The 43,032-nt window shown below is 42.9% G+C and carries 43 protein-coding genes and 1 pseudogene; 22 read left to right on the top strand and 22 right to left on the bottom strand.

The features are described from left to right. The first annotated feature begins 66 nt into the window (after positions 1-66). Together H6F92_RS14705 and purN are read left to right on the top strand one after the other, a co-directional pair. Positions 67-396: a hypothetical protein gene (locus H6F92_RS14705; RefSeq protein WP_190358507.1), complete on the top strand. Its 330-nt coding sequence runs from the start codon at positions 67-69 to the stop codon at positions 394-396. Then, positions 393-1,031 (top strand): phosphoribosylglycinamide formyltransferase, encoded by a 639-nt coding sequence (purN, locus tag H6F92_RS14700; RefSeq protein ID WP_190358506.1) that lies wholly within the window; start codon positions 393-395, stop codon positions 1,029-1,031. Before H6F92_RS14705 ends, purN begins: the two co-directional genes overlap by 4 nt. A gap of 230 nt (positions 1,032-1,261) precedes the next feature. Here the strand turns inward: purN and H6F92_RS14695 are convergent, their stop codons facing one another. Genes H6F92_RS14695 through H6F92_RS14685 form a run of 3 tightly spaced genes read right to left on the bottom strand, consistent with a single transcriptional unit; the run spans position 1,262 to position 3,126 of the window. Then, positions 1,262-1,858, bottom strand: a complete 597-nt coding sequence (locus H6F92_RS14695) for a Uma2 family endonuclease (RefSeq protein WP_190358505.1) — start codon at positions 1,856-1,858, stop codon at positions 1,262-1,264. 46 nt (positions 1,859-1,904) lie between these two features. After that, positions 1,905-2,492 (bottom strand): Uma2 family endonuclease, encoded by a 588-nt coding sequence (locus H6F92_RS14690; protein ID WP_190358504.1) that lies wholly within the window; start codon positions 2,490-2,492, stop codon positions 1,905-1,907. A 46-nt stretch (positions 2,493-2,538) separates the two neighbouring features. After that, entirely contained in the window at positions 2,539-3,126 is a 588-nt protein-coding gene (locus H6F92_RS14685) for a Uma2 family endonuclease (RefSeq protein WP_190358503.1), read from the bottom strand. 381 nt (positions 3,127-3,507) lie between these two features. Between H6F92_RS14685 and H6F92_RS14680 the strand changes: the two genes are divergently transcribed. Further along, the gene (locus H6F92_RS14680; RefSeq protein ID WP_190358502.1) at positions 3,508-6,228 is read left to right on the top strand and encodes a valine--tRNA ligase; all 2,721 of its coding nucleotides are present in this window, start codon (positions 3,508-3,510) and stop codon (positions 6,226-6,228) included. Positions 6,229-6,297: 69 nt separating this feature from the next. Here the strand turns inward: H6F92_RS14680 and H6F92_RS14675 are convergent, their stop codons facing one another. Continuing rightward, positions 6,298-7,734: an NADP-dependent isocitrate dehydrogenase gene (locus H6F92_RS14675; RefSeq protein ID WP_190358501.1), complete on the bottom strand. Its 1,437-nt coding sequence runs from the start codon at positions 7,732-7,734 to the stop codon at positions 6,298-6,300. Positions 7,735-8,225: 491 nt separating this feature from the next. Here H6F92_RS14675 and H6F92_RS14670 point away from each other — a divergent pair, with 491 nt between their 5' ends. Continuing rightward, entirely contained in the window at positions 8,226-9,509 is a 1,284-nt protein-coding gene (locus H6F92_RS14670) for a protein kinase domain-containing protein (protein WP_190358500.1), read from the top strand. A 406-nt stretch (positions 9,510-9,915) separates the two neighbouring features. Beyond that, positions 9,916-10,680, top strand: a complete 765-nt coding sequence (locus H6F92_RS14665; protein ID WP_190358509.1) for a metallophosphoesterase family protein — start codon at positions 9,916-9,918, stop codon at positions 10,678-10,680. On the opposite strand, the gene H6F92_RS14660 is transcribed toward H6F92_RS14665, so the two are convergent. The 3 genes from H6F92_RS14660 to pgl form a co-directional block, all read right to left on the bottom strand. Then, complete coding sequence (locus H6F92_RS14660) at positions 10,599-11,846, bottom strand: site-2 protease family protein (protein ID WP_190358499.1); 1,248 nt, start codon at positions 11,844-11,846, stop codon at positions 10,599-10,601. The two genes, H6F92_RS14665 and H6F92_RS14660, sit on opposite strands and share 82 nt — an antisense overlap. Positions 11,847-11,956: 110 nt before the next feature. Next, complete coding sequence (locus H6F92_RS14655) at positions 11,957-12,589, bottom strand: FHA domain-containing protein (RefSeq protein WP_190358498.1); 633 nt, start codon at positions 12,587-12,589, stop codon at positions 11,957-11,959. A gap of 124 nt (positions 12,590-12,713) precedes the next feature. Next, a complete protein-coding gene (gene pgl / locus H6F92_RS14650) occupies positions 12,714-13,436 on the bottom strand; it encodes a 6-phosphogluconolactonase (protein WP_190358497.1) in 723 nt (240 codons plus the stop codon). Positions 13,437-13,832: 396 nt separating this feature from the next. Between pgl and H6F92_RS14645 the strand changes: the two genes are divergently transcribed. From H6F92_RS14645 to psb34, 3 genes are all read left to right on the top strand, one after another. Next, positions 13,833-14,633: an HpsJ family protein gene (locus tag H6F92_RS14645; protein WP_190358496.1), complete on the top strand. Its 801-nt coding sequence runs from the start codon at positions 13,833-13,835 to the stop codon at positions 14,631-14,633. Between the two features lie 1,025 nt (positions 14,634-15,658). Then, positions 15,659-16,390, top strand: a complete 732-nt coding sequence (locus tag H6F92_RS14640) for an undecaprenyl-phosphate galactose phosphotransferase family protein (RefSeq protein ID WP_190358495.1) — start codon at positions 15,659-15,661, stop codon at positions 16,388-16,390. A gap of 489 nt (positions 16,391-16,879) precedes the next feature. Continuing rightward, positions 16,880-17,059 (top strand): photosystem II assembly protein Psb34, encoded by a 180-nt coding sequence (gene psb34 / locus H6F92_RS14635; protein ID WP_002732326.1) that lies wholly within the window; start codon positions 16,880-16,882, stop codon positions 17,057-17,059. A gap of 74 nt (positions 17,060-17,133) precedes the next feature. Here psb34 and H6F92_RS14630 read toward each other — a convergent pair whose 3' ends face one another. Continuing rightward, positions 17,134-17,916, bottom strand: coding sequence for a tetratricopeptide repeat protein (locus H6F92_RS14630; protein WP_190358494.1), 783 nt, complete (start codon positions 17,914-17,916; stop codon positions 17,134-17,136). A gap of 62 nt (positions 17,917-17,978) precedes the next feature. On the opposite strand from H6F92_RS14630, the gene psbP reads away from it, so the two are divergent. Further along, positions 17,979-18,527 carry a photosystem II reaction center PsbP gene (gene psbP / locus H6F92_RS14625; RefSeq protein WP_190358493.1) on the top strand — a complete coding sequence of 183 codons (549 nt, stop codon included), beginning with the start codon at positions 17,979-17,981 and terminating at the stop codon, positions 18,525-18,527. Here psbP and H6F92_RS14620 read toward each other — a convergent pair. Next, positions 18,520-18,720: a hypothetical protein gene (locus tag H6F92_RS14620; RefSeq protein WP_190358510.1), complete on the bottom strand. Its 201-nt coding sequence runs from the start codon at positions 18,718-18,720 to the stop codon at positions 18,520-18,522. The two genes, psbP and H6F92_RS14620, sit on opposite strands and share 8 nt — an antisense overlap. A gap of 206 nt (positions 18,721-18,926) precedes the next feature. Between H6F92_RS14620 and H6F92_RS14615 the strand changes: the two genes are divergently transcribed. From H6F92_RS14615 to ureG, 3 genes are all read left to right on the top strand, one after another. Next, a complete protein-coding gene (locus tag H6F92_RS14615; RefSeq protein ID WP_190358492.1) occupies positions 18,927-19,298 on the top strand; it encodes a hypothetical protein in 372 nt (123 codons plus the stop codon). 151 nt (positions 19,299-19,449) lie between these two features. Next, positions 19,450-20,037, top strand: a complete 588-nt coding sequence (locus H6F92_RS14610) for a Maf family protein (RefSeq protein ID WP_190358491.1) — start codon at positions 19,450-19,452, stop codon at positions 20,035-20,037. A gap of 175 nt (positions 20,038-20,212) precedes the next feature. After that, complete coding sequence (ureG, locus tag H6F92_RS14605) at positions 20,213-20,806, top strand: urease accessory protein UreG (RefSeq protein WP_002775535.1); 594 nt, start codon at positions 20,213-20,215, stop codon at positions 20,804-20,806. 9 nt (positions 20,807-20,815) lie between these two features. Here the strand turns inward: ureG and H6F92_RS14600 are convergent, their stop codons facing one another. From H6F92_RS14600 to H6F92_RS14590, 3 genes are all read right to left on the bottom strand, one after another. Then, on the bottom strand, positions 20,816-21,541 hold the full coding sequence (locus H6F92_RS14600) for a WecB/TagA/CpsF family glycosyltransferase (protein ID WP_190358508.1): 726 nt from the start codon (positions 21,539-21,541) through the stop codon (positions 20,816-20,818). Between the two features lie 27 nt (positions 21,542-21,568). Next, entirely contained in the window at positions 21,569-22,984 is a 1,416-nt protein-coding gene (locus H6F92_RS14595) for an ABC transporter substrate-binding protein (RefSeq protein ID WP_190358490.1), read from the bottom strand. A 170-nt stretch (positions 22,985-23,154) separates the two neighbouring features. Then, positions 23,155-24,756, bottom strand: coding sequence for a B12-binding domain-containing radical SAM protein (locus H6F92_RS14590; RefSeq protein ID WP_190358489.1), 1,602 nt, complete (start codon positions 24,754-24,756; stop codon positions 23,155-23,157). Between the two features lie 481 nt (positions 24,757-25,237). Between H6F92_RS14590 and H6F92_RS14585 the strand changes: the two genes are divergently transcribed. Together H6F92_RS14585 and H6F92_RS14580 are read left to right on the top strand one after the other, a co-directional pair. Further along, positions 25,238-25,414 (top strand): DUF4089 domain-containing protein, encoded by a 177-nt coding sequence (locus tag H6F92_RS14585; RefSeq protein ID WP_002758987.1) that lies wholly within the window; start codon positions 25,238-25,240, stop codon positions 25,412-25,414. Then, positions 25,411-26,727, top strand: a complete 1,317-nt coding sequence (locus H6F92_RS14580) for an AtzE family amidohydrolase (RefSeq protein ID WP_190358488.1) — start codon at positions 25,411-25,413, stop codon at positions 26,725-26,727. Before H6F92_RS14585 ends, H6F92_RS14580 begins: the two co-directional genes overlap by 4 nt. Here H6F92_RS14580 and H6F92_RS14575 read toward each other — a convergent pair. Further along, entirely contained in the window at positions 26,724-27,884 is a 1,161-nt protein-coding gene (locus H6F92_RS14575) for a glycosyltransferase family protein (protein WP_190358487.1), read from the bottom strand. The genes H6F92_RS14580 and H6F92_RS14575 overlap by 4 nt on opposite strands. 165 nt (positions 27,885-28,049) lie before the next feature. Between H6F92_RS14575 and H6F92_RS14570 the strand changes: the two genes are divergently transcribed. From H6F92_RS14570 to H6F92_RS14550, 5 genes and pseudogenes are all read left to right on the top strand, one after another. Then, entirely contained in the window at positions 28,050-29,327 is a 1,278-nt protein-coding gene (locus H6F92_RS14570; RefSeq protein WP_190358486.1) for a glycosyltransferase, read from the top strand. Next, entirely contained in the window at positions 29,314-30,105 is a 792-nt protein-coding gene (locus H6F92_RS14565) for an MOSC domain-containing protein (RefSeq protein WP_190358485.1), read from the top strand. The genes H6F92_RS14570 and H6F92_RS14565 overlap by 14 nt, the downstream gene beginning before the upstream one ends. Positions 30,106-30,461: 356 nt before the next feature. Then, positions 30,462-31,523, top strand: coding sequence for an Mrp/NBP35 family ATP-binding protein (locus tag H6F92_RS14560; RefSeq protein ID WP_190358484.1), 1,062 nt, complete (start codon positions 30,462-30,464; stop codon positions 31,521-31,523). Positions 31,524-31,742: 219 nt separating this feature from the next. After that, positions 31,743-33,023, top strand: a complete 1,281-nt coding sequence (rodA, locus tag H6F92_RS14555; RefSeq protein WP_190358483.1) for a rod shape-determining protein RodA — start codon at positions 31,743-31,745, stop codon at positions 33,021-33,023. A gap of 246 nt (positions 33,024-33,269) precedes the next feature. After that, positions 33,270-33,488, top strand: a pseudogene (locus H6F92_RS14550) (DUF2283 domain-containing protein); the annotation flags it as partial. Between the two features lie 135 nt (positions 33,489-33,623). On the opposite strand, the gene H6F92_RS14545 reads toward H6F92_RS14550, so the two are convergent. Both H6F92_RS14545 and H6F92_RS14540 read right to left on the bottom strand, forming a co-directional pair. Then, positions 33,624-33,878, bottom strand: a complete 255-nt coding sequence (locus H6F92_RS14545) for a DUF7219 family protein (RefSeq protein ID WP_002771824.1) — start codon at positions 33,876-33,878, stop codon at positions 33,624-33,626. Between the two features lie 98 nt (positions 33,879-33,976). After that, positions 33,977-34,921 (bottom strand): NAD(P)/FAD-dependent oxidoreductase, encoded by a 945-nt coding sequence (locus H6F92_RS14540; protein ID WP_190358482.1) that lies wholly within the window; start codon positions 34,919-34,921, stop codon positions 33,977-33,979. A 97-nt stretch (positions 34,922-35,018) separates the two neighbouring features. Between H6F92_RS14540 and H6F92_RS14535 the strand changes: the two genes are divergently transcribed. After that, the gene (locus H6F92_RS14535) at positions 35,019-35,846 is read left to right on the top strand and encodes a YaaW family protein (protein ID WP_190358481.1); all 828 of its coding nucleotides are present in this window, start codon (positions 35,019-35,021) and stop codon (positions 35,844-35,846) included. A 1-nt stretch (position 35,847) separates the two neighbouring features. Further along, positions 35,848-37,122, top strand: a complete 1,275-nt coding sequence (locus H6F92_RS14530; RefSeq protein WP_190358480.1) for an O-antigen ligase family protein — start codon at positions 35,848-35,850, stop codon at positions 37,120-37,122. Between the two features lie 803 nt (positions 37,123-37,925). Here the strand turns inward: H6F92_RS14530 and H6F92_RS14525 are convergent. The 5 genes from H6F92_RS14525 to H6F92_RS14505 form a co-directional block, all read right to left on the bottom strand. Continuing rightward, complete coding sequence (locus H6F92_RS14525; protein WP_185239018.1) at positions 37,926-38,822, bottom strand: AEC family transporter; 897 nt, start codon at positions 38,820-38,822, stop codon at positions 37,926-37,928. A gap of 49 nt (positions 38,823-38,871) precedes the next feature. Further along, positions 38,872-39,471, bottom strand: a complete 600-nt coding sequence (locus tag H6F92_RS14520; protein WP_190358479.1) for a Uma2 family endonuclease — start codon at positions 39,469-39,471, stop codon at positions 38,872-38,874. A 143-nt stretch (positions 39,472-39,614) separates the two neighbouring features. Then, positions 39,615-39,956 carry a HepT-like ribonuclease domain-containing protein gene (locus tag H6F92_RS14515; RefSeq protein ID WP_190358478.1) on the bottom strand — a complete coding sequence of 114 codons (342 nt, stop codon included), beginning with the start codon at positions 39,954-39,956 and terminating at the stop codon, positions 39,615-39,617. After that, on the bottom strand, positions 39,943-40,251 hold the full coding sequence (locus H6F92_RS14510; protein ID WP_002733690.1) for a nucleotidyltransferase family protein: 309 nt from the start codon (positions 40,249-40,251) through the stop codon (positions 39,943-39,945). Before H6F92_RS14510 ends, H6F92_RS14515 begins: the two co-directional genes overlap by 14 nt. 46 nt (positions 40,252-40,297) lie before the next feature. Further along, on the bottom strand, positions 40,298-41,158 hold the full coding sequence (locus H6F92_RS14505; protein ID WP_190358476.1) for a formylglycine-generating enzyme family protein: 861 nt from the start codon (positions 41,156-41,158) through the stop codon (positions 40,298-40,300). 278 nt (positions 41,159-41,436) lie between these two features. Between H6F92_RS14505 and hisH the strand changes: the two genes are divergently transcribed. Then, complete coding sequence (gene hisH, locus H6F92_RS14500; RefSeq protein WP_190358475.1) at positions 41,437-42,075, top strand: imidazole glycerol phosphate synthase subunit HisH; 639 nt, start codon at positions 41,437-41,439, stop codon at positions 42,073-42,075. On the opposite strand, the gene H6F92_RS14495 is transcribed toward hisH, so the two are convergent. Together H6F92_RS14495 and H6F92_RS25535 are read right to left on the bottom strand one after the other, a co-directional pair. Next, on the bottom strand, positions 42,064-42,837 hold the full coding sequence (locus tag H6F92_RS14495; protein ID WP_190358474.1) for an ABC transporter ATP-binding protein: 774 nt from the start codon (positions 42,835-42,837) through the stop codon (positions 42,064-42,066). The two genes, hisH and H6F92_RS14495, sit on opposite strands and share 12 nt — an antisense overlap. Positions 42,838-42,851: 14 nt before the next feature. Next, a complete protein-coding gene (locus tag H6F92_RS25535) occupies positions 42,852-43,031 on the bottom strand; it encodes a hypothetical protein (RefSeq protein ID WP_422392762.1) in 180 nt (59 codons plus the stop codon). Position 43,032: the final 1 nt, after the last annotated feature.

Here is a 43,032-nt window from a genome sequence, read left to right as displayed (position 1 = left end):
AGAACAGAGTAAATCTGTTAAGGCAGGTGCGAAAAATCCTTCGGGAAAGAAGCAGAAACCCAAATCGTGAGGTTTGGGAATCGCCGTCCGTTTTACGGCGGCGAGGATGTCAAGAATCTCAATGAGTTGCCAGGGGCCGATATCATCTTACCCGGACTGAGAGATCTTCACAATGGTGAGTCCAATACCATTGGGGCGCTGCTAGTTGCGATCGCATCGACGCGCCTAACGGAAGTCGGTTTCGATATCCCTAAAAATCACCTAGCTTCAGAGCCTGAGCTAACCTTGTATGCCTATCTCCAAGAGGAACGGGATGATGCTTATTCTTACTATAATGCTTTGCTGAATCGCCTCAATAGCTTTTGCAATGCACTCGAACTCGGTTATAAAATATGATGACAATTTCCCCAAGTTTAATTTCTCCCGATCTTAGTTTGGCCAATATTCCCCTAGAGGAAACCCTCTCTTTAGGAGTGATGGCTTCTGGTAGTGGTTCCAATTTTGCTGTTTTGGCGGCAGCGATCGCTAAAAAACAACTTAATGCCCGGATTCCCGTCCTCATCTACAATAATCCCGATGCCAAGGTAAAAGAAAAAGCCGATCACTACAATATCCCTGCGGTTTTCCTCGATCATCGTCAATTTAAACCCAGAGAAGAACTCGATCGGGCAATAGTCGAAACTTTCCAAGAATACGGCGTAAAATGGGTAATTATGGCGGGCTGGATGCGAATTGTCACCCCGGTTTTACTAGATGCTTTTCCCGATCGCGTGATCAATATCCATCCTAGTTTACTACCCAGTTTTAAAGGTGTGCGTGCCGTGGAACAAGCTTTAGCGGCAGGGGTAAAAGTGACCGGATGTACTGTGCATATCGCTCGCGCGGAGGTGGATAGTGGACCGATTTTAATGCAAGCAGTGGTTCCCATTCTCCCCGATGATACCCCGGACAGTCTCCACGAACGCATTCAAGTGCAAGAACATCGCATTTTCCCGGTAGCGATCGCTTTAGCGGCGAAATTGGGTCTGTAGAGATAGATTTCTCGACTCCTTGGCGAGAATACCGGCAAAAAAACGAAAATTCAAGGCAAATCGTTAAATAGGGTTTGCGGCAAAAAGTTTGTTGGTGGGGTTAGGAGTCAGTAGCCAGTAGTCAGGAGTCAGGAGAATTAAGAATGAATAATAATCAGTTAAATGGTCTATTTACAGACTTTATGCTATTTAATCCTTATTTTTGCCGTTTTTGAACCCTGAAAAATTAATTATGCAAGAGGTTTATTAATTATATTAAAAGTAACTCCTTCGTAAATTTCCTGAAAACTGAGAGCAAAATTGACAGAAGTTAAAGATAAACTGGCATTTTCACCCTCATATTCCGTTAATAACCATTTATTTTCTTCAGTTTTGTTATACTGCATGATATAGGGACGACTTTGACTGATCAGAATATATTCTTGAAATTCCGGCAGCGAACGATAATAGAGAAATTTATCGCCCTGGTCATAATTTTGAGTTGATTTTGAGAGGACTTCTACTATTAATCTGGGATTGGTAACAGTTGTCTTACCAGTTTCATAATAAATCGGTTCACCCTCAATTAACATCACATCGGGATAGGTTGCCTGACGATATTGCACTATCCATAATTTCACATCACCGATAAAAATATTATATTTCTGTCCTTTGAGGGCAAATTTTAAATAAGCGGCAAAATTGAGAGCAATTTTATTATGATCGGTAGTGCCTCCTGTCATCGGTACGATTTCCCCGTCTTGATACTCATGTTTATAGGCTGCCGTTTCCTCTAGTTGTAAATATTCGGCAAAGCTATAGGTACTTTTATCTGTTGCTATGGTCATAATTGATTGATTCTTTGGTTAACTTAAGCTGATTAAAACAACTGTTTTAATCATTGATTATATTAAAAGTAACTCCTTCGTAAATTTCCTGAAAACTGAGAGCAAAATTGACAGAAGTTAAAGATAAACTGGCATTTTCGCCCTCGTATTCCGTTAATAACCATTTATTTTCCTCAGTTTTGTTATACTGCATGATATAGGGACGACTTTGACTAATGAGAATATATTCTTGCAATTCTGGCAGCGAACGATAATAAAGAAATTTATCGCCCTGGTCATAATTTTGAGTTGATTTTGAGAGGACTTCTACTATTAATCTGGGATTGGTAACAGTTGTCTTACCAGTTTCATAATAAATCGGTTCACCCTCAATTAACATCACATCGGGATAGGTTGCCTGACGATATTGCACTATCCATAATTTCACATCACCGATAAAAATATTATATTTCTGTCCTTTGAGGGCAAATTTTAAATAAGCGGCAAAATTGAGAGCAATTTTATTATGATCGGTAGTGCCTCCTGTCATCGGTACGATTTCCCCGTCTTGATACTCATGTTTATAGGCTGCCGTTTCCTCTAGTTGTAAATATTCGGCAAAGCTATAGGTACTTTTATCTGTGGCTATGGTCATAATTGATTGATTCTTTGGTTAACTTAAGCTGGTTTAAACAACTGGTTTAATCATTGATTATATTAAAAGTAACTCCTTCGTAAATTTCCTGAAAACTGAGAGCAAAATTGACAGAAGTTAAAGATAAACTGGCATTTTCGCCCTCGTATTCCGTTAATAACCATTTATTTTCTTCAGTTTTGTTATACTGCATGACATAGGGACGACTTTGACTGATCAGAATATATTCTTGAAATTCCGGCAGCGAACGATAATAGAGAAATTTATCGCCCTGGTCATAATTTTGAGTTGATTTTGAGAGGACTTCTACTATTAATCTGGGATTGGTAACAGTTGTCTTGCCAGTTTCATAATAAATCGGTTCTCCCTCAATTAGCATCACATCGGGATAGGTTGCCTGACGATATTGCGCTATCCATACTTTAACATCACCGATAAAAATATTATATTTCTGTCCTTTGAGGGCAAATTTTAAATAAGCGGCAAAATTGAGAGCAATTTTATTATGATCGGTAGTGCCTCCTGTCATCGGTATGATTTCCCCATCTTGATACTCATTTTTATAGGCTGCCGTTTCCTCTAGTTGTAAATATTCGGCAAAGCTATAGGTACTTTTATCTGTTGCTATGGTCATAATTTAAGTAGCTGGTTATAATTAAATTAAAAATGGATTTTAGGTTCGATCCCCCCTACCCCCCTTGATAAGGGGGCTGCCGATCTCCCCCTTATTAAGTAGGGTTGATTCATGAATCAACCCTACCCCTAGTAGGGGGGCATCTGAAAGTTTTTAATACCTACCCACTTATTGATCGACTCCCTCAATTGATTATAGCAATTATTATACTGGTGAGATGCAAAAAAGTTACCAGAAATTAGCTATTTTTACCCAAGTAAAAGATAACAGCTATCTTAATAGGACTCTTAAAATTTTTTAGCCAGCAACTAAACAGGAATTTGATCTCTCCCAAATGTGGGACAATTGACAAAGAACTAAGAATTGTAGAATCCCCCCATCATGACCTCGGAACTATCGAAGCAATACGATCCCAAGATCACAGAAACGAAATGGCAGCAATATTGGGAAAATCAAGAAATATTTACAGCAAACCCCGAAAAAGGCGGCGAAACCTACTGTATAGTCATCCCCCCTCCCAATGTTACCGGTAGTCTCCACATGGGTCACGCTTTCGAGAGTTCCCTAATTGATACACTTGTTCGCTACAAACGCATGACCGGCAAAAATACCCTCTGGCTGCCCGGTACAGATCACGCTAGTATTGCAGTACAGGCTATACTCGATCGCCAATTAAAAGCCGAAAAAACCGACCGTTATCAACTAGGAAGGGAAAAATTCCTCGAACGCGCTTGGCAATGGAAAGAGGAGTCTGGTAGTACCATTGTTAATCAACTGCGACGCTTGGGGGTATCCGTCGATTGGACGCGGGAACGTTTCACCATGGATGAGGGACTCTCCCATGCTGTCCGTACTGCTTTTATCAAACTCTATGAGGACGGATTAATCTATCGCGGTCAATACTTAGTTAACTGGTGTCCCGAATCCCGGTCGGCCGTTTCCGATTTAGAGGTGGAAAACAAGGATATTGAGGGAAATCTCTGGTATTTTCGCTATCCTCTTAGCGATAGTAGCGGTTATCTTCAAGTAGCCACCACAAGGCCCGAAACCATGCTCGGTGATACTGGTGTCGCTGTCAACCCGCAAGACCCCCGTTATCGCCATTTAATCGGCAAAACCGTCACTTTACCGATAATGGGGCGAGAAATCCCGATTATTGCCGATGAATTAGTGGATCCCCAATTCGGTACCGGTTGCGTCAAAGTTACGCCGGCCCACGATCCCAAGGATTTTGAGATGGGTAAACGCCATAATTTAGCCTTTATTAATATCATGAATTTAGACGGCAGTTTAAACGAAAATGCCGGAATATTCGCAGGTCAAGATCGTTTTGTTGCCCGCAAAAATGTTGTTAAAAAACTCGATGAAGACGGCTTTTTAGTTAAGATTGAAGCCTATCGCCATAGTGTCCCCTATAGCGATCGAGGTAAAGTTCCCGTGGAACCCCTTTTATCGACCCAATGGTTCGTTAAAATTGAACCTTTAGCCACAAAAGCTTTAACCTGTTTAGATCAGGAAAACTCGCCCCGTTTTGTGCCAGAAAGATGGACAAAAGTTTATCGTGATTGGTTAGTTAAACTAAAAGATTGGTGTATTTCTCGACAACTGTGGTGGGGTCATCAAATTCCCGCTTGGTATATTATCAGTGAAACTAATAACGAAATTACTAACCATACTCCCTTCGTCGTTGCCCCAGATGAAACCTCCGCTTTAGCTAAGGCCAAACAAGAGTATGGAGAGGATATAATTATTCAACAAGACCCTGATGTTTTAGATACTTGGTTTTCCTCGGGATTGTGGCCATTTTCGACTATGGGATGGCCAGAAAAAACCCTTGATCTAGACACCTATTACCCCACCACAACCCTCGTCACTGGTTTTGATATTATCTTCTTCTGGGTGGCAAGAATGACGATGATGGCAGGGTATTTTACGCGACAAATGCCCTTTAAAGATGTCTATATTCACGGTTTAGTTAGGGATGAAAACGGCAAAAAGATGTCTAAATCTGCCAATAACGGCATCGATCCCCTAATTTTAATTGATAAATATGGAACCGATGCTTTACGATATACCTTAATCCGAGAAGTGGCAGGAGCAGGACAGGATATCAGTCTGCAATACAACCGTAAAACCGATGAATCGGAATCCGTAGAAGCAGCCCGAAATTTTGCCAATAAAATTTGGAATGCTTCCCGTTTTGTCATGATGAATCTGGAGGGAAAAACCCCAGAAGAATTGGGAGAACCAGTTTTAGAAAATTTAGAATTAGCTGATCGCTGGATTTTATCTCGTTATCATCAAACAGTGCAAAAAACTAGAGATTATCTAGAAAATTATGGCATGGGAGAAGCGGCAAAAGGTCTATACGAATTTATCTGGGGCGATTTCTGTGATTGGTATATCGAGTTAGTGAAAACTCGTTTATGGAAGGATAAAGAATCGGTTTCCTGTGCTACAGCCCGGCAAACTTTGGCTTTTATCTTGGCAGGGACATTAAAATTATTACATCCCTTTATGCCCCATATTACCGAAGAAATTTGGCATAATTTAACCCAAGAAAATCAGCAGGTTTTAGCTTTAGAAACCTATCCAATAGCTGATAGTTCTCTGATCGATCTAGATTTAGAAAATACTTTTGAGTTATTAATTGAAAGTATTCGGGTGTTGCGTAATTTGCGGGCCGAAGCGGGGATTAAACCGGGAGCAACGATCACAGCAATTTTACAGACAGAAAACAGTCAAGAATTAGCTATTCTGCAACGCGGACAAGTGTACTTAAAAGACTTGGCCAAGATCGAAAACTTAATTTTGACGGCAAAATTAACCGAGGAAGTCAATCAAGCGATCGCTGGTGTTGTCGCTACGGTAGAAATCCTTATACCCCTGTCCGGATTGGTTGATATATCGGTATTGGCTGGGAAATTAGCGAAAAATTTAGCTAAAGTGGAAGGGGAAATCAAGAGTTTGAGCGATCGCTTGAATAAACCTAGCTTTGTCGAAAAAGCTCCAGAAGCTTTAATCCAAAAAACGAAGCAAGCTTTAGCAGAGTCCGAAAAACAAGCCCAAATTCTCCAAGAACGCTTAAAACGTCTGCATTAACGGAGGCAGGGGTTATTTTGGGGATTTTCCGAAAAATAGGGCAGTTTTCAGGCTACCCTAACCGGAAAATTAATCCCCAAAATGGGAGATGATTGCATCGGCAAATTCGGAACATTTCAGGGGAGGATTAACGGGAGGTTCCATCAGACGCGCTAAATCGTAGGTAACTTGTCGATTAGCGATCGCTGCTGCGATGCCTTTTTTAATCAAATCGGCTGCTTCTTGCCATCCCATGTATTCCAACATCATCACCCCAGAAAGAATCACCGAACCGGGGTTAATTCGGTCTAAACCGGCGTGTTTAGGGGCTGTACCGTGGGTTGCCTCAAAAATAGCGCAAGTATCGCCAATATTCGCCCCGGGTCCCATCCCTAAACCACCCACGATCGCCGCTGCCGCATCGGAGAGATAATCGCCATTCAGGTTCATGGTAGCGAGGATCGAGTATTCATCGGGACGGGTTTGGATCTGTTGGAAGATACTATCGGCAATGCGATCGTTAACCATAATTTTATCTTTCCACTGGCCATGGCCGTGGGTTTCCCAGATAGCATCGAGAACACTGGTCACTTCTTGGCATATTTTGGCTTTTTTCTCGTCCGTGAGGGCATCATAACCCGGTTCCACCATGCGGGCGTTATCTTCGATGGTCAGATCGGGGTTTTTCTCCTTATTACTCAGGATCCATGATTCCATCTCGGTGACGCACACATCCCGGAATTCACTTTTAGCTAATTCGTAACCCCAATCCCGGAAGGCCCCTTCCGTGTATTTCATAATGTTACCCTTGTGGACGAGAGTAACCTGATTTTTCGGTTTCGGTAAAGTCAGCGCTCGTTCGATCGCCCGGCGGACTAATCTTTGGGAACCCGTCTTACTAATAGGTTTGATCCCGATACCCGCATCGAGGGGAATTTGTTTGTTACCGTGTTCGGGAGTGGCGGGAATTAGTTCGGTGTTGAGATAATTAATCAGTTTATCGGCGATTTCCGTGCCTTGTTTCCATTCGATGCCGAGATAGATATCCTCGGTATTTTCCCGATAGACGATGACATCGAGTTTTTCCGGGGTTTTATGGGGGGAAGGGGTTCCCGCATAGTAACGACAGGGACGAACACAGGCATAGAGGTCAAAAATTTGCCGCAAAGCCACATTCAGGGAACGAATGCCGCCACCGATGGGAGTGGTCAAGGGACCCTTGATAGCAATACCATATTCTTTAATCGCTGTCAAGGTATCTTGGGGTAGATATTGATAGGTCCCGTAGATTTCGCAAGCTTCATCGCCAGCATAGACTTTAAACCAATGGATTTTCCTTTGACCACCGTAGGCTGTGGCGATCGCCGAATCGATAACTTTTGCGGTTGCGGGCCAGATATCGACCCCCGTACCGTCACCACGAATGAAGGGAATGATGGGATCGTCGGGAACTAGAGGTTTTCCGTCAGAAAAAGTAATTGTCGAGCCTGTTGTCGGTGGGGTAATTTTTTCGTAGCTCACAGTCATGGGCTTCCAGAAACAGTATTTATCTATACGTTGGGAGTCTAGCGCCGTCAATATCTATACTCAGGGATTTTGGCTAATTTCTTAAAGATTCCCTTGCTGGCATCTCCGCCAGATAGTTCCAGAACATGGATTAATTTTATTGGCTCGATCGGGTAACTGTCAAGAAAACTGCTCTGGTTTCTCAGAGATTGAAGCGATTTTTCCCTCCCTTAATGCCCCTGGGCAATCCTAACGGATTCTTCGGCAATTAACTAACAGGAAAAAGTCAAGACAGTCTTAGAAATGCTCTCCGTTCCCTTTTGCTCTTCCCTTCGAGGTAGCCTTGGCGAACAGATAATTAATATAACTCAAATAGGACTGCCATAGCCATTCTTTCTAGGCAAGGCGGCAATTTTTAATCAATTGTTAAAATACCAAAAGGATGCTAAAGATGGCGGCTAGAGTTTCCAGAATGAGCTATCCTAGAGATACTACTTACGCCATCCTCCCCCATGCTCGATCGAGTTCTCCATAGTCGTTATCAAGTCCAACAGTTGCTGGGAAAAAAAACTATCTTAGCTAGGGACAGACACACCACCCAGTTAGTGATCATTAAACTTATTCCTGTTCCTAGTGGGCAAGGGAGTCAGTTTATCGGAGAAATAACCAGTAAAATCGCCCTGTTGCGACAACTCTCTCACCCATCTCTCCCCAAATACCTCGATAGCTTTGAGATAGATTCATCCCAAGAACAAATCATCGCTATTGTCCGACCTTATTTATCGGCGCAGCCTTTGGAAAACTATCTTAACTCCAGTTGTTTGTTAGCAGAACAAGAACTCAAACAAATTGCCAAATATCTCTTGGAGATTCTCTCCTATCTCCATCAGCAGGATGTCCCCCTTAACCACGGCAATATCAAACTTAGTAATATCCTCTTTGATACTCAGTCTCATCGTTTTTATCTAGTTGATTTTGCCTTTGATTCTGATTCTCTCATCACGGACTTACAGGCTCTAGGCAAAACTTTGATCAGTTTAGCCACCGGGATTAATCATCGTTACATACCAGAAAACTTTGAACAAAAAACTAATCTGAGTGCTTTTTTTATCTATTGGTTAAAAAAATTATCAAATTCCCACCCAGACTATAATTTTCGCTCAGTAACCGAAGCTTTAGCCAGTTTATATAGTTGTCAATTGATCCTAGTATCTATTGGCAATGTTACCAAACCCTACGGCAGTGAAGTTATTGTTTATAAAAAAGATAATCTCCTGCAAATAAAAATCGCTAGTAAAACCAAACAAAAGTTTTTCAACAATCTCAAAAACCAGTTAAGACAATTTCTCCCTTCCCTATTTTTTACCATCATCCTCTTAACCATAGTCGCTATTTACGATCTAAAACTGGTCGCTTTTTTAATCCCGATTATCCTAATTTTTCTGCTCAATTTAATCTCCGCTAGTTTATCTTGGCAGTTGTTCAAATCTTTTTGGCAGGGAGAACTAGAGTTAAAAATTACCCCCAAAAAAGTTTCTCTTTACCAAAAACTCTGGGGACTGAAATTTAAACTAGCTGCCGATGCCGCTAGTTCCGAAATTTATAGTCTCATGCGTCGCAATGTCACTGTCACTATGCAGGGAGAAAATCTTACTATTGTTCCTCCTTGTCTGGCCCTGATTGCTAACCATCAAGAATATATTATCACTGCTAGTGAAGATGTTAGCGAAGCAGAATTAGATTGGTTGGCACAACAATTAAGCGATTGGCTACGTTTACCGATTACGAGAATTTGACTTCTCCTCCGCATAAATGACAGTGGATTCTAAGGGGATGCTAGGCAACGGGATCAATCAAAGTCTTAGCCAACAAGGTTTTTAGATTTATTCAGCCAGCCCTACTTAAAGCATTGACTAGGCTCGCTCAAAAGTCCTATAATGTTAGGGTCTAGGTTGCCAATCTAGTAACTGAGCAATGACAAAAGAACAGGGTCGCCTTCGGGTCGATAACCAACAGGGCAGGCAAATCTAAGCACCGAAAGCTCTTGTTTTAGGCTCTAAGACTGATGTTAATCTCCTATCCTTAGATAGGCTAAATCTCCTCCAATCCCTTTATTGTTGGCTATTGCCTGTTACCTCATCTGTTGGTGTGTGTTAGCAAAAAGTATCGGTGAGTATTACCAACATAGCAGACAAAATCCTCATGCGAACCTTAGCGATCGGTGATATTCATGGTTGCTCGAAAGCTCTAGATCACTTGCTAGAGATCGTCAATCCCAAACCCCAAGATACTCTAATCACCCTCGGTGATTACGTTAATAAGGGCAGAGACTCGAAAGGGGTGATCGATCGCCTGATTTCCCTACATAAACAGGGAAATTTGATTCCCCTCAAGGGTAATCACGAGATTATCATGCTGCAAGCCCGTAACAACCCCCTCAAACAGCGTCTCTGGTTAGAAAAAGGCGGTAAAGCCACCCTCAAATCCTACAGCGAAGGCCACCTGATTAAAATTCCCGAATCCCACTGGGATTTTTTAGGAAAAGTCTGTATAAATAGCTACGAAACTGCCAATCATTTATTTGTTCACGCTAGTCTCGATCCCCATCTACCCCTGGCCAGACAACCAGAATACAAACTCTTTTGGGAGAAATTTCAATATCCCGCCGCCCATAGTTCGGGAAAAACCATGATTTGTGGCCATACCAGCCAAAAAAGCGGTAAACCAGTTAATCTCGGCCATGCCATTTGTATCGATACTTGGGCCTACGGCAAAGGTTGGTTAAGTTGTTTAGATGTGGAAACGGGGAAATTGTGGCAGACTAACCAGCGAGGAAATTTTCGCATTAGCCATATTCAAGATTATTATCGTTCATCCTCTCTAGGTCAGGACATTAAGGACGGTGCGCCGATTTTTGGCCGTTCACTCTTGTCAAGAGCGGCAGCAATGACATTTAAGGGCAAATAACTGGGATAAACTCCCTCGCGAGCGCGTTTAATATCCGTTTCCTCTAGGGGAAGTTGGTATTTAATCGCAATTGCCTTGAGGATATCGCCGCGATCGATCACTCCCGCTACGGCGGAGGCCGGTGTTAACACCGTGATCATTCTGTCCGGGATGGTTTCCAGTTTTTGCACCACCGTCACTAAGGGGGTTTTTTCCTCAACACTGGGAATTTCCGCGAGGGGATGGGCAATATCAAGCAGTTGTTTTTCTGACCAGAAACTCCGCTCGATCGCCTGTAAATCTTCCACCCGAATTAATCCCCGATAACGCCCCTCGGAAGCGGCAAAATAAGCAGTATTGGCGGCTGCTTGGTCTAAAACGTATTCTTGGACGAATTCCTCTAGGGTTTGATGGGCGTTTAAAACCCGCAAATTTCTGCTCATCACCTCTCCCGCTTGCAAATTGAGGAGACTTTCCTGTAAATTAGTTAAATTATCGTAGGCGCGGGCATTTCTGAGGATAAACCAGCCCATTAATCCTAACCAAGCACCCCCCACATCTGCCGTCAAGAGAACCAAGAAAATCCCCAAAATAATCCCCAACCAACCGATGAATTGACCACTGATCGCAGCCCAATGTAAACCTTTCCAGCGATCGCCGGTTGCTTGCCAGACCATTGCTTTGAAAATTTGACCGCCATCGAGGGGTAAACCGGGGATAAGATTAAATAGAGCCAAAAACAGGTTAATTATCGCTAAATGCCCGCATATATAGGTTAAATTAGCGTTTAAATAGGGTAAGTGACTGGCTAGGGAGAGGAGACAAAACAGGAGAAAACTGACGAGGGGTCCAGCGATCGCTACTTGCAGGGCCTCTGGAGGAGTCCGAGATTCTCGATCGATCGAGGCCATACCCCCAAAAAGAAACAGGGTAATGGAATTGACCTCGATGCCTTGGGAGCGTGCCATGAAACTATGACCTAATTCGTGGAGTAAAACCGAGATAAACAGCAATAAAGCGATGATTAAACCAAGTAACCACGCTAAACCGAAACTCTGGCCAGCCAGAGATTGAATTTCTGCATCGGTGGCATTGATCAGGGTGACAAAAGCCAAAATCAAAAACCACGAGGAATCAATATAGAGAGGAATGCCCAATAAAGAGCCGATTCGCCAATTTGTACGCATAATTTTCAGTGGGGAAGTGGCAAGTGGCAAGTGGGGAAGTGGGGAAGTGGCAAGTGGGGAATTTAGCGGAAATTTCCCCATCACCCTAAATCCCTAACCCCTAACCCCTTTTAAGACATTTGGAAAATAAAAGTCATTTTGTCCCCTTTCCCGAGGCAAATGCGATCGCCAGCCCGAAGACGATGACGATTGCCGGGGGGTAGGGGATTGTGATTAACGTAGGTTCCGTTGGCGCTGCCCGTGTCTTCGAGGTAATAGATGCCCCCTTCGACGCGGATATCGGCATGAACCCGGGAGACGATATCAGAATCGGGAAAACCGGAAACATCGATATCGGGGGGAATGCGATCGTTAGGTTTGCCGACATGAATTACCGATAGATGTAGGGGTAATTCAATTTTGCTATCGGTTTGCAGGTGCTGGAGACTAGCCATTTCCGTCTGTAAGCGGGTGGCAGCCGGAACCGGTGGGGGGGCAACAGGAGGAGGTGCGATCGAGGCGACGGTAGCTGTCCGGACCGGTGAGACGGGTTCAGGTTCCGATTCCGATTCGGCCTCGGCTGCCACCATGGGAACGGAATTAGGCTGTAAATTGTAGCCACACTGACCACAAAAGGTGGCATCAGTTTGGATGGTTGCGCCACAACTAGGACAGGAAGACATCCTCGGTAAGGGGGTATAACAGGCCTCGCATTGACTGGCCTCATCGGGGTTAATATGTTCGCAATTAGGACAAACGATCATTTTTAAGTAAAAAGTAAAAAGGAAAAAGTAAAAAAGCAGATTAGGGGTTGGGTGTTGGGGTGTTAGGGTTTTGGTTGAAATTCCCCATTCCCCCATTCCCCCATTCCCCCATTTCCCCTATTCTCTAGACAAAAGAGGAACCAGCGGCTGCATCCAGTAACCAATATAATTCCCCTGCCGGGGGGTGAATGAGACGGGAAGGATAGGAGAAAGAGTCACCATAAGCAGAGAAAATCTCATGTAAAGCGGGGCGTTTACTTTCGCCGGCAGCGATAAAGATCACACAACGGGCCCGATTGATCAGGGGAACGGTAAAAGTCAAGCGGGGATTGCCATCTTTCTCGCCAACGGTGATACAGCGATCGCTCACCGTTAAAGCTGCCGTGTGGGGAAAGAGAGAGGCAGTATGACCATCATCGCCCATTCCCAATAAAATCAGGTCAAAAACGGGAAAATCGGGAGAATTGACCCCAAACCATTGGCGGAGATGATCATCGTATTTTTGGGCGGCCCGGTGGGGATCGGGGTCATCCGTGGGCATAGGGTGAATATTAGCGGCTGGGATCGGTATGCGATCGAGCCATGCTAACCGGGCCATGCGTTGATTACTGTCAGGATGATCGGGACTAACGTAGCGTTCATCTCCCCAGAAAACGTGAATTTTTGACCAGTCGAGGGGTTGAGAGGCTAAAGCTTCGTAGAGAGGTTTCGGGGTACTACCGCCGGACAGAGCGATGGTAAAATAGTCCTGTTGGTCGAGGCTGGTTGTGATTTTTTCCAGAACCAGCGCCAGAGATTTTGCGATCAGAGCTTGTTGATCGGCTAAAACTTCCACCAATTTCTGCATGGGTTTTGTTATCGACTCAGGGGGGCTGTCTTTACTATAGGCTAACCATTGAGGACTCGTCTGAGAGCTTGGGAAAATTTTATTCTTTGACAGTCTCTGTCTTAGGGAAGAGATCCGGGGGAAAACCCAGTCTGAGAGCTTGGGAAAATTTTATTCTGTGAGAGGGATAAGTTTAGCGATACCATATTGAGGTAATATTTCTAGAGTCGATTCTCGAAAGGGGTTGACAAGCAGAACGATTTTAATATAGGGTTTAGCGGGGGGGCTGAGCGAAAGTTAATTAGAAATTGCAGTTTGTCAGATTGCCTCTCGGCAAAATCCTTCCGCGAATCCCCAGCGAGAACTTTTAAACAGACTAATGAATCTATTCATTGACATACCATTACAGAAACAGCGATGAACAGCTTTACTTCTTTGTCCCTGAAATTAACGGGATTGGTTTTCATTTTTTCCTTCCTTTTGGATGGGTTTATCCTGCCGCTGCCCTATCGATTCAGTCAATCCCAATGGCAGGTAGGGTTCGTCACCACCTTTGTTGATCGAGGAATTGTTCCTCTTCTGGGTATCGTTCTCGTTTTAATCGCTTACTGGATTGACGATATCAATAAAGATAGAGCTATGATTCCTAGAAAACCCCGCAAATTTGAATTGCGTTGGCCGATCTTTATTTTTTCCACACTGTTAGGCTTAGTTTTTCTGTTGATGATTCCTGTTCATATCAATAATATCAACCAGATTAAAAACAACGCTTTGACTCAAATTCAACAGGGTGTTGACCAAGGGGAGGGACAAATTCAAGCCTTCTTAGTCCAGTTAAATACTCTATCCCAAAATCCTCAACTATTAGACCAGCAGATCTCTCAGAGAACTCAAGTGATTGAAACAGGTCGTTTCCAAGGACAACCGATCAGCACAGAACAGTTAGAGACCCTCCGTCAACAAAGAGAACAATTAACTGGTTTACGGGATTTATCCAAAAAACCGAAGGAGTTTAAACAGAAATTAGATGAGATCAAAAATCAGCTACAAACTCAGCTGCAAGATCGGCGAACACAGGCAGAAAGTCAAGCTAACTTGGAGGCTTTGAAACAGTGGTTAAGAATTGGTATTCAAAGTATGTTGCTATCGATTTGCTATAGTTTGATCGGTTGGTTAGGCATTCGAGAACTAGGTAGTATGAAAAAACGCACCGCCTAAGCAGGGGATTTATCTTCATGATGAAGTATAAAGTTTTCGTTTTCGGGACTCAGAATTCAGGGGTCAGGAGACGAGCGCAGACAAGAGCATAATTCATCCTTAGGATCAAAGCTGTAATTACTTAAATGTTCAGCCACAGGGCATCATTTACTGATGCCCTTTTATTAGACCTCTTGCATAATTAATTTTGGCTCTCTTGGATTTGGTGGGTAAAATGTATTCTAAGATACAGTCCTGCTGGCGAGGGAGTGGAAGGAACCACAAAGACACAAAGGACACAAAGATTGATCGATCCTATGTAAGTTAAACTTATCACACAGAACCTAGAAGAGCCTAATTTTGGCTGGCTCAAAAACGTCCTATAGCGGTTTTCCGTCTAATCAGGTATAGTAAATCCCTTGATAGATAGGCGTTTCAGCGTTTCAATCGGGACTCACTTCTGGGCAAACTGCTATAATATATAGCGTTTACTGTTCACAAGAGGTACATTATCGGTGTTAAAAAGCTTAATCAGCAAAGGTTTAAATGTGCCACACAGGTGTGAGAAAAGCTATATACCATTCAACAAGCTCGGAGAAAGAAGCTGGGAGAAAGCGGGTTTCTTAACAAAATCTGAGCTTTAATTTAGCTATTTACCAGAAACCCGCTTTCTGTTCTATAGCGTTTCCTGTTCACAAGAGGTACATTATCGATGTTAAAAAGCTTAATCAACAAAGGTTTAACTGTGCCACATAGTTGTGAAAACCGCTATATAATACTAAATCCTGTTTAAAAGGTATAGGGGAGCAGGGAGAAGGGAGCGGGGAGCGGGGAGGGGGGGGAGAAGGGAGAATAAATAAAAATAATCTCCTGACTGCTGACTCCTAACCCCAGCAAGGAACTTTTTGCCGCAAACCCTAATCAGAGATTTTTCAGTACAAAGGCTCTAAAATGGCCAGTGCCAGTTATTGGCCTGAAGACTTGTTTTTTCAGTCTTGTGGCTTTATCATGAGTACTGTGTGGTGTGTGTGATGTGAAGGAGTAAGATGACTGCTAATAGCCAACTTATCTCCGTCAAGGCTCTACAAGCTTTGATGAAGCGAGGGTTCAAACCTTCGGTCTCCGGTAGACGGCATCAAAAATCTTGGTTAATAGCTTTAGACGGCGATACCTCAAAACGATTATTCGATATCGTTTTCTCCCTATCGGTGCTAATTTTCTTTTCGCCGCTTTATTTAGTCTTAGCCTTATTGATCGCGATTAGTTCCCCCGGTCCAGTCTTCTATGTGCAGAAGCGCGTCGGTCAAAACTTCCAGCATTTCAACTGTATCAAGTTCCGTACTATGGTGATGGATGCGGATAAGGTATTAGAGAGACTGATGGAAGACTCTCCCCAACTGCGGGCGGAATTCGAGGATAATTTCAAGCTTAAGGACGATCCCCGCATAACTTGGATTGGCAAATTTCTGCGCTTAACCAGTTTAGACGAGTTCCCCCAATTCTGGAACGTCCTGCGGGGAGATATGAGCGTCGTCGGTCCGCGGCCTTTAGTTCCCGAAGAATTGCAGAAATATGGCAATCGCATCGACAAAGTTTTAACTATTCGCCCCGGTTTGACTGGTTTATGGCAAGTTTCTGGACGTAATGACATCCCCTATCCCATGCGCGTGCAGATGGATGTGTATTACGTTAATTCCCATAACTGGTTAACCGATATCTGGGTAGTCTTCAAAACTATCGGTGTTGTGGTTTTTCCCAAAAATAATGGTGCTTACTAAAGCAGTGAATAGTAATTAAAGATTACTCACTGCTGTTTCAATGTAATTAATCGCTAGACTGGAGGAGAGAAAGGCAGAACTGGCTTTTTTCTCCTCTTTTTTTGAGAAAGATGATGACAGTAATTATAGCGCTTTTCACCTTACTGAGGTATCGACAATGAAAACTGCTATAAATACGTCTTAGCCTACCAAGTTTTAACATTGGGTAAGGATGGTCTCTGTCGCTTGCTATTCTATGAGACTAGGCTTCTGTAAGAATTTTTAACAGACAATTTGTGAAAGTGATTGGCTTTTTTTAAGTTGTTTTTGCGTTCAATCAGGGGAAATGCGATCGCCAATAGAAGTAGCAGAGTCCAGCAGTTACCCCAAGACTAAGAATTGTTATCCCCGTGAGAATTTCCCACATCCCCGACTCGGTTACTAATATGTTGTACTATTGTAACAGGAGAATTTTTTTCCTGAAAAATTGTCATATTTGAGGTTTTGATTATGCCTTATACAAACGAAGAAGGTGGACGCTTAAATAATTTCGCCGCCGAACCGAAAGTTTATCAAGCGGATCCCCCGACTAAATCGCAACAACGTAATTATCTTTTCTGGGGTGTTGCTGCGATCACACTTGTGGGTGGACTGTTAGCTGTCGCTTTTTACGCATCTCAAGCTGGCTAAAATTTAGTCCCTCGTAGTTGCGATTTAGCCCCTTTCACTCCTCTTTAGCGCTAAAATCACAACTACTCCCTATTTTAGGGCTTCTGACCCTGAATTAATGCCACTGCTGACTGAGACTTAGCCGCAGTCCCCTGTTTACCCTGAGATAACGCTAGACGGGCTGCCTCCTCTAAATCAGCGATCGCTTTTTCCCTGTTTCCCAATTTATAATAGGTCAAACCCCGATTGTGGTACGCTTCGGCAAAATTAGCATTGATTTTCAGACTCTCATTATAGTCCCTTAAAGCCATTTCCTGCTGTCCGGCTCGGTTATAGGACAGGGCGCGATTATAGAAAATGCGATCCTGTCCTCTAGTTCCCTGTAAACTCAAAGCTTTTGTGTAATCCTCGATCGCTTCTAGGTGTTTACCTAAGTCATCCTTGGCATTACCGCGATAAATAAAGAAATCAGCAAAATTTCCGTTTAAAGCGATCGCTTTTGTGCAATCTTCCACCGCTGCCTCGTATTTTTTCGTCAGATAATAGGCATAACAACGATTACCGAGAGCGTTAACATAATTGGGGTTGACTGTCAAGGCCTGGGTATAATCTGCGATCGCTTGCTCGTACTGGCCGAGAACTAACTCCGCATAGCCGCGATTATAGTAAGCATCGGCATCCTTCGGTTCTAATTGTAGAGCTTGAGTAAAATCTGCGATCGCCCCTGAGTAATCCCCTGCGGTTAAACGATCCACCCCCCGATTATAAAATTCTACAGCTTTCACGGGGTTAGCGGTAGTTTGAGCGCTTAGGGGAGAGATAGTCAGTAAAAAAGTCGCTATAGCTATAATAATTGTCAATTTTTTCTTAATTTTCATAATCCGTTCACCTAAACAATTCAAGGTAAAATTAAACAGCCCTACTTACAGGTCAAAATATCATGATTAAATCTCTTTTGGCGACTTTCCTCCTAATTACCACCCTCCTCTTAACCGGTTGTGCAACTCCCATCGCTGGACTGCAAGGATACACCAGTGGCAGCCAAGGCTATCAATTTTTATATCCTAAGGGTTGGACGCAGGTGGATGTGAAAAAGGTTGCAGGAGTAGATGTGGTTTTTCATGACCTGATCGAAACGAGCGAAAATTTAAGCGTTATTATCAACCCCGTCCCCGACAATAAAACCTTAACAGATTTAGGGACACCCTCGGAAGTGGGCTATCGTCTCCTGAAAAATAACAGTCTTAACCCCAATCTCGATAAGGAAGTAGAATTAATTCGCTCAGAATCCCATCAAATCGACGGCCAAGATTATTATATCCTCGAATATCAAGTTAAATTAGCCAACGGCCAAGAACGTCATAATCTGGCCAGCGTCACGGTTAATAATAATAAACTCTATTCTTTTAATCTTTCCACTTCCCAAAAACGTTGGACGCAAATTCAAGAACTCTTTGAAACTATCGTTGATTCTTTCTCGGTTAGTTAGGGAAACTGGCAACAGGCAATAGTAAAATGTAGGGTGCGTTAGACGGCAAAAATTCCTGTTTTGACTTAAAGGTAACAATCCGTCGTAACGCACCACTGGCAATAGGCAATAGTAAAATGTAGGGTGCGTTAGACGGCAAAAATTCCTGTTTTGACTTAAAGGTAACAATCCGTCGTAACGCACCACCTATCATCAACTAGGTAGCCGGTTATAATTAAAGATAACATATAAAGAACCAGAAGCCTGTCCCACTATCTAACAATTAATTGAGATTACTTACTGAATCAGTAAACAGTAATCAGTAAGAAAGTGGTAACTGATAACTGGTAACTGATAACTGGTAACTGATAACTGGTAACTGGTAACTGATAACTGATAACTGATAACTGATAACTGAATATGAGTAACTCGGAAGAAAATAGACTAGATAGACTCGAATCTCTTGCTGAAACTACCCTAACAGGACTACAGGAGATTAAATTAGGATTACAGGAGATTAAATTAGGATTACAGGAAACCAATCAGGGATTAAAAGAAACTAGAGCGATCGCTAATTCTAATGCTAAATCGATCGAAGCGTTAACTAATAGTCTTGCTGAGTCTAAAAAAGAATGGGAAAAAGACAGACGGGGACTTGATCAACTGCTAGGACAATTAACTCGATCGATGTCGGATTTTTATGAGGTTCAGTCGGATTTTTACAATCGATTTGACAAGGAAGAAAGACAATCCCGCATGGTTGAGATTTTAGATCGTTATTTTCCCCCCTAAAATCCTGCCAATTCCTAGCAGAAATAGCTAAAAATCTGATAACTGATGGTGGGTTACGGCAAATAGATAAATTGATAATTAAGTCTAATAATTTGCCATTGCCTAACCCACCCTACCTAACTATCTCCTATCTTGTTTACTGAAAAAACTTATGTCCATTCCCTTGATTCTTGCTTCCGCTTCTCCTGCGCGTAAAAAACTATTACAAATGGTGGGAATCGATCCGATTGTGCGAGTGAGTAACTTTGATGAATCGACAATTAATGCTGATGATACTCTCCATCTTGTCCAAACTTTAGCCCAATGTAAAGCACAAACGATCGCCCCTAAATTTGATACAGGATTAATTCTTGGTTGTGATTCCGTCTTAGAAGTAGCGGGGGAAGTCTATGGCAAACCCAAGGATAAATCAGAAGCGATCGAGCGTTGGCAAAAAATGCGCGGTCAGGTGGGTACACTCTATACAGGTCATGCTTTAATCGATCGAGTTAATCATCAAACTTTGACTCGTTGTGGGATCACTAAAGTTCACTTTGCCAATATCAGCGATGAAACAATTATTGCCTATGTTGACAGCGAAGAACCCCTCAAATGTGCTGGCTGTTTTGCCCTAGAAGGAAAGGGGGGTCTATTCGTGGAAAGATTGGAGGGATGTCACAGTAATGTTATCGGTTTAAGTTTGCCCCTATTTAGGCAGATGTTAACGGATTTTGGCTACCAAATCACTGACTTTTGGTGATCTTTTTGCCGATGATTTCCCCAAATTTATTGACAAAAAGACTTGACAAATTCTCAGATTTGTGTTAACCTTTTATTATAATGGGAATCCGTGTCGCCCTGCGAACCCCTCTTTTTTCTATCCGATAGCTCCAAAATTTTTAACCCTTTCCTTGTCACTTTTTCCCGAAAAAACTATGTCTTGCTTGCGCGTGGGAATTGCCGGTCCGGTGGGTTCAGGAAAAACAGCCCTGCTCGATGCCCTGTGTAAAAATTTGCGGGATCAATATCCGATCGCCGTAGTCACCAATGACATTTATACTCAAGAAGATGCCCAATTTTTAGTGCGATCGCAAGCTTTAGCTCCGGAAAGAATTTTAGGAGTAGAAACGGGAGGATGTCCCCATACAGCTATTCGCGAGGATGCCTCAATTAACTTAGTTGCCATTGAACAGTTAGAGAGAAAATTTGCTAACTTAAAGTTAATTTTTCTGGAAAGTGGCGGCGACAATTTAGCGGCAACCTTTAGCCCCGAATTAGTAGATTTAACCATCTATGTGATTGACGTGGCAGCCGGAGATAAAATCCCTCGCAAGGGGGGACCGGGTATCACCAAATCGGATTTATTGGTAATTAATAAAATAGATTTAGCCCCGATGGTGGGGGCAGATTTAGGAGTGATGGATAGAGATGCAAAAAAAATGCGCGGGGATAAACCCTTTATCTTCACCAACTTGAAAACACGGGAAGGATTAGAGCGAGTGATGGCCTTTATCGAAAAGAATTTATAATAACTATTACTAGGAATAAAAAAGAGAGCGCCAGAAAAATTTAGGTAAAGCTAACATTCTTTTCCAACGCCAAGGTTCCTGATAGAGTCGATACAACCACTCTAAATTATTGTCACAGAAAAAGCGAGGGGCGCGGATTTTTGTCCCGGACCAGATATCAAAACTGCCCCCCACACCTACCCAGATAGCTTGGGGACAGAGATATCGATGTTCCCTAATCCAATATTCTTGTCGGGGTACTCCTAAACCAACTAAAATTAACCGCGGTTGTTGATCTTTTAATACCTCGATCCAATCGGACATTTCCTGGGAGGATAGATAACCGTGGTTAGTCAGAATACGGATATTAGGTATCTTTTTTTGCCAATTACTTGCCGCTTGTTCAGTAATCCCCGGTTTACCACCAAAAAAAGCAATAGGAAAACTTTCTCCCCGCATTCCTAACTCAGTAATTAAGGATTCTGATAATTCAATACCGGGGCAGCGGGTTTGTTTTCTGCCCCTTAATTTTAAGTAAATGACAATCCCCGCACCGTCGGGAATAACTAAATCTGCTTCCCGAATAACTTGGGCTACTTTAGCATCATTTTCTCCTAACATTGCCATTTCTGCATTGAGAGTGACAACGTGGGAACCAAAACCTTGATAGAGGCGATCAATTAACCAACGACTGTAGTTATCGAGGAGATGAACCGGTAAACCAAGAACAGAATATTTGGGGGGAGTTTCTAACATATAAGTCATCTTGATTTAGTTGTCATTTTATCGAGAAATTGGCACAAAATCTACCCCAAAACTAGAACGAGAACCGGGTTTAACTACCACTAATTGCACGGATTGATTGCGATCGCCAGAGGGTAAAAATCGCACGGGATTAGTCGCCCCGGGGACAGAAAAATTACTGCTTCTTAACGCCTGTTGAACTCCCTCGCGGCTAGATTCTGCCTTAATGCCAGCGATTAAAGCCTGGGTAGCGTCATAGGCGGTAGCCGTGCGCCAATTTACGTCTCCTTGCCACAATTGGCGGGATTTATTCACAAAAGGACTGTTCGGATTAGCCCCCAAATGCCAAGCGATAGCGACAACCATGTCCAGGGCATTTTTTCCGCCTACATCCAGAGTTTTGGGGCTATAAACGTCATCACCCGCCACAATCGGCAATTTTTGACCATTGATTTGAACCACCTGCAAAGCCTTATCTAGGGTTCCACTATCCCCAAGAAGGGCGATTAGATTTGCTCCCTCTTGTTGAGCTTGTTGGAGGCTTTTAGAAGGGGTAAAAGTGAGGGAAGATAGATCAAATTCACTCACCACTTGACCTCCTCCTAATCCTAAAGCGGTGATAAATTCAGATTTTAGGGATTGACTATAATTACTTTGGGAGTTAAAAAATACCACTGCCTTGACGTTAGGAATTTTTTGCAAGCTAGATTCGGCTAATGCCCGTGCCGCCGCAAAATCACTGGGAACAGAACGAAAGATATAGTCACCAAAATTGGAGAGTTTAGTTGAGGTACTGATGGGGGAAATCATTACTAATCCCGCTTTTTGATAGATAGCAGCCGCCGCTAAAGAGGTATCACTGCTAGTGTGTCCTACTACTCCTAAAATGCTGTTGTCAGCCGCTAATTTTTGGGCAATTTGAGCAGCAATTTCGGGACTATCAGCATCATCAGCAATGAGAACTTTTAAAGGAATGCCATTAATTCCCCCAGCTTGATTGATTTGATTTTGAGATTGGGCGACTCCTCGTAAAACTTCTAGGGCGGTGTTGACATCGCTCCCAATTGGCACGGAAACGGCGATAGTATAGGACTTAGCTTCACCAATACGGGCGTTATTTAAGTAGATGAGAGCTTCCGGATCATTTTGATTAGCTCGCAGGGATTTTTCTAGGAGGTAAACTGCTTGCTGAAAGTCTCCTTTTCCGAGGGCCTGTATAGCAGCTTGTTTGTCCGAAGAAGCCCCGTCAACTATTAATAATTTTTCCCCTTGACTAAATTTTGCCTGTGCCGATACCGATTTTTGCTCTGGTGATATTTTCTCGATTTCAGAAAGATTGGTTGGGTTATTTTTTCCTTGAAAACGATTGTATAACCACCAACCACCTGCCCCAAAAAATATTAGGGTAATCACCAAGGCTAAAAGCAGGGTAACGGTCTCATTTTTCTTGCTCATGGGTTGATCAACTAAGATTAAATTAATGGTTTAATCGGGATTGATAGTTAATAAAAGTACCAATTCAAGTCTGAATTGCACCAATATCCGATCTACCTTGATAGAATACCTCATTTGGGGTCTGATAGTCAAGACATTGTTTAAATGCGTCTTAGCTTATTAGCGATACTTTACCTTTTTGTTTGGGAATCTTCTAAATGTTTTACCAAAACATTTGAGGATAAAGGACCGTGTAAATGACTCCAGGGTAAAACCTGTTCTAAACGCCATTGTTGATAAACGTAATAATCTAGAGGGGGAATTTGTCCTTTTAGTTCCTTAAAAGCCCGTTTATAACTGCCTAAAGAATCACCGTAGCCACGGGTTAATTCTAATAGGGAAGTTAAGCGGCGATCGCCTCTAGATAATAGGGCTTGAATCACCGACCAATTATAACTTTCTGGGCGAAATTCTATGCCCTGTTTACCTAATTGTTTCTCTAGATATTTTAATCTTTTTTCGGCCATTTTATTAACTCCAAACCACTGAAAAGGAGTATGGGATTTAGGCACAAAGGTGCTGCAACCGAAAGAAATTCGCAGTCCAGAGGCGGCTTTTTTTAATGCTATTAACATTTCCACAGTCGCCGCTATATCTTCAGTTTCTTCTCCCGGTATTCCCACCATACCATAGAGTTTTATCCCTTTTAAACCGCCGGCTTTGGCATTAATGGCAGCTTGGATAATTTCATCATTGGCTAACTTTTTGTTGATAATTTCCCGTAGGCGATCAGAACCACTTTCTACGGCAATAGTAATTGATTTGCTGTCTCTTAGGGATAAAATTCTGGCTAATTTTTCCGTGACAGTATTAGTTCTAACTGAGGCGATCGAGAGTCTAACTCCTTCAAATTTTGGTTGAAAAAGATAATCAAGTAAGGTTTCAAATTCGGGATGTTGACTGACAGAAGCACCTAATAAACCCAGGCGATCGGTCACTTTTAAACCTTTTTCAATGGCAGGGATTAAAGATTCTAAACTAGCGGTACGAAAGGGTAAAGTTAGATAACTAGCTAAACAAAAACGGCACATTTCTGGACAACTTCGCACCACCTCTACCATATAAATATTCTCCCATGCCGCTTGTTTTGTTACCACCGTAGAAGCTGAAAGGGTATTACTGCGATAGGTTTGTTTACTAACAAAAGCAGGAACATTATTATCTATGGGTATAATTGCCGTAATTTCACCTTCGGGACTATCATAATTAACGGTGTATAAACTAGGAACATACACCCCCGGAACCTGGGACAAATGACGGAGTTTTGTCGGGCGATCGGCGTTTCTAACCTCTTGATAGGCATTAATAAAATCAGCAATTAAATTTTCACCATCTCCCAATAAAATTACATCAAAAAAAGCGGCAAAAGGTTCGGGATTAGCGGTTAAAACTGGCCCACCTCCGAAAATTATCGCTTGCCGATCTTGCCGTTGATGACTGTGACAAGGAATTTCTAAAGATTCTAACAGCGAGAGGATATTAACATAGTCTAATTCCCAAGAAAAGGAAAAGCCGACTAATTCGGGATAACGGGGTAAAGATTCTTGAAAATCCGTAAATAAACGACTAACTTGTATATCCGATCGCAGGGCTAAAGTTGCCCAAACAATTTGATAACCTAAACTGGTTATACCGACGGAATACTGATTAGGAAAGGCAAAAATAGTTCTAAGGGCATCACTGTGGGGTATTGCGGGAGTAAAGAGGAGTTTTTCGTCTTGTAAGATGGTCATTTCAGTTATCAGTTATCAGTTATCAGTTATCAGTTATCAGTTACCAGTTATCAGTTACCAGTTATCAGTTACCAGTTATCAGTTACCAGTTATCAGTTATCAGTTATCAGTTATCAGTTATCAGAACGTAGGTTGGGTTGAAGCATGAAACCCAACGCCCGATTATGTTACGCTACTGCTAACCCATCCTACAAATAATTGTGCCTCCCTACTTATAAGTTTAATTTAAATCCGGAGGTGAAGGAGGGGAAAATATCTCAATATACAGTTATATGATCATATCTCAGGTTATGATGCTGGGGAGTCGGTGGTCAAGAACAAATTCAAGTTATACTTCCTCCCCAGGGATAGCTATTGTATTTACAGGAGATTTTCTCTTATATCCTAGCAATTTTCACAGCTTAACTAGGTGTCGATTTTATTCCTGAGCGCTGCTTTTAAGCAAATATTGATCTCCTTCACCCCAACCAGAACGAAATCTATGAATAATCCAGAAGAATACGTTATGATCATGGCGAAAATCCTAGATTTAGCCATTCCCGATCGCTATTTAAATTCTGTGGTTGAAAACTGGCAACGCTTGCAAGAAATCGCCAGTTTAGTGACAGAATTTCCCTTAGAGGATGACGGGGAAAGCGCCCTCAGCTTTGAACCATGACTATTTCTGTGTGCAATTTAGCTCGATCGATCCAAAATCGTCAAACTAGAGCCTTAGAAGTTATTAGCCAGACTCTGGCGGAGATAGAGGCAAAAAATCCCCATTTAAATTGCTTTACCGACATTTTACAGCCCAGGGCGCTCGCTCAAGCCCAAAAAATCGATCAAGCGATCGCCAACGGTGAACCCGTCGGTGTCTTAGCAGGAGTCCCCTTCGCCGTCAAAAATCTCTTTGATATCAAGGGTATTGTCACCCTTGCCGGTTCCAAAATCAATCGAGATCACCCTGCTGCCAGACAAGATGCGATCGCTATTCAAACCCTAGAAGCAGCCGGGGCAGTTTTGGTGGGGGCGACCAATATGGATGAGTACGCCTACGGTTTTGTCACCGAAAATGCCCATTATGGGGCCACTGCCAACCCCCGCGATCCTAGTCGCGTATCGGGGGGATCCTCCGGCGGTTCCGCCGCTGCCGTTGCCGCTAATTTAGTGCCTCTCGCTCTCGGTTCCGATACTAATGGTTCCGTGAGGGTTCCCGCCGCTTGCTGTGGCGTGGTGGGGCTAAAACCCACCTTTGGGCGCGTATCCCGTCAGGGCTTATTTTTGTTCGTTAGTAGTTTAGACCATCTGGGATTTTTTAGCGGCAATGTGGCGGATATGGCGGCTATTTGGAGTCTTTTTGCCAAAAATAACCTTAAAGCTCCTTTAAGTGGCTTAGAGGGCGTAAAAATAGCCCTTGCCGATGATTATTTTCAGCAGGGAGCCGAACTGGAAGTATTCGAGTCGGTGACAGCGATCGCCGAACGTTTAGGAGTGACTAAAAAAATCACCATTCCCGAAACCGCCCGCGCCAGGGCAGCCGCCTATATAATTACCGCTTCCGAGGGAGCAAATTGGCATTTACCGCGTTTACAGACCAGATTAGAGGATTTTGACCCCGCAACCCGGGATCGCTTCTTGGCGGGGGCATTAATTCCCTCTAGCTGGTATTTACAGGCTCAACGTTTTCGCCGTTGGTATCGCGATCGTTTGCGAGAGAGCTTCACCGAAGTAGATATTATCCTCACCCCGACGATTCCCTGTATTGCGCCGCCGTTAGGAGTAGAAAAAATGATTATTGACGGGCAAGAGCTATTAATTAGACCTAATTTAGGCAGATTCACCCAACCTTTTTCTTTGATTGGTTTACCTGCCCTTTCTTTGCCGATTAAACGTCCATCCCAGCTACCTTTAGGTTTACAAATCATCGCCGCCCCCGATCGCGAAGACTTAATCCTAAGGGTAGCCAGGGTTTTAGAAGAAATGCTTGCCTAAGAATCCGCTTCAATCACATCTAACCAAGCGGCGGCCGATCGCTCCCAGGTGTCATTTAGGGCAATTTGACGACATCTTTTGCGCTCTTGGGACAAAAGCTGGGGATTTTTCAGTAATTCGACAATTTTCCAGCCTATAGCTTCCTGAGTAGCCGGATCGGTTACTTCCCCCGGTACTTTCACACAGTAGTCCTTTTCTCGAAAAACAGCAAAATCCGTCACCACCGGCAGACAGCCTACCACTGCTGACTCGCGCACAGAAATACAATCGATCTCACGATAGGTGCAACCGTAGTAATGAATAGCAGAGCGCGCTTTTTCCTCGATTAGTTGACGATAACCCATCATTCCGCGATCAACTACCCCCGGACTAGCTTTAATCAAAGCGATTAAATTATCGCGCCATTCCCTGCGATCGCCACTGCCATCCCGTTTAGTAAAACCATAGTAGAGATGTAACTCGGCCGCGGGAATTGCCGCCTTGATAATCGGCCAGCCATGCTTTAACATCGACTCTAGGCCGCGATAATAACGAGAGGCATAGACTAGACGATAGGGAATATACTCACTTTCTGGCACTGTCTCACTTACAGCCAAAAGGGAAGTATCGATACCATTAGGAACAATCGGACATTGATTATCGGCACAGAAATCCAGTAAATCCCGTTGATATTGGCTTTTACAGAAAATTTTGTCGTATCTAGCCAAAATTTCGGGGGTATAGGAGGCTGCCGGAACTTTAATATCTTGCCAATCAAAAAAAATTCGTTCTGCCTTGGTACCCGGACGGCAATAGGTGGGATGACGAGAGATCACCAGTGTCTCAAAGTGATCCTGCCAATTCATGCGGTAATAATTAACATAGCGAATACCGTCCTGTTCCCCCTCCATACCCTCACAATTGCCAAAAATCGTCACTTTATAGCCGCGTTTCGTCCATTCCTGCGCTAAAAAAGCCACCGATGCCTGGGTACCACTGGCCCCCCGTTGCCAAATTTCCGCCGGAAGCATGGGACGATATTTTTCTGTGTAAATAACGATCGATTTTTTCGGCCAACGACGGGCGCTCAAACGCTGTTTAATTTGAAATAGGGAAGGTGCGCTGGACCGTAGCCATTGTTTTAGATTAGATTGTAGGGATGGAGTAGCTTGTGACACTCTTTTTCTCCAAGATCGAGGGAAAATAGGGGCGATGGGTGATAGAGTCTTAGTTTCTCGAATTTAACTCGATTTCTCGACTCAGTAGAACAATTCGAGCCTATCATATAATGGGTTCAAGTCAAAAATCAATCTTTTTATTGCCAGCTATCTGCAAGGAAATCTATGAAAATTGTCATCCCGATCGTGTTTTATCGCAAAGGAGGAGTAGAAAGAGTCATTATCTCTTTAATACCTAGCTTATTAGAATACGTCGAACAAATTATTATCGTCCTCCCTCCTAATGACATTGAATATTTTAAGTCTTTAATGCACGATTCCGATAAACTTATCTACGAAGATTTTAATTTTTACCCCCAGAGTTCTGAAACAAAATTAATCTATTTTTATGGTCTTCTAGCGAATTTTTACAAAACCCTAAGACTGAATTCTATTCATCGTCTTTTCTCTCGTAGAATTGAACTTTTACGCATCGAAGCAAGAATTAATCAGATTATCAAGCGTTACCAAGCTGATCACTGTTTGTATGGGATGACTAATCGGATTTCTCCCCCCAATGTCAAGGTTACTTTAAGTGGCATTATTTATGATGTCTTTTGGCAATTTGCTCCCTTAACTTACTCAGAATCCTATCAAGAAACCTACAATGAAGTCTTAAAAGAATGGTTAGATAAGGCCGATCTACTCTTCACAATTTCTCAAAAAACTAAAGACGATGTTTTAAAAGTTTTTCCCAATGCTACCTATGCCAGTAAATTAAAAGCTGTACCCTTAGCGGGATTTATCGATCAGTCTCATCCCAAGAGTGATTTAGTCAAAAGCGAGCTAGTTACTTTTTATTTTCCCTCCTCTTTTGGTATCTACAAAGATCATTTAACTTTGCTCAAGGCAGCAATTACACTAGCGAAAAAAGGTTTAAAATTTCAAATAGTTTTTATCGGTAAAGAAACCGATAATCTAGTTAGTGGAAATCTGCAATTGTCTCAACAGTCCAAAACCCAAGAATACCAAGACTATCTCAAAGAATGTACCCAACTTTATCAGGAAAATAAAGAAATTTTCGAGAGTCATATCAAGGGATTAGGTTATCAAGACTATGAAACCTTGCAATTTTATTATCAAACCTGTTCCTGTGTGGTATTTCCCTCAAAATACGAAGGTTTTGGATTAGCAATAGCGGAAGCCATTTTACAAGGTATTCCCGTTATTGCTTCCGATTTAGAAGTGTTTCAAGAACAGGTAGAATTATATAATTGTCCCGAAAGAGTGCAATTCTATCATAGGGGAGATGCGGACAGTTTAGCTAATTGTTTAGAACAATTTATACTCAATCCAATTCCTCGCTTGTTACCCGAAGATATTCCCAATAAAATTAATCTCTGGACGTGGGAAGATGTGGCTAAAAAATATGTAGAACTACTGAAAGAAAATGCAGGTTACTGATCTCTATATCTACCCGATTAAATCCTGTCGAGGTATTCAATTATCCCAAGCTGAAGTGACTCCTAAAGGTTTACTCTGGGATCGGGAAATGATGTTAGTGGATGCCGAGGGTAAATTTATCACTCAAAGGCAATATCCGCAATTAGCTACCGTTTCTGTCACGATTACAGGAGATAATTTTTCTCTGAAAACATCTCAAGATTCCCTAACTTTTTGTCCTAATTTCACAGGAGAAAAAAGAGCGGTTCAAATCTGGGAATCTCAAACCATAGCCATGGATCAAGGGGATGAAATCGCCGAATGGTTTGAGAAAATTCTGGACATTCCCTGTCGTTTAGTGCGACAATCTCCCGATTATCCACGTCCTGCAAATCCTCGCTATGCGGGGAACGATCATACTCCCGTCAGCTTTGCCGATGGTTATCCAATTTTATTAACTAATACTGCTTCTTTAGAGGACTTAAATCGGCGTTTAGTTGCACCAGTGCCGATGAATCGTTTTCGACCTAACATTGTTATTAGTAGCGATCGAGCTTTTAGCGAAAGTAGTTGGCAAAAGATCACAATTGGAGAGATAAATTATGCTCTGGTTAAACCCTGTAGTCGCTGTATTATCACCACCACCGATCAAGAAACAGGTAGGAGAAATCCCCAGCAAGAACCTTTAAAAACCTTAAGCACTTTTCGCAGTTTCCCGGGGGGAATTATGTTCGGAGAAAATGTCATCCCCGAAAAGACGGGTACAATTAAAGTCGGCGATCCTATTACCGTAATCTAGGGAAATGGGGGTTATCAGTTATCAGTTATCAGTTATCAGTTATCAGTTATCAGTTATCAGTTATCAGTTATCAGTTATCAGTTATCAGTTATCAGTTATCAGTTATCATTAAACAGATGTGAGCTTTCAGTTCACTGATTAAGTACCTAAGCAAAATTAATTACACATATCTAACCCCGCTCTTGCCTTTTGCCTTTTGCCTCTTGCCTATCTTCACTAGGAAATTAATTTTGCACGACTACTTACTGTTCACTGTTCACAGCAAAAAACTCCCCACTCCCCACTGATAACTGTGCGGACATCAAGGTTAAGATAAATAACCATAAGAACAATACTTGACTAGAGACACTGAAACCATGCCCCTTGATACCGCCTCGATTTTAGAAGTATTACGTCCCGTTCAAGATCCAGAACTGCAAAAAAGCCTAGTGGAATTGAACATGATCCGCAATGTGGCGATCGATGGCGGAAAAGTTAGCTTTACCCTAGTTTTGACCACTCCCGCCTGTCCTTTGCGCGAATTTATCGTGGAAGACTGCCAAAAAGCCGTTAAACAGCTGCCCGGTGTGGAAAGTGTCGCTGTGGCAGTAACTGCCGAAACCCCGCAACAAAAAGCTTTACCCGATCGCCAAGGCGTGGAGGGGGTTAAAAATATTATCGCCGTTTCCAGTGGTAAGGGCGGTGTGGGAAAAAGTACCGTGGCTGTCAATATCGCCGTCGCCTTGGCTCATTTAGGGGCAAAAGTGGGGCTATTAGATGCGGACATCTACGGCCCCAACGCCCCGACAATGTTGGGCTTAAATGACGCACAAGTGACGGTACAGGGCGCAAATGGCGAGATATTGGAACCCGCTTTCAACCATGGCATCAAAATGGTTTCCATGGGCTTTTTGATCAACCCCGATCAACCGGTAATCTGGCGCGGTCCGATGTTAAACGGCATTATCCGTCAGTTTCTCTATCAAGTCAATTGGGGCGATTTAGACTATTTAATTGTCGATATGCCTCCCGGTACCGGGGATGCACAATTGACTTTAATTCAATCGGTCCCCCTAGCGGGTGCGGTGATTGTCACCACTCCCCAGACGGTTTCTTTAATTGATGCGCGTCGGGGTTTAAAAATGTTCCAACAGCTAGGGGCGCGGGTTTTGGGTATCGTGGAAAATATGAGTTATTTTATCCCCCCAGATCAGCCCGATCGCTCCTATGATCTATTTGGGTCCGGTGGTGGGGAAAAAACCTCGCAAGAATTGGGCGTTCCTTTACTGGGATGTGTGCCTCTGGAGATATCCCTCCGGGAGGGCGGTGATACTGGCGTACCAGTGGTTTTGGGGCAACCGGAATCGGCCTCAGCTAAAGCCCTGATAGCGATCGCTCGTCAGGTGGCGGCGAAAGTATCCCTAGCAGCCTATAGTTAGGGTTTGCGGCAAAAAGTTTTTCGGTGGGGGCAGGGTGTGGGGTGTAGGGTGTAGGGTGTAGGGTTTTACCCATTTTCAGGGAAAAAGTCCCTAAATTTTCCCCCCGATCACTCCAAGGGCCGGTGCTTTTGGATTTCAAAAAGGTCTAAAAGTCTTATCGAACAATGTTTTTAGATTTATTGAGCAAACCCTAGTTAGTTAGTAAATGTGGGGAGAGAAATGGTGAGAAGACAGTCCCTTATTAGTAGGAAACTAAGGGGTTTTAATGAGCGGTTTAGCTTCATTTTCCGGGATATAGCCCAAATTGATTGGCTTTTGTTCGTTTTGGTGACGGGTTTAACCGTTTTCGGTGGTTTAATGATTCGTAGTGCCGAAAGGAACACCACTGCTCTCGATTGGTGGCAACACTGGTTATTCGGGGCCGGGGGAGTGGCGATCGCTTTATTTCTGGCCCGTTGTCGTTACGAAAGTCTGCTGAAATGGCACTGGTTAACCTACCTTCTCACCAATCTCTCCCTAATCGCGGTAATTATCCTAGGGGTGACGGCGAATGGGGCGCAAAGTTGGATTAATATCGGCAGTTTTAACGTGCAACCGTCGGAATTTGCCAAGGTAGGTTTAATTATCACCCTGGCAGCCCTCCTACATCATCGTCCCGCCGATAATCTTTTTGCGATCGCTCGTGTCTTTGCCGTCACTGCCATCCCCTGGGTGTTAATTATGGCGCAGCCGGACCTGGGGACAGGATTAGTCTTTGGGGCAATTACCCTAGGCATGATTTACTGGGCTAATGCGAAACTGCCTTGGATGATTATCCTCTTATCTCCCCTCGCATCGGTTTTTCTGTTTAATTTACTTTTTCCTGCTTGGATTGTTTTAGCAATTATTATCGGTGTTCTTGCTTGGTTTACCCTTCCCTACCGTTTTTTATCTACTTTCCTCGTGGTGGCAGCTAATCTGGCAGTGGGTAAATTAGGCGAGGTTTTTTGGGGTTTATTAAAAGAATATCAAAAAGATCGTTTAACCCTATTTCTTGACCCAGAAAAGAACCCTTTGGGGGGAGGTTATCAATTAATTCAATCCCGCATTGCCATCGGATCTGGAGAATTATTGGGACGGGGATTACACCAAGGCACCCAAACCCAATTAAATTTTATTCCCGAACAACACACCGATTTTATCTTCTCCGTAGTCGGGGAAGAATTCGGTTTTGTCGGCAGTATTCTAGTTTTAATAGCTTTCTGGTTAGTTTGTTGGCGTTTGTTAGTCATTGCTAATACTGCTAAAGAAAACTTTGGTTCTTTAATAGCGATCGGTGTTCTCTCGATGATCGCTTTTCAGGCAATTCTTAATATTAGCATGACCGTGGGATTAGCCCCGATTACAGGGATTCCTTTACCCTGGTTAAGTTATGGACGTTCATCTTTATTAACCAATTTTATTGCCTTGGGTTTAGTGGAATCCGTGGCTAATTATCGCCCCCGTAAGCGTTTGTACTAAGTAGTCGTGCAGTTATCAGTTATCAGTTATCAGTTATCAGTTATCAGTTATCAGATTTGAGTTTTAAGTGACAGAGTATGGCTCTTCTTGTTTCTGTGTCGTGAACTATAAATTGTCCCTTGACAAGATAGTTAAATAGTGTGATAGTGTGGTTTCTCAAGGGGTTGTGTCGTGAACTATCAATTGTCCCTCCACTTTTAAAGTCACTTACTCTCTCGGCAAAATTAGCAAGTATTGGAGAACGCCATGAAAGTGACCTATGATCCAGTCGTTGATGCTCTCAAAATCACCTTAAGTAATGTGCCGATTGCAGAAAGCGACGAGCAGAGTCCGGGGGTGATTCTAGACTATGACCAGTCAGGGAACGTGGTGGGGTTAGAAATCCTCAATGCTCAGGAGCGGATGGACAATCCCCAGTCTTGTGAATATTCGATTCTGACCACTAAACCGGAATTAGTCGCCACTTACCAAGTCCCAGTCTCTCAGAATACTGCCAGCTATGGCGAGAAAGCGCTGAGACAACTTTAAGAACTACTTGACCCACTTTTGTTACTGTGGCAGTTTAGATACTGTTTACTGATCACTAAAAAACCCCATCTCTCAATCTCCGTCATCCTCAAAATGATTAGCTAGTAGGAATTTTTGACTGGTATTCAACTCTTGCCAAAGCTGGTTAATTTTCTCGTAAGCTTCCGTGGAGGTAAGCTTTCCCCCCGTGTGTAAACCAGCGATAAAAGAGACTCTCAGGGCGAATTCCTGCAAATTAGCGTTAAAAACTAAATTTTGTGGCGTGAATAAACCCCTGTAGCTGGTTTTAGGGTAGAGAAAGTTATCTTTAGAATTGAATTTTTCCATTGTGACCAACCCCCCAGTATAGGATACCTACATTATTATATATTTAACCTTTTGTTAACTTAAGCTTAACCTAAGAATTTAAACCTGTCTCTAGATTCTTAAGAGAGTAGCTGCTGAACTTGATTAGCTGCCGCTATCCCAGAAGTTAAGGCCGTTTCTAGGGAAGAATTTCTCGATAAATCTCCCCCTTGACACCAATCACCACAGGCAACTAGAGGTAAAGGACTATTAACACTTAAACAGGGTACAGCTAAACCCTGACGGACTAAAGCATAACGCCAACGGTGCAGCTGAGACCAATCGGGGAGAGGCAAAGAAGCACGAGAGAGCAAATCTAGCTTAACTGCTTCTAAATCCTCGCTATCGAGATATTTAACCGCAAAATCTCCACTACTATGCACAACAAAGACATAATCAGGGGATGATTGCCGTTTACTGCTATCAAGTCCTAACCAAGCGATGGTGGTAGAGGGAGTAACTGCGGGTAAATAATCGCCATAACCTGCCATTACCGTTAAACAGGGGTCGTAAACGATTGATCGCAATTCTGGCATAGTAGTTATACAAGAGTTTTCTAACAATAACGCTGCTTGCGGGGCGGGAATAGCCAGGACAATCACCGAAAACTCCCCCCGAATTTGACCGTTATTGTTTAAAACCCATTTTCCCTGACGATTTTCCAGACGAGTAACCAGAAAATCTCGTTCAATTTCTAAACCTTGAGCTAAAAATTTCGCCACGCTATTGATGCCAGAAGGAGCAACATAGCTAGAATCAAACCAAGAAGTAACTATATTCTCTCTCAGGAGATTATCAATTAAAGCCGCCGTTTTTTCGCCCTGAACAGTCAAAAAAGGCAAGCCATGATCCACAGCCATCTCTTGATTAGCTCGATTAACCCGTCGCGTGGCTAAACGACCACCAATGCCTCTAGACTTATCAAATAGCTTAACAGTATAACCTCGATCGCACAACTGACGAGCGCAGGTTAACCCGGCTAAACCCGCACCAATGATCCCAACCTTAAGCGAAAAATTTGTCACTAGCCTTCCTAATCCTGTGAACCCTTGAGTTAATATTAGTAGTAATCAGCACTAGAGAAACTGATTTGATTATTGGGGCTGAGGAGGACAAACCACATTGGACGAATTACGCACAGCTTTGGAGTTAGCCACCGAGGAGGAACTGCAGCAAATCACTAACATCCTCTTTTGCCGTCGTTTTAACCCTCTCGATTATCTACGAGCGCCGGACGCAATCGCCGTTCAAAGTCAAGATTGGGAAAGTTGGTTAGATAGCGTCGAGGATCGTTTTCGTTACCTGGCTGCCGATGGTGTGACAGTATTAAAGGGTCAAACGGAAAAAGTTAGTTATCGTCAAATTCTCGTTCGTGTCTGTCATTTCCTCAAGGTTCCCTACTCCCAAAAAATGCCGACAACGGAAATTGAAGCGGAAATCTATCTTCACCTCGTTAACAAAGCTTGGAAACGTCTCCCCCCATCGGAACAAAAATCCCTCTCGATTCAAATTCAAAAAGCACTCGCGGATTCCCACACTCCCCAACCCTTACCGGTTCACCTACAACACAATCCCCTCGATATAGTCCTCAAAGGCAGTAGCGTCATCGCCGTTAATTCTATCCTGAAACCGATTCTGCTCAAACATATCGCCGGGCAGTTCGCTCTCCATTTTGTCCGCTATCAAGGGGCAAAAACTGCCCTAGTCCAGGGTGGGGCAATTGTTAATCAAATCGCCCTACAAACGGCTAAACAGGGCATGACTAGGGCGGCAGCCCGCTACGGAGCGGTCAGAACCGTGTTAAGCTTGGCAGGACCGGCTTTATGGGGTTGGTTTATTGCTGATCTCGGTTGGAAAGCGATCGCCACTGATTACGGCCGGATTATCCCGACTATTTTTGCCCTTGCCCAAATTCGTCTGACTCGTGAGGATTGTTGGCAACCTGCATAGCATGAAAAAGATTTTTTGTCAAGGGTGGGAGTGGAATTTAATACTTTTTTCAGTTTTTATCGCCATGATCCTGCCGGAGTTGGCGGGTATCGGCATTATTATCGTGTTAATTAGGGTTTTTACCGGCAATTTTCGGGCAATTATCCAGTCACGTCTTAATCAAGGTCTCGGTGTCGTCACTCTTTGGTTGATGATTAGTGCCAGTCTTTCCCCAACTCCGGGGGATGCTTGGATTGGTTTAGGAAATTTTCTGCCTTTTTTCTTCTTTTTTAGCAATATTCGGCAATTAATTAAAAAACCCTCTCAATTGCGTCAACTAGCTTGGGTGATGGTTATTCCCTCGGTTTGGGTAGTGGTGATGGGATGGGGACAAATTTTTCTCGGTTGGCAAAAACCGGAAGCATTAAAAGGGATTTTTACCTGGCCCTACGGAGCGGGGGGCGAACCTTTAGGGCGAATGTCTTCGGTTTTTATGTATGCTAATCTTTTGGGGGCTTATTTACTGATAACTCTGATTTTAGCCCTCGGTTTATTAATTCTAACTTGGCGGCAGTGGCACAGACAAAGAAATAACCTTTTAAATCTCAAAATCGGGTTTTTAACTTTAACTATATTTATCGACAGTGTAGGGCTATTTTTAAGCAATTCTCGCAATGCTTGGGCCTTAGCCTTTTTAGGTTGCCTAATTTTCGCCCTTTATCTGGGTTGGAATGCCTTAGTCGCTGGTTTTGTCCTCTTGGGAGGGGTGATTTCCCTTGCTTCTTGGGGACCAAATCCTTTCAGGGATAGTCTGCGTTTTTTGGTTCCTAGGGCGATTTGGGCGCGATTATCCGATGAAATGTTCCCCAATCGCCCTCTAGCGACTCTCAGATCAACTCAATGGCGTTTTACTCTAGAAATGACCCAAGAAAGACCCCTATTCGGTTGGGGATTACGCAGTTTTACACCTCTCTACGAAAAAAGTCAGGGATTATGGTTAGGTCATCCCCATAATTTATATTTGATGTTAATGGCAGAAACGGGAATTATTGGCTTAATTTTATTGTCTGTTTGGGTGGGTTGGATTTATGCCCAAGGGTGGCGTTTATTTATCTTTCTAAGGCAACAAAAAGCCGGGGGTGAGTTAATTATCTTTACCTATCTGGTGGCCTTTGGTGCTTGCGTTTTATTTAATCTCGTCGATGTCACCCTCTCCGATGTCAAGATTAATACTATTGTTTGGTTTCTCTTGGCTGCTATTGCCGGGGTGAGTCAAAGGTTAAATTATGAATTATGAATTGGGAAGTGGGGAAGTGGGGAAGTGGGGAAGTGGGGAGAATAAATAAAAATAATCTCCTGAATACTGACTCCTGACTCCTGATACTAAATCTGGTTATTAAAGACTGATTATTTATTCCCCTTTTTGCATGAGTGCATGAGCAGAAAACGGGTTTCTCCGAGAAACCCGTTTTCTGTGCGTTACTCAACGGATTTAGTATGAATGCTGAATTCTAACCCCATGGTAGATGTTGGATTTTTGCAGGAGTTCTATTTTCCGACAAAGATAAGCAAAAATTATTTATTGACTCCACAAACTTGAGAATATTTAAATTAACATTTCGCAATATTTACAAATTCTTAAGAATTAATTGAGAAAGATTTTTATTTAACAACGATGTTATGATGGTTACAGCGATTTTACTGAATTTCATAATGGGTTATTCTGTGCTTTTTTGGGCAGCAATGGTTGAAACCCTTGCCACACCTACAAGGTGATCCTAATTAGGACGGGTAAATCAGTCAATTTCACCCACAACGATGATCTTTTTTTTGTGTAGTTTTATTGCAAAAAAAAAGTTTTTTTGACAAAAAGCACAAAGTATGATATTAACCCGACGTATTTCTGGCTGCCAGTAGTTATTGCAGAGTGGGAGTTGTGGAGAAGGGATAAGGGAGTGCTGGAGTTAACAAAACGAAAACTTCGCACCTCATCATTAAGATAACTGCTATATAGCGGTTCTCACATCTGTGTGGCATACTTAAACCTTTGCCGATTAAGCTTTTCAACATAGATAATGTACCTCTTGCGAACAGGAAACGCTATAAATAGACTTTTAATAACCACAGAAAGAAAGGAATAGTCAGAAAACTAGCAAGGGTAGTGACCACAACTGTGCGGGCCATTAAAGTGGCTGAACCACCGAATTCTGTGACTAAAATGACAGTATTAACGGCGGTGGGCATGGCACTCTGTAGGATGAGAATTTTTAGATCCATACCAGTTAATCCTAAACTATTGCCGATCGCAAATGCCAAAAGAGGAGCGACTAAAAGACGCAAACCGGCCCCTAATAATTCTAATTTACCGATCGCTAATTTTTGCTGAGATAATTGGATACCTAGGATAATTAAAGCCAAAGGAATTGCCGCTTGTCCTAGATAGCTAATACTTTTATCTAATTGCAGGGGAAGATGAAAAGAGAAAGTTTGAAAGCTAATGCCGATAAAAATTGACCAGATTAAGGGCAAGCGAAAAACTAAGCGAAATCCTGAAAGAAAGCTTTTTCCTCGCAAATAAGCGGGACTAATACCAAATAACAGAATACTAGAGCCAATCATATAGATTATCGCTCTTTCCAGTCCAGCCGCACCCAGGGCAAAACTAGCCACAGGTAAACCCATATTACCGTTATTGGGCATCACAGCGGCAGCCATGAGGCTTTTGCGGGTATCAGCATCGAGACTAAGACAATAGGCGATAATTTCGACGACAATTGCTATTACCAGTGAGATAAGAGCAAAGCCTAGGAGAATTAAACCGATATTACTGCCGGATAAAGTGGTGCGATAGAGTCCATCAATCACCAAAGCGGGAGCAAGAATATACACCGTGATTTGGGAAAGGGAATGCACTTCAACAGTGAGAATTTTTCCTGCTATCACACCGATGAGGATGATAAAACCCACTGGAATAATAGCGGAGAGGATGACAAGCATTAATCAGGTAAAAAGTAAATAGTAAACAGAAAAAAACTGATCTGATTTTTTAACAGATTTCTGTTATATCTTCATATAAAGATTTGATCGCACAGTGAAAATCGATACTAGCTAGATAAATATCTGCTCCTTTGCTGTAGGGATAAAGAACCCAGAATCCTTCGTCATTGCGACGAAAACAATCCACACTGATGCGTTCTTGACTGATAAGAACGTATTCTTCTAAAGTTTCAAGGGAACGATAGTCGGCAAATTTATCGCCCCGATCTCGCTTCGCGAGCGCGTTGCGAGCAAAGGCAGCAGTAGTGGGGGATAATACTTCTACAATCAAGCGCGGATAACGGATAAAATCTTCCGAGAAAGACTGATTATCTCGCGAGTCGCAAGTGACTACAAGATCGGGATAAAAATAACTATTAGCTATTTCTAGACGAACTTTCATAGCTGTGGCATAGACAAGACAACCACTACCCCGCAGCCGGTTTTTTAAAAGTGTGACTAAGTTGATAATAATCATACCGTGGGCTTTACTTGCACCAGCCATGGCGTAGGTTTGACCGCGAATATATTCGTGTTTATCCTTGGCTATTCTCTCCGTTGCTAAATAATCTTCCGGGGAAAGATAGTTATGGTCAAAGTTAGCAATCATTTGGTTAAATCACCTTTATTGTCTCTAAAATCAATTCTAACTCTCGATCGAGGAGCGGTACATTTTCAAAATTTGACCATAAGTCTGATTTAAAGTGAGTATTTCTCTTTCATTTTACCGAACCTCATCAAAGATATCACTAATCAAGTATCTTGTGTGGGCAATAAAGGTATTAACAAGTTCAATAGTTCAGGAATATTCCGTCGAATAACCTGCCAGACGATATCAAGATCGATCCGATCATATTGATGGGCGATAATATCTCGCATACCGGCGATGTCGTCCCAAGGAATTTCTGGATGTTGTTTACGAAATCCAGGGGATAGGCGCTTGGTAGCTTCTCCCATAATAGTAATTTGATAGAGAATCGCGGATTGGGTGCGTAAATCCGATTCTAGTATTTCCCGATCCAGTTGCTCGGCAAATTGTTGAGCTAATTGACCGGCTCGGACAATATCTAGTAAAAAAGCCTTATCCCGCCACATAAATCACTTGCGCTGTCCCTAAAATCTCTCGTTGACGAATCCAATTATGACTCTGCTCGATCGATTTTTTCGTTAGCAAATCAACTTTCCGTCCCAATAAATTCTCTAATTCCCGTTTCATCCTCGAAAACTCCAGAAGTCCCCAAGAAACACTATCTTGGAAACTGACCAGTATATCAATATCGCTGTCTGGACGAAAATCTTCCCGCAAAACCGATCCGAATAAACACATTTCAGATATCTGCCATTTCTGACAAAATTCGCTGATTATTTGCTGGGGTAGTTCTATTTTCAATTTTTTCACCTCCCTGTCACCGGTAATCAGTGATCGGTTTTCAGATTTAAGGAGAATTATCGCTAACAACACGAAAACCGATATCATAGAGTCCAGCAGTAGCCAAAAATTTGACCCGGTAGGCCGAGCGACATTTGTTAGGGCCGTCATTCCAGGAACCCCCGCGTAAAACTCGTCTGTCCCTATCTTCTATTGTGGCTGCTTCGTAGTTATCGCGCCAGTAATCTGCACACCATTCCCTGACATTTCCGTGCAAATCGTAGAGTCCGAAAGGGTTAGCGACGGCAAACATTCCCACCGGTGTGGTTTCCCTGCGATCGCATCCTAGGGAACCTTCCCCATAACGACCATAACTGCACACTTTGCCGCCATAATCCCAGTCCACCCCGGAATAGTTGGCTAAATCAGTGGAAATTGTCAGGCCAAAGTGGAAGGGGGTTGATGTACCACCCCGACAAGCGTATTCCCATTCTTTTTCTGCGGGTAAACGATAATTCAGTCCCGTGAGACGGGATAGGCGATCGCAAAATTCCACCGCTTCCCACCAGTTAATTTGTTCTACTGGGCGATCGTAACCTTCAAAATGGGCCGGATAGGGATTAAGTTCAATATTTACCGGTTCTAATTTTGCCACCTCGCGCCATTGTCGTTGGGTAATTGGGTAGCGACTCAGGCAAAAAGCCTGAACATTAACCGGAGATTGGGGACTTTGACTCAATTTCCAGCCTAACTCGCTTTTGGGCGCACCGATGAGGTATTGACCGCTAGGGATAGAAATCATTTCTAAAAAGGTTTTTTTGCTTAAAAAATATTTATAACCTCGATTAGTGACTTTTTCCCGTTTAATTTCCTCACCTTTGCCATTGACAGTGACCACCTCATCGGTAAAATCTAACCATTCTCCCATTCTGCACCCCTCTATCGGTTATCGGTTGATCGGGTTAAGCTGCGGGCCAAGAAAAATCTCGCAACCCACCAGTTTAAGAATAACAAGACTTCGATCGATCACCTAGAGACTGTTCGTATTGGCGACAAGGGTGGGAAAAGGGGTTGAGCGATTATGTATAGCTGATTACAAATCAGCCGGTTGCAGGTTCAAATCCCATGGAACAACTTTTGAGTCAAGACCTAATTTAGTAGTGTGATTGCTCTAAAATAGGGTTATCGCTTGTTCAGTATATAGCAATGACCTTAATCGCTGTCATCGATTATGACATGGGAAATCTGCACTCTGCCTGTAAAGGACTGGAAACCGTGGGTGCAGTGCCGAAAATTACCGATTCTCCCCTGGATATCGAAAAAGCTGACGCTATTGTCTTACCCGGAGTCGGTTCTTTTGATCCTGCTGTCCGGCAAATTCGCAGCCGTCATCTCGAAAAACCGATCAAAGCGGCGATCGCTAATGGTAAACCTTTTCTCGGTATCTGTCTCGGTTTACAAATTCTCTTTGACTCATCAGAGGAAGGACAAGAGGCGGGTTTAGGGGTTATTCCGGGGACAGTGCGCCGTTTTCGCTCGGAACCAGGCATTACCATTCCCCACATGGGTTGGAATCAATTAGACTTCACCCAGCCGGATGATGCTCTTTGGCAGGGATTACCCCCGCATCCTCACGTCTATTTTGTCCATTCCTATTATGTCGATCCCCTTGATAGTCATCTAACTGCCGCCACCGTCAGCCACGGCAGTCAAACGGTGACAGCAGCGATCGCTCGTGATCGTTTGGTAGCGGTGCAGTTTCACCCCGAAAAATCCTCGACTAATGGCTTAAAAATTCTGGCTAACTTTGTTGAACAGGTGCAAAAATTAGCTTTAGTCTCCTAAATAAGCCTTTAAAACCCGCTCGTTTTTTTGGATTTCGCTGGGACTGCCATCGGCTAAATTTGTCCCTTCTGCTAATACCCAAACGTGGTGACAAAGGGACATAATCACATCCATATTATGCTCGATAATCAAAAAGGTAATTCCCTGACGATTCCAGGGGATTCCCTGACGATTCCATTCGATAATATGGTCGCTGATTTGACCGATTAAAGTGGGATTAACTCCAGCGGCTGGTTCATCTAATAAAATTAATTTTGGCTCGGTCATTAGCGCTCGGCCAATCTCTAATAATTTACGCTGTCCTCCCGATAAAGCCCCCGCATAATCCTGCGCTTTCTCTACCAGACCGATCGAATCTAATATGTCCAAAGCTTTGGCACGATTTTCCTGTTCCTGTTGGCGAATTTTTGCGCCCTGAAACCAGACTTTAAGAAAATTTTCTCCCGTTTGCCCCGGACTAGCTAAGAGCATATTTTCTAACACCGTTAATCGGGATAATACCCTTGCTACTTGAAAAGTTCTCACACATCCTTTCAGGGCAATTTGATAGGGGGGCAGCTGATGAATCGGCTGACCATCAAGAAAAACTTCCCCTTTATCTGGGCGAATAAAATTAGATAAAAGGTTAAAAAGTGTGGTTTTTCCGGCCCCATTTGGTCCGATTAACCCGGTGATGCTGCCCTGCGGCACATCCAAATAAGCATTATTGACGGCGCGAATGCCCCCAAAACTTTTCGATAATCCTTTGGCAGAAAGTAACATATATAAATTATGAATTATGAAGTGTTATCAGTTAACAGTAAACGGTGAACAGTAATCGATGAACTGAAAACTGAAAACTGAAAACTGATAACTGATAACTGATAACTGATAACTGATAACTGATAACTGATAACTGATAACTGATAACTGATAACTGATAACTGATAACTGATAACTGATAACTGATAACTGATA

This window comes from Microcystis wesenbergii FACHB-1317, from assembly GCF_014696875.1.
GTDB classification, from domain to species: domain Bacteria; phylum Cyanobacteriota; class Cyanobacteriia; order Cyanobacteriales; family Microcystaceae; genus Microcystis; species Microcystis wesenbergii_A.
Note: the sequence above shows the minus strand (reverse complement) of the source record. Positions and strands in the feature narration are given on the sequence as shown.

Excerpts from the sequence above, each read along its gene's own strand:
- purN (WP_190358506.1), top strand. The coding sequence starts at position 393 with ATGATGACAATTTCCCCAAGTTTAATTTCTCCCGATCTTAGTTTGGCC.
- H6F92_RS14695 (WP_190358505.1), bottom strand. The coding sequence starts at position 1,858 with ATGACCATAGCAACAGATAAAAGTACCTATAGCTTTGCCGAATATTTA.
- H6F92_RS14690 (WP_190358504.1), bottom strand. The coding sequence starts at position 2,492 with ATGACCATAGCCACAGATAAAAGTACCTATAGCTTTGCCGAATATTTA.
- H6F92_RS14685 (WP_190358503.1), bottom strand. The coding sequence starts at position 3,126 with ATGACCATAGCAACAGATAAAAGTACCTATAGCTTTGCCGAATATTTA.
- H6F92_RS14680 (WP_190358502.1), top strand. The coding sequence starts at position 3,508 with ATGACCTCGGAACTATCGAAGCAATACGATCCCAAGATCACAGAAACG.
- H6F92_RS14675 (WP_190358501.1), bottom strand. The coding sequence starts at position 7,734 with ATGACTGTGAGCTACGAAAAAATTACCCCACCGACAACAGGCTCGACA.
- H6F92_RS14670 (WP_190358500.1), top strand. The coding sequence starts at position 8,226 with ATGCTCGATCGAGTTCTCCATAGTCGTTATCAAGTCCAACAGTTGCTG.
- H6F92_RS14665 (WP_190358509.1), top strand. The coding sequence starts at position 9,916 with ATGCGAACCTTAGCGATCGGTGATATTCATGGTTGCTCGAAAGCTCTA.
- H6F92_RS14660 (WP_190358499.1), bottom strand. The coding sequence starts at position 11,846 with ATGCGTACAAATTGGCGAATCGGCTCTTTATTGGGCATTCCTCTCTAT.
- H6F92_RS14655 (WP_190358498.1), bottom strand. The coding sequence starts at position 12,589 with ATGATCGTTTGTCCTAATTGCGAACATATTAACCCCGATGAGGCCAGT.
- pgl (WP_190358497.1), bottom strand. The coding sequence starts at position 13,436 with ATGCAGAAATTGGTGGAAGTTTTAGCCGATCAACAAGCTCTGATCGCA.
- H6F92_RS14645 (WP_190358496.1), top strand. The coding sequence starts at position 13,833 with ATGAACAGCTTTACTTCTTTGTCCCTGAAATTAACGGGATTGGTTTTC.
- H6F92_RS14640 (WP_190358495.1), top strand. The coding sequence starts at position 15,659 with ATGACTGCTAATAGCCAACTTATCTCCGTCAAGGCTCTACAAGCTTTG.
- psb34 (WP_002732326.1), top strand. The coding sequence starts at position 16,880 with ATGCCTTATACAAACGAAGAAGGTGGACGCTTAAATAATTTCGCCGCC.
- H6F92_RS14630 (WP_190358494.1), bottom strand. The coding sequence starts at position 17,916 with ATGAAAATTAAGAAAAAATTGACAATTATTATAGCTATAGCGACTTTT.
- psbP (WP_190358493.1), top strand. The coding sequence starts at position 17,979 with ATGATTAAATCTCTTTTGGCGACTTTCCTCCTAATTACCACCCTCCTC.
- H6F92_RS14620 (WP_190358510.1), bottom strand. The coding sequence starts at position 18,720 with ATGATAGGTGGTGCGTTACGACGGATTGTTACCTTTAAGTCAAAACAG.
- H6F92_RS14615 (WP_190358492.1), top strand. The coding sequence starts at position 18,927 with ATGAGTAACTCGGAAGAAAATAGACTAGATAGACTCGAATCTCTTGCT.
- H6F92_RS14610 (WP_190358491.1), top strand. The coding sequence starts at position 19,450 with ATGTCCATTCCCTTGATTCTTGCTTCCGCTTCTCCTGCGCGTAAAAAA.
- ureG (WP_002775535.1), top strand. The coding sequence starts at position 20,213 with ATGTCTTGCTTGCGCGTGGGAATTGCCGGTCCGGTGGGTTCAGGAAAA.
- H6F92_RS14600 (WP_190358508.1), bottom strand. The coding sequence starts at position 21,541 with ATGTTAGAAACTCCCCCCAAATATTCTGTTCTTGGTTTACCGGTTCAT.
- H6F92_RS14595 (WP_190358490.1), bottom strand. The coding sequence starts at position 22,984 with ATGAGCAAGAAAAATGAGACCGTTACCCTGCTTTTAGCCTTGGTGATT.
- H6F92_RS14590 (WP_190358489.1), bottom strand. The coding sequence starts at position 24,756 with ATGACCATCTTACAAGACGAAAAACTCCTCTTTACTCCCGCAATACCC.
- H6F92_RS14585 (WP_002758987.1), top strand. The coding sequence starts at position 25,238 with ATGAATAATCCAGAAGAATACGTTATGATCATGGCGAAAATCCTAGAT.
- H6F92_RS14580 (WP_190358488.1), top strand. The coding sequence starts at position 25,411 with ATGACTATTTCTGTGTGCAATTTAGCTCGATCGATCCAAAATCGTCAA.
- H6F92_RS14570 (WP_190358486.1), top strand. The coding sequence starts at position 28,050 with ATGAAAATTGTCATCCCGATCGTGTTTTATCGCAAAGGAGGAGTAGAA.
- H6F92_RS14565 (WP_190358485.1), top strand. The coding sequence starts at position 29,314 with ATGCAGGTTACTGATCTCTATATCTACCCGATTAAATCCTGTCGAGGT.
- H6F92_RS14560 (WP_190358484.1), top strand. The coding sequence starts at position 30,462 with ATGCCCCTTGATACCGCCTCGATTTTAGAAGTATTACGTCCCGTTCAA.
- rodA (WP_190358483.1), top strand. The coding sequence starts at position 31,743 with ATGGTGAGAAGACAGTCCCTTATTAGTAGGAAACTAAGGGGTTTTAAT.
- H6F92_RS14545 (WP_002771824.1), bottom strand. The coding sequence starts at position 33,878 with ATGGAAAAATTCAATTCTAAAGATAACTTTCTCTACCCTAAAACCAGC.
- H6F92_RS14530 (WP_190358480.1), top strand. The coding sequence starts at position 35,848 with ATGAAAAAGATTTTTTGTCAAGGGTGGGAGTGGAATTTAATACTTTTT.
- H6F92_RS14525 (WP_185239018.1), bottom strand. The coding sequence starts at position 38,822 with ATGCTTGTCATCCTCTCCGCTATTATTCCAGTGGGTTTTATCATCCTC.
- H6F92_RS14520 (WP_190358479.1), bottom strand. The coding sequence starts at position 39,471 with ATGATTGCTAACTTTGACCATAACTATCTTTCCCCGGAAGATTATTTA.
- H6F92_RS14515 (WP_190358478.1), bottom strand. The coding sequence starts at position 39,956 with ATGTGGCGGGATAAGGCTTTTTTACTAGATATTGTCCGAGCCGGTCAA.
- H6F92_RS14505 (WP_190358476.1), bottom strand. The coding sequence starts at position 41,158 with ATGGGAGAATGGTTAGATTTTACCGATGAGGTGGTCACTGTCAATGGC.
- hisH (WP_190358475.1), top strand. The coding sequence starts at position 41,437 with ATGACCTTAATCGCTGTCATCGATTATGACATGGGAAATCTGCACTCT.
- H6F92_RS14495 (WP_190358474.1), bottom strand. The coding sequence starts at position 42,837 with ATGTTACTTTCTGCCAAAGGATTATCGAAAAGTTTTGGGGGCATTCGC.